Origin of the sequence: Robiginitalea marina, from assembly GCF_024006985.1 — a bacterium.
GTDB lineage: Bacteria > Bacteroidota > Bacteroidia > Flavobacteriales > Flavobacteriaceae > Robiginitalea > Robiginitalea marina.
In genome coordinates, this window is the sequence record NZ_JAMXIB010000003.1 from 171,963 (window position 1) to 228,765 (window position 56,803).

Below are 56,803 nucleotides of genomic sequence, written 5' to 3' on the forward strand. Positions count from 1 at the left end.
GGTTATTTCCTTATCGGGGTCATACTCCGCCCCGTACAGGGAGGAAGTCATCTTCGCAACGGCTTCCCTTAAGGCGGGAATGCCCGCCATGGGGGCATACTGGTTGTGATTTTGTTCCAGGGCCTCCTGCATCAGGCGGATTAGTTCCGGGGCCACGCCAAAATCCGGGAACCCCTGCGACAGGTTGATCGCCCCGGTGTCGGAAGCCATCTGGCTCATTTTAGTGAAAATGGAGGCCTCCTGGCCAGGCAATTTGGAGGGGGGTTGTAGGGTCACGGCAACAGGGTTTTATTAAAAATAAAAAATCCCGGCTGTATGGGCGCCGGGATTCTTTTTTCATGCGGGCAGGAATTACCCTTTGGCGGAGGCCATCAGGTATTCCCGGTTCATGCGGGCGATGTTTTCCAGGGAGATCCCTTTGGGGCATTCCACCTCGCAGGCCCCGGTATTGGTGCAGTTTCCAAAGCCTTCCAGGTCCATTTGCTTCACCATGTTCAATACCCGGTCTGTCGCTTCAATCTGCCCCTGCGGGAGCAGGGCAAACTGGGAAACCTTGGCGGCCGTAAACAGCATGGCGCTGGCATTCTTGCAGGCGGCCACACAGGCCCCGCAGCCTATACAAGTGGCAGCGGCAAAAGATTCGTCTGCTTTTTCCTTTTCGATCGGGATGGCATTGGCATCCACCGTATGGCCAGAGGTATTCACGGAAATATATCCGCCGGCCTGCTGGATGCGGTCAAAGGAACTCCGGTCGACCATCAGGTCTTTGATCACCGGGAAGGCGCTGGCCCGGAAGGGCTCGATCACAATCGTGTCCCCGTCTTTGAATTTGCGCATGTGCAACTGGCAGGTAGTGATCAACCGGTCCGGCCCGTGGGGTTCCCCGTTGATCATCAGGGAGCAGGAGCCGCAAATGCCCTCACGGCAGTCGTGGTCAAAAACCACGGGGTCTTCCCCTTTGGCGATCAATTGCTCGTTCAACACGTCCAGCATTTCCAAAAACGACATATCGCCCTCGATGCCGCTGATGGGATAGTCCACCAGGGAACCCCGGGAAGCGCTGTTGTTCTGCCGCCAGATTTTCAAGAGTAAGTTCATAGCTGTTCTTTTTTGGCATGCCGGCCCTGGCGCAGGGAGCGCCCAAACGCGGCACAGGAGATCCTATTTATAGCTTCTGGTTTTGACTTCAACGTTTTCGAATACCAGCGTTTCCTTGTGGAGCCTGGCATCGGCAGGGTTGCCGGTATATTCCCAGGCCGATACATAATTATACTTCTTATCATCCCGGAGGGCTTCCCCGTCAGGGGTCTGGTATTCCTCGCGGAAGTGGCCCCCGCACGATTCATTCCGGTCCAGGGCGTCCTTGGCAAAAAGTTCCCCCAATTCCAGGAAATCGGCCACGCGGCCGGCTTTTTCAAGCTCGGTGTTCATGCCTTCCATACTTCCGGGGACCTTTACGTTTTCCAGGAAGTCCTTCCGCAATTCGGCAATTTCTTTCATGGCCTCCTTGAGCCCGGATTCATTCCTGGACATCCCGCACTTGTTCCACATGATCTTGCCCAGCTTTTTGTGGTAGTAGTCCACGGAGTGCGTGCCTGTGGTTTGGAAGAACCGCCCCAACCGCTCCCTGACCTCGGCCTCGGTCTGGTCAAATGCCTCGCTGTCGGTGGGGATGGCCCCGGTGCGGATATCTTTCGACAGGTAGTCCCCGATGGTGTAGGGAAGCACGAAATATCCGTCAGCCAACCCCTGCATGAGGGCGGAGGCCCCCAGGCGGTTTGCCCCGTGGTCGCTGAAGTTCGCCTCCCCGGTGCAATAGCAGCCCGGGATGGTGGTTTGCAAGTTGTAATCGACCCACAGTCCCCCCATAGTGTAGTGCACTGCGGGATAGATCATCATGGGCGTTTTATACGGGTTTTCATCTACGATTTTCTCATACATCTGGAACAGGTTCCCGTACTTGGCGGCAATTACTTCTTCCCCAAGGGCGGTTACGGTTTCCTTGTCCGGGTCCTGGAGGCCCATGGTCAGGGCTTTTTCCCTCCCGTACCGGGCAATGGCCGCAGAAAAATCGAGATAAACCGCTTCCCCGGTTTTGTTGACCCCAAACCCGGCATCGCAACGCTCTTTGGCCGCACGGGAGGCGACATCTCTGGGGACGAGGTTCCCGAAGGCGGGGTAACGGCGCTCGAGGTAATAGTCGCGGTCTTCTTCCGCGATTTGGGTGGGCTTGAGCCTCCCTTCCCGGATGGCTTTGGCATCCTCCAGGTTTTTGGGTACCCAGATGCGCCCGTCGTTCCGGAGCGATTCAGACATCAGGGTAAGCTTCGACTGGTGGTCGCCGGAAACCGGGATGCAGGTCGGGTGGATTTGCGTAAAGCAGGGGTTGGCAAAAAAGGCCCCCCTGCGGTGTGCCCTCCAGGCGGCCGTTACATTGCTGCCCATGGCGTTGGTTGAAAGGAAGAATACGTTTCCGTAGCCCCCCGAAGCGAGGACCACGGCATGGGCCGAATGGCGTTCGAGTTTCCCGGTGACCAGGTCTCGGGCGATGATCCCCCGGGCCTTGCCATCGACCAGGACCAAATCGAGCATTTCGTGCCGGGTGTAGGATTTGATCTTTCCCCGGTGGATTTGCCGGTTCATGGCCGCATAGGCACCCAGCAGCAGCTGCTGCCCGGTTTGGCCTTTGGCGTAGAAGGTGCGGGAAACCAGTACCCCCCCAAAAGAGCGGTTGTCGAGCAGCCCGCCGTATTCCCGGGCAAATGGCACGCCCTGGGCCACGCACTGGTCGATGATATTCACCGACTCCTCGGCCAGGCGGTAGACGTTGGCCTCGCGGGAGCGGTAGTCACCCCCTTTGATGGTGTCGTAGAACAGGCGGTAGGGGCTGTCCCCGTCGCCCTGGTAGTTCTTTGCGGCATTAATCCCCCCCTGGGCGGCAATGCTGTGGGCACGCCTTGGGGAATCCTGGTAACAAAACGTCTTGACGTTGTATCCCAATTCCGCCAGGGTGGCCGCCGCGGAGGCCCCGGCCAGCCCGGTCCCGACAATAATGATGTCGATGTTTCGCTTATTGGCGGGGTTTACCAGGTTGATCTCGTTCTTGTGCCTGGTCCACTTATCGGCCAGGGGGCCTGAAGGCACTTTTGAATCCAGAATTCCCATACTTAATGCGTTATCGGGTTTAAATGATGAAAGAGGGCGATGAAGATGAACAGCAGGGGCACCACAATGGCATAAAGGCGGGTGAAACTGCGGATCGCCGGGGAGTACTTGTTATTGAGGCCCATGCTCTGGAAGGAAGAGGCGAAGCCGTGCCACAGGTGCAGGGCCAGCAAAACGAAAGAAATCACATAGAGGACCGTCCTCCAGAGGGGGGCAAATTTTTCAACGGTTTCCTCAAAGTACCGGGTCGGGTCTTCGGGGTTGGCTTCCACGAACTTATAATTTATCTCATGCAACCAGAAGTCGTACATATGCAGGCCCAGGAAGGCGAGCACCACCAAGCCACTGAGAATCATGTTCCTGGAAACCCACGGGGCATTGGCACTTCCCCTGTACTGGTTATACCGCACCGGACGGGCCTTCCGGTTCTGAAACTCCAGGACTATACCCATAACGAAGTGCACGACGACCCCGGCGATCAGGATGGGCTGCATCAGGAATTGCACCACAGGGTTATACCCCATGAAATGCGACCATGCATTGAAGGTCTCCGGACTGATCACCGAACTCATGTTGATGGTGACGTGCAGGGCCAGGAAGAGCACCAGGAAAAGGCCTGAAAGGGCCATAACGACCTTCCTGGCAATGGATGATTTGGCGAATCCGCTCATAAGTAGTCAGTTTTTTCAGCGATCACAAAAATAGGCTACAACCCACTCAATAACAAACTTTGCCCGGGTTTCTCTTGCACAGGGTTAACGTGTTCTGTCAGGCCTGTCTCCAGGGGCCGCTATTTGATCTCAAATTTCCTCTTTTCCGTGCTTTTGCCGAGCTCGATCACCACTTCATAAGTCCCCTTTGGAAGGTAGGTCTTCCCGTTGCCCGCCTCTTTCACCGGGGTCTTATATTTGGACAGGTAGTCTTTTTTGCCCGATTTTGAGAAGGCCACGTCATAGGAAATGGTATTGAAGCCCGGGTCGGCCTGCATTTCGGTTTCACTGACCACAATCCCGTCTGTGGTGAGTACCTGCGCCCTGACGGCCCCTCCTTTGCTGCTGTAAAACGGGATTTCCAGGCCCGGGGTATTGGGGGTGCCCCAGGACCACCATGAATCCCCCCAACGTTGGGAATGCCTCAGGTCTTCGAGGTCGAAGGCGACGAGCTCCTCCGCCATCCGGCTGCTTTTCAGGGCTTGAAGGGGGGCGATGTCGGCTTTGTAAATGCTGCGCCCATGGGTGCCGACCAGCAGGTGTTTCGCTTCGTGTTGCACAACCAAGTCGTGAACGGCAACGTGCGGCATGCCATTTTGCATCAGGTTCCAGGAGGCCCCCCGGTCGAGGGAAACGTATAGCCCGTTATCGGTGCCCACAAACAGTAGGTCCTCGTTTGCGGGGTCCTCAAGAATCACGTTTACAGGCGAAAACGGGAGGCCCCCGGCCAGGGTTTTCCAGGTTTTTCCGAAGTCTTCGCTCACGTAAACATAAGGGGTGAAGTCATCCCACCGGTAGCCGTTCAGGGATACATATACCCGGCCTTCTTTATGGGCGGAGGCAGCGACGCGGCTTACCCAAAGCCCTTTGGGGAAGCTGTCGGAGATCCGCTTCCAGGTAACGCCGCCATCGGGGCTCAGGTGCACCAGGCCATCATCGCTGCCCGTATACAACAGCCCAAACCGGAAGGGAGATTCGGAAAGGGTTGTCAGGGTCCCGTAGGATACATTGCCTTTTTTCCCGCCCTCGGTAAGGTCCCCCGAAATCGCGGTCCATTCCCGGCCCTGGTCCATGGACCGGTGGAGGAGGTTACTCCCGAAGTAGACGATGTCCTGGTTGTGGGGCGAAAGCAAAATGGGGGACTGCCAGTTGAACCGGTAGGGGGATTCTCCCAGGGAATGCTTCGGCTGGATAGGGGTTCGTTCGCCGGAGGACAAATCGAGACGGTAATAATTCCCGAACTGGAAGCCGGTGTAAACGATGTTGGGGTTGCGGGAATCGATTTGCACCTGCATGCCGTCGCCCCCCAGGATTTCCTTCCAGGGGTACTGGCCCGATTGGTGCCACTCCACCGATTCTTTCGCGTTGTGCGGGCCTTTCCAGACCCCGTTGTCCTGCAAACCGCCATAGACGTTATAGGGTTTCTGGTGGTCTACATTGATGGCGTAGAATTGCCCGACCGAAGGGGTGTTGTTCTTGATCCAGTGCGCCCCGGCGTCATAGGAAATGTTCACCCCCCCGTCATTCCCGTTGATCACGTGCCCTTCCAGGGACGGATTGATCCACAGGGCGTGGTGGTCGGCGTGCACGTTGTCGCCGTTGACGGAGGTAAAGGTCTTCCCCCCGTCATCGGAGCGTAGGATGGGGACCCCGGCGATATACACCTGGTTTTTGTCATAAGGGGCCACCCGAACCAGGCCGAAGTAATACCCATAGCTGTAATACAGGTCGTCGAGGAACCCATCGTGGGTCTTTTTCCAGGTTTTTCCGCCGTCCTCGCTTAGGTACACCTCGGCCCCGATGACGGGGGTGTCAAAAAGGAGGGAATTGGCGTCTTCGAGGTAGGCAGCGAGGTCTTCAGGTTTAACGGTCCCGTTTCGGACCATGTCCTTTACGCTATCGGCCTTATACTTCTCCGGGAACCCGTTTTCTTTCAGGAAGGTGCCCAATTTTCCATTGTCCAGCTCAAGGAAGGCCTTTGCTGACATGCCTTTGAAAGTTTCCTTGGTGAGCTTGTCCGTATCCGCTTCTTCCCCTGCTTTCTCCTCGCGCCGGAACTGGTTGTCGAGGATGGCGTAGACGGTATTGGCGTCAAATGCGGCCAGGCCGATGCGGCCGACCCCTTCCCCGGTAGGGAAGCCGGAACCTTCCCGCGTAAGCAGTTGCCAGGTATTGCCGCCATCCACACTCTTGTAAATGCCGGAACCCGGGCCGTTCCCCTTGAAGTTCCAGGCTTTCCGGTCCTTTTCCCAGGCAGCGGCATAGAGCACCCGGGGGTTGTCCGGGGCGGCCACCAGGTCGATAAAGCCCGTGCCCTCATCCACAAAAAGGGTCTTTTTCCAGGTGACGCCCCCATCCACAGTTTTGTAGATGCCGCGTTCCGCATTGGGGGAATACAGGTGCCCCGCCACCGCCACGGTGGCCTCCATTGGATTGTCCGGGGCGATCAGGATGCGGCCGATATGGTGCGAATCGGGCAACCCGGCAAATTCCCAGGTTTGGCCCCCGTTTCCTGAACGGTAGATACCGACCCCTGCATAGGAAGAGCGGGAGGCATTGCTTTCCCCCGTACCCACGTACACGGTCCGGCTTGGCCAGTGCACCGCCACGGCCCCGATATTCTGTGTGGGGGTGTTATCCATAACCGGTTCGAAGGAAATCCCGTTGTTATTCGTATACCAAAGCCCCCCGGAGGCATAGGCGACGTAGAATTCCGAGGGTTTTTCAGGGTTGACGGAGAGGTCGACCACGCGACCGCTCATCACGGTGGGGCCGATATTTTCCAGGACCAGGTTTTTCACCAGGGAAGTGGCCTTCATGGAGGCCTGTTGCTGCAGGGCCTCCACCACGCTGGAGGCGGGTGTCGGCTGGGTTTGGGCAGTTGCGAAAGCAATGCTGCAAACGCTCAGGAAAAAAGTCAGGACTTTCATAATAAACAGGAAGGATAGGGGTTGATTTATGGGTTCATGTACTGGTATACAGACTTCCCACAGGCTTTTTTTGGTACTTTAGGGAAGATTAACCGAATAAAACTACAAATTATGCAAGAGTATCTGCCCCTGATAATCCAATTAATTTCCGGGGCCTTAGGCGGAAACCTCGCCGGAAAATTGTTCGGCAACCTTTCCCTGGGGGTCCTGGGGAATTCCCTCGCCGGAATCCTGGGGGGCGGCCTCGGGGGGTTAGTGCTCGGAGCCTTTGGCCTGGGGGAACCCATGGCTGCCATGGATGTTGCATCCATCCTGGGGAGCGTGGCGGGTGGCGGCGTGGGCGGTGTCCTGATCATGGCAGTGATCGGCGCCCTGAAAAAGACTTTTGTTAGGTGAAACCCCTGGTTGAAACCGGGAAGAAGGGCCCGGAAGGGTCTTGTTTTCTTCCCCGGCGGAACCGTACCTTTGAAAAAAACCAAGTATGAAATACCACCCTATTGATTCCCGGCTTTTTGTCCGTAACCGGCAAAAATTCATGTCGCATATGCAGGCTGGGAGCCTGGCTGTTTTTAATTCCAACGATATATACCCCATCAGTGCCGACAGCACCATGCCGTTCCAGCAGCAGCGCGACCTGTTTTACCTCAGCGGCGTGGACCAGGAGGAAACCATCCTGTTACTATTCCCCGATGCCCTGGACGTGAAACACCGCGAAGTGTTGTTTGTCAGGGAAACCAATGACCATATCGCCATATGGGAGGGGGAGAAACTGACAAAGGAGCGGGCCTTTGCCGTGTCTGGCATCCGCACGGTGTACTGGCTGAAGGAATTCGACAAGGTCTTTTTTGACCTGATGACCGAGGCGTCCACCATTTATTTCAATACCAATGAACATTACCGGCAGGCGGTGGAAACCGAGACGCGCGAGGCCCGTTTCATCAGGGCCTGCAAGGAAAAGTTCCCCGCCCACCAGGTGGCCAAGAGCAACCCCATCCTCCAGGAAATCCGGGGGGTCAAGGAACCCGGGGAAATCGACCTGATGCGCACCGCCTGCGGCATTACGGAAAAAGGCTTCAGGAGGGTGCTGGGCTTTGTCAAACCCGGGGTCTGGGAATACGAGATCGAGGCGGAATTCCTCCATGAGTTTATCCGGAACCGCTCCAGGGGGTTTGCCTATACCCCTATTATCGCCTCCGGGAACAATGCCAACGTGCTGCACTATATCGAGAACAACCAGCAGTGCCGCGACGGGGACCTCATCCTGATGGACGTGGGCGCGGAATACGCCAACTATTCCAGCGACATGACCCGGACAATCCCGGTAAACGGGCGGTTCACCAAACGGCAAAAGCAGGTATACCAATCGGTATTACGGATAAAGGACGAGGCTACCAGCATGCTGGTGCCCGGTACCCTCTGGGCGGAATACCATAAGGAAGTCGGCAAGGTCATGACTTCGGAACTCCTGGGCCTGGGCCTGTTGGACAAGGCCGATGTGCAAAACGAGAACCCCGACTGGCCGGCCTACAAGAAATTCTTCATGCACGGCACCAGCCACCATATCGGCCTGGACACCCACGACTACGGGCAACTCAAGACTCCCATGAAGCCCAATATGGTCTTTACCGTGGAACCCGGAATCTACATCCCCCAGGAGGGGATGGGCATCCGCCTGGAAGACGATGTGGTCATACAGGAAAGTGGGCCGCCGGTCAATTTAATGGGGAACATCCCGATCCTGCCCGACGAGATCGAGGCGCTTATGAATGGGGGGTAGGCTATAGTGGGCAGCAGGTAGTCGTAGTTTACCGCAAGGGATCAACGTTCAAACTTGCCTGTGGGAGGAAGGATTTACAAGCCCTGGGCTCCACTAGGACAGGTCCCTCACCCGTGCCTGCGGCAGGGTTCGGGATGAACATAAAAAAACCCCGGGGACTCCCGGGGTTTTTTTCGTGATGCCATAAGGGATTATTCCTCCACAAACAGGTAATTCAGGTTGAGGTCGTTGAAGGCCTTGTTGAAGGCCGTAATCTCCTCATCCACCATTTTGTCGAAGGCCTGCAGCTGGGTCCTGATTTCCGCGCTGAGTTCATTTTTAACCGCGATGTCCTGGGCCGTGGGCGGGAAATCATCCAGGTTCACCAGGCTGTTCAGGTGCGCCAGCTTGTTGGTCAGGCGGATGGGGAAGTTCAGCGGGTCCTGGCCGCTGCGGTTTTGGGTCTGGTACAGGGCCTTTTCGATGTCCCCAAACCCTTCCTTCATCGTTTTGGCCCGCTCCACCAGGGCTTTGGTGGCTTCATTGCCCTTGTATTGCGCCATGAAGGCATCCAGTTGCCCGTTGATCTTGCGGATTTTCTTGATCGACTGGTGCGCGCGGTCCACCGTGGAATTCACGTCTGTGATGAAATCGTGCTGCTGCTGCATTTCCGCCACGGAGGCTTCCGCCCGCGGGTCCGGAACGATGGTAAAGGGCTGGCTCTGGGTGGTGCCAGCGGCGCTCAGGTGTACTTTATAAGTCCCCGGAACGGCTTTGGCCCCGCTGAGGTTGGCCCACCAGAGGATCATCCCTTCCAGGCGCTCGGCCCCTTTGCCGCGGGTATCCCACACGTGGGTGTTCCCGCCTTTCTTTACCTCCAGCTTTTTCTCAGGCTCTTTGGCGTAGGTGCTGAAGGAGGCGAGGGTATCCCCGGCCATGGTGGTATAGGTCAGGGCCACGCTGTCCTTCTCCCCAAAATCTTTCAGGTAGAAGTGGGTCACCACCCCGTTCGGGTGGTTCTGCCCTTCGGTAAGGGAAGGCGTGCGGGCCGCGCCCCCTTTGGTGCGGTAGGCATCCTTGGGCCTGAACAGGATGGCGTCGGCATTTCGGGTGTCCTCATCCAGCTGGTGCAGCACAGTCAGGTCGTCCAGGATCCACAGGCTCCGGCCCTGGGTGGCCACGATCAGGTTGTTGTCCTTCACGGCCAGGTCCGTGATGGGGACGATGGGGAGGTTCATCTGGAAGGGTTTCCAGCTTTGCCCGTCGTCGAAGGAAATGTACATCCCGGTTTCCGTACCGGCATACAGCAGGCCTTTGCGCTTCGAATCTTCCCTTACTACGCGGGTAAAGTGTTCCCCATCGATGCCATTGGTGATTTTGGCCCAGGTTTTCCCGTAGTCGGTGGTCTTGTACAGGTAAGGCTGGAAATCCCCCAGTTTGTAGCGGGTGGCCGCCACATAGCACGTGCCCTCGTCAAAGGCGGAGGGCTCCACGCTGTTGACCATGCTCCACTCGGGCATACCTGCCGGGGTGACGTTTTCCCAGGTCTGCCCCCCATCCCGGGTCAGGTGGATGAGCCCGTCATCGGACCCGACCCACATCAGGCCTTCCTTCAGTGGGCTTTCGTTGGCTGCGAAAATGGTGCAGTAGTACTCCACCCCGGTGTTGTCCTGGGTAATCGGCCCCCCGCTGGAAACCAGTTTGTCGGGGTCGTTGCGGGTGAGGTCGGGGCTGAGCAGTTCCCAGCTCTGGCCTTCATCAGTGCTCAGGTGCACGTGGTTGGAGAAGGTGTAGAGTTTCTTCGGGTCGTGGCGGCTGAAAATAATGGGGAAGTTCCACTGGAAGCGGTATTTCATCCCCTCGGCCCCGTATCCCATGGGGTTGTCGGGCCAGACATTCACGGCCCGCACCGTCCTGGCATCGTGGTTTACCCGGGTGAGGAAGCCCCCGTAGCTGCCCCCGTATACGATATCGTCGTTCTCAGGGTCCACCGCGATATGGGCGCTTTCCCCCCCGGCAGTTTCCTCCCAGTCGTCCTCGCCGATGCCGTACCCGTCGGAACGGTGGCGGATGCGGATGGTGGAGTTGTCCTGCTGGGCAGCGTAAATCCGGTAGGGGAAGGCATTGTCGGTGGTTACCCTGTAGAACTGGGCCGTAGGCTGGTTGTAGTAGGTGCTCCAGGTGGTGCCGGCGTCATAGGAGACCTGCGCGCCCCCATCGTCGCCGATGATCATGCGGTTCGGGTCCTCAGGGGCGATCCATAGGTCGTGGTGGTCGCCGTGTGGGGCGTTGAAGGTGTTGAAGGTCTTCCCGCCATCCGTGGACCGGTGGTATTGCACATTCAGCACATACACGGTGTTTTCGTCATGGGTGTCGGCGTAGACCCGGGTATAGTACCAGGCCCGCTGGCGGAGTTTGCGTTCGCTGTTTACCTGGGTCCATTTCCCGCCCCCGTCTTCGGAGCGATAGAGCCCTCCTTTTTCTTTGTTTTCCACAATCGCCCAGACCCGTTGGGGGTTTGCAGGCGATACCGTTACCCCGATAATCCCCAGGGTATCGGTCGGGAAGCCTTCGTTTTTGGAAATCTCGCTCCAGGTTTCCCCGCTATCGGTCGATTTCCAGAGCGCGGAACCTTCCCCCCCGCTGCTCAGGGAGTGGGGGGTGCGCTGCACCCTCCAGGTACTGGCATAGAGGATGCGCGGGTTGGTGGGGTCAAAGGTCAGGTCCACGGCCCCGGCCTGCTCGTTGACGAACAGGACCTGCCGCCAGGTTTTCCCCCCGTCGGTGGTTTTGTAGATGCCCCGGTCAGGGGTGGGCTTGTAGATGTCGCCCAGCACGGCGGCAAAGACCACATCCGGGTTGTCGGGATGTACCCGAAGCCTTGGGATATGCCGGCTTTTGTCGAGCCCTGCTTCGGTCCAGGTCTTCCCGGCATCGACGCTTTTCCAGGCCCCATACCCGGAGGATACATTCCCCCGGACGGTTTTTTCACCCCCGCCCACGTAAATGACATTGGGGTCGCTTTGGGCCACTTCCACAGCGCCTATGCTCCCCCCAAAGTACCCGTCGGAAATGTTTTCCCAGGTGCGGCCCCCGTCCATGGTGCGCCAAACCCCGCCTCCCGTAGCCCCGAAATAGAAAAGGTTGGGCTTGCCGGGTACCCCGGTTACCGCTGCGGAACGGCCGCCCCGGAAGGGGCCGATCAGCCGGTATTCCATGGAGGAATACAGGTTTTCGGGATAGGAGTTGTCACTTGAGGTTTTCTTTCTTTTCTGGGCGTGTGCCGCAAAGGGGAGGAGCGATAGGGCCAGCATGAACAGCACTGCCCTCAGGATCGAATTTCTCATGGTAAATCGGAATGAATTAGTCAGCCGATGAAAATACTAAAACTTTCAGGAATTTCATTTCCCGACAGCGGAGATTATGCGAAATGGCCCATGCGGGAGCAACCCCGGCGGGCTTTTCGGAGGCCATCACCGGCCATACACCACCGGATCAGCGGGTTTGACAACAAAAATTGGCATAGCCCTGCTGGCGTGGTAATTTTGGGGTATGATCCAACCGCGCAGACACCTAATTTCACTGGGCCAGGGCTTGCTCATGCTGCTCCTTTTTTCGGGGGCGACGGAGGGATTCAGCCAGAAATCACCCCCGGTAGCGGCCGATGACACCTATGTCGCCGGGCTGAATGCGGCACTCATGGTTGGTGCCGCCACAGGGCTACTCGCCAACGACACAGACCCGAACGGCCCCGGGCTTCTGGTCGATACCAATCCGGTAATGGGCCCTTCCAACGGGACCCTCAGCCTGAATGCCGACGGGAGCTTTACCTATACCCCCAATCCCGGGTTCAGCGGGGCAGACGCCTTTGCCTATAGGGTATGCGACGACGGCACGCCCTATGTGGCCGTTTCGCGGTTTGATTTTGATACCCCTGACCTTGGCCTTGCCACGATAGGCCCGAATGCCACCTCAGTAAATCCGATCGCCCTGCAATCGGGGTGCGGTATCCGCATCGGCAGCGGCTCAGGGGGCAGCACGGGTATCGATGTGGTGGTGCCGAATACCGGGGGCATTTTCAACTTTACCAGTTTTGTGGCCTCCTTTGAGTACCGCGACCAGGAGAGCGTTGCCGACCTCGTAACCGCGGGTAATTTCAGGATCTGGCACATCAGCGGCAACAACCTTGGGGTTGAAGTGAGGGTGATTGACGGAACCACGGGCCTGCCAGCCACGTATTCCCAAAACCTTGGGGCGTTCCTTTCGGGGAACAACCCGTATACCGTCGAATATGATGAGGTTTCCGGGACGGTCATTTACACGACCACGGGCGGCACCACCACCTTTAATGTGGCTCCCCCTTTTTCACCCCTTAATACGGCCCTGGCCGGCGACATAACACTAGGTCGGTTCATGGACAATTCCGGCTCGGGCCAACCTTCCCTCTGCAGCATGGAGTTGGTGGATTCCAGCAGGCTTTGCGATTCGGCCAGCGTTGCCCTTTCGATCCCTGCCCAGGTAATCACCAATCGAAGGATTACCTACCGGGTGAACCGGAACTGAACCGCCTTTGTCACTTAAAAAAGCTTTTCCCCGGATATCCGGGCAGGGCCCCGGTGCGCCTTGCAGCAGGGGTCAGAATCCAAAAATTAATGGTATCTTCTGAATCAAATTTTGTAGATCAAAAATTCAGGTTGTCCCATGAAAGCCCTATCCCTTATTCTCCTGTTGCTATTAGCACTGACCGGGTGCCAGCAGGCCCCGCCCCATTCGCTGGAAGCCCCCCGTAGCATCCCCGTTATTGAAAAAACCTACATCGACACCCACAATGGCTATTCCGAGGCGGTGGTAGTGCAGTCCGCAGGGATTAAAACGATCTATATTTCCGGGCAGGTGGGCGAAGGGGCTGACCTTGAAGCACAGATGCGTTCGGCCCTGGGCAAGCTGACAGACCTTTTGGCCGACCAGGGGGCCTCTATGGACGATGTGGTAAAAATGAACACCTATATCGTGGATTACGGACCCGAATCCCTGGAGGTTTTCCGGGGAGTCAGGAAGGAGTTGATGGGAGAGGCAGATATGCCCGCCAGTACCCTGGTCGGCGTTGCAGCCCTGGCCCTGCCGGAATGGTTGATCGAGATCGAAGCGGTTGCAGTGGTCCCGTCAGCTGAATAATCCCTTGCGAAAAAAGGAACCTCCTTGAAAAATCGAACAAAAAGGGAACGGGGGCTTCAGGCCGGGTTTATCCTGGGGGTCGTACTGATCCTTTTTGGCACCCTGGACCCGTTGGAAGGCAGCGTTCTGGTGCTGTTGGGGAGTATCCTGCTGGCTGTGGTGACTTACGGGTTCCGGGATCCGCAGCACAAGTGGTACCGGTTGGCGGCCGTCTTGATTTTTTTCGGGGTGTTGGCGCTCTGGATCCTTTCCGCTTACGGCGGTATTGGGGAGGGGGGCGACCTGGGCTACGGGTGGGCGGCATGGATCATCCCCTACCCGGTGGGGTGGCTGATTTTGATGGTTTTGTTCTACCTGCGGCTTTTTGTTCAAAAAAAATAAAGACTTTTTTGGGGGTACCCCCCCTCCCCCCACTGCCAAGATAACAGGCATCCCTGCAAAACCCTCTCAGATTCCGCCCCAAATTTTTCCTATCTTGGGGGAAGATGCCCGAGCCCATGCGTGTCAGTTACCTTTTTGTTTTAGTCAGCCTTATTTTCATGTCCGAAGCCCATAGCCAAAGTAAAAGAATCCGTGCATACGGGATCGAACTGGGGGTATTGCCGCCCGGACCCCTGAATGCCATTACCGACGTGCCCGGGGTTAAAGTGGGCCACACGACCCTGATTTTGGGCGATTCCGTCCGCACCGGGGTCACCGCTATCGTACCCCATCCCGGAAACCTGTTCCGGGAAAAGGTGCCGGCGGCGATCTATATCGGCAACGGTTTTGGAAAACTCGCCGGGTATAGCCAGGTGGAGGAACTGGGCACCGTCGAAACCCCCATCGTTCTCACCAATACCCTGAGCGTATCCGCAGCCATGGAAGGCCTCATCCGCTATACTCTGGACCAACCCGGGAATGAAACCGTGGGATCCGTAAATGCCCTGGTCGGGGAAACCAATGACGGGAGGTTGAACGATATCCGGGGGAGCCATGTGACGCCGGAGCACGTTTTGGAAGCCATCCACAAGGCCGCTCCGGGCCCGGTGGCCGAAGGCAATGTGGGTGCGGGCACCGGGACGGTGGCCTTTGGGTATAAAGGGGGGATTGGGACCTCGTCCCGAAGGGTCCCCGCGAAGGCCGGGGGCTATACGGTTGGGGTGCTGGTGCAGGCCAATTTCGGGGGTATCCTGACCCTGAACGGGATAAACCTTGCCAGGGCTTTGGACAAGGTCCCCGACAGTTACCGGGAAGACACGGACGGTTCCTGCATGATTGTAGTCCTGACTGATGCCCCGTTAGACGCCCGGAACCTCAAAAGACTGGCCAAACGGTGTATGTTGGGCCTGGCGCGTACCGGGGGCATTGCTTCCAATGGCAGCGGCGACTATGTGGTTGCTGTTTCCACTGCACCGGAAAACAGGGTGGCCCATACGCCCGATTCCATGTTGCTGAAAACCCTCACGCTCCATAATGATTACATGTCCCCGTTATTCCTCGCTGCGGCGGAAGCCACGGAAGAGGCTATCTGGAATGCCTTGTTTGCTGCGTCGACCATGGAGGGGAACGGGGGAGCGCGGGTGGAGGCACTCCCGGTGGAAACGGTATTGAAATGGGTCAGAGAGTAACCCCAAGGGCAGGGTCCAGGTCCCTTTTAATTTCCTTCCTCAGGTAGTATCCCGTAACCAGGGTAGACAGCACGTCGGCGATGGCAAAGCTGATCCAAACGCCTGTTTCCCCCCAAATAAGGGGTAGGATCAAAATCAGGGGGATAAAAAAGAACCCCTGCCGCGTCAGGGTAAGCAAGAGGGCGGGGATGGCTTTTCCAATGGCCTGGAAATAAGCGGCGCCAATCAGCTGCAAGGCGATAATCGGCGTGGCTGCAAAAACCCATCGCATGGCTGTAGGGGTATGGTCGAGCACATAGGCATTGGTGGCGAGCTCCCCGGCCGGAAGATCGGGCCGACTGCTCAGAAACAATCCGGCGATCTCACCCGGGAACACCATCAGGACCACGAACACCAGGGTGGCTACCAGCGCCGCGTATTTTATGGCGGTGTAAATCGATTCCTTTACCCGTCCGTAAAAGCGGGCCCCGTAATTGTACCCCGCAATGGGTAGGAATCCCTGTGTAACCCCGAAAACGGGGAACAGGGCGAACATCAGCATCCGCCCGATAATGGCGTATACGGCCACCATAGGTTCCCCGCCCAGGTCGAAGAGGATGTTGTTCATTAGCAGGTAGGTCACCGAGGTTACGGCCTGCCTCGCCAGGGTCACAAAGCCCAGGCCCCCGATTTCCTTCAACAGGTAGGCGCTTAATCCGAAATGGTGCCAGGTGATCTTCAATTCCGAATTCCGCGAAAGGAAAAACCAGGCGATGTAGCCGAAACAAAGCAAATATCCCCCCGTGGTTGCCCAGGCAGCCCCGTGCATGCCCCAATCCAGCACATAGATAAAGACATAGTCCATGACGAGGTTCCCCACGGAAGGGATGATCATGGCGATCATGGCAAAGCGGGGTTTGCCTTCCGCCCTGATGACGGTATTTCCCATCATGCAGAGCGCGAGAAAGGGGACTCCGTAGAGCACGACGGTGTAATATACCCGGGCAGGCTCAAAAATGGCCCCCCTCCCCCCAAAGGCGGGGATGAGGTCATCCACATAATAGAGCCCCAGCGCCACCATGGCGCAGGTGACCAGTACCGTAAGGGTAATTTGGTTCCCAAAGGTTTTCAGGGCTTTCTCCCTGTTTTCTGCCCCAAGGGCCCTGGAAATAATGCTGCTCCCGCCGATCCCGATGGCCATCCCCAGGGCAGCGATAAAAAACGACACCGGGAGCACCACATTGATAGCGGCAATAGCGATGGAGCCTATCCAGTTGCCTACAAAGACGGTGTCCACAAGGATGTTCAGGCTCATCACCAGGATACCTATGGAGGCCGGGACGGCCTGTTGGACCAGCAGTTTGCCAATGGGTTGGGTGCCGAGTTGTTCTGAGCGGACTCTGGACATTTATCGATTGGGATGGGTTACAAAGCTAGGGTATCCGCCGACGCCACAAAATAACATGGGGGGTTAAATTATTCCTGATCAGTACCCGGCGGCCTGTCCGTCTTTACGGCTTTCAGAGGCCCCATGGTAGACCTTTTGGGCTGAATCCCACAGAATGGCCTGGTACCCCCCGTAGACCCCCCGGGCAAACCGTACCTGGTGCCCGCGGTCCATCAGGTCCCTTACCGTTTCATAAGGGATCCCGGATTCAATGCGTATGGCCCCGGTGCCCCCGGTTTCCCCGGTCGGGCTCGATCCCCCGGTATGGTCCCAGCGGGGGGCATCTCCGGCTTCCTGCAGGTTCATCCCGAAATCGATCAGGTTCATCACGATCTGGGAATGCCCCTGCGGCTGGAAATCCCCGCCCATCACCCCAAAGCTCACCCAGGGCTTCCCGTCGCGGGTGATAAAAGCCGGGATAATGGTGTGGAAAGGGCGCTTCCCAGGGGCAAAGGTGTTTGCCTGCCCCTCTTTGAGGCTGAACAACTCGCCCCGGTCCTGCAGCATGAAGCCAAGGCCAGGGGGGACCATCCCTGAGCCCATGCCACGATAATTGCTCTGGATCAGGGAGACCATATTGCCAAACCGGTCAGCGGTGGTCATGTAGATGGTTTCCCCGGCACTGATTTCCCCGGCCTCATACTTTCCGGCCCTTTCCGAGATCAGGGACCGGCGGCTTTCGGCATAGGCATCGGACAGGAGGGTTTCCACCGGTACGTCGGCAAAATCGGGGTCTGCGTAATATTTGGCCCGGTCTTCGAAGGCCAGTTTTTTGGCTTCCGTAAACAGATGCAGGTGCTGGGGACTGCCGAATGGAATATTGGAAAAATCAAAACCCTCCAGGATTTGCAGCATCTGCAGGGCCGCAATTCCCTGCCCGTTGGGGGGCAATTCCCAAACATCGTACCCCCTGTAATTTACTGAAACCGGGGTCACCCATTCTGCGGTATGGGTGGCAAGGTCCTCCACGGAAAGAAAGCCCCCCTGGGATTGGATGAAATCTGCCATGGTTTTGGCGATCGCACCGTTGTAGAAGGCATCGCGCCCGCCCCGGGCAATGGCGCGATAGGTGTTGGCCAGGAATGGGTTCCGGTAGATTTCTCCTTCGCCCGGGAGCCGGCCCCCATTTTGGGCGATATACGTTTCCCGGATGTTCGGAAAGCCCTGGCGCTCGAAAAAAGGAATGGAATTCCCCATATACCAGGCGATGAGTTGTGTGAGTGGAAACCCCTTTTCCGCATAGGTGATGGCCGGCTCCAAAAGGTCTGCCATGGGGAGGGTCCCGAATTTTTCGTGCAGGGCAAACCAGCCGCTTACCGCCCCGGGGACGCTTACCGGCAGCGGCCCGTGTGACGGGATTTTCTCCAGGCCTTCCTTCCTGAAATAATCGAGCGACAGGGCTTTGGGCGACCGGCCACTGGCATTCAGGCCATAAAGCTTTTGTGTTTTTGAATCCCAGACTATGGCAAAAAGATCGCCCCCAATCCCAGATCCCGTGGGTTCCATGAGGCCAAGGGCCGCATTGGCGGCAATGGCGGCATCTACGGCCGTTCCCCCTTTCTTCAGGATATCCAGCCCCACCTGCGTGGCCAGGGGGTGGCTGGTAGCGACCATCCCGTTTTGGGCAAGTACAGGAGAACGGGAGGCCTTAAGGTTTCCGGTGATTCGGTCCTGGGCGGATAGCAGGGAAAACCCGGCTATAAACAGCAAGCAGATTGCGGGAACGTGTTTCATGGGAGTAAGTAATTGTGTACCGTTTAAAGGTAAAGAATTCAGGGCAGAACCCGGAATTGTATCACCGGGTCGGCAGGGAGGTCCGGGGGGGAGGGGGCTTCTGAGGATTTTTCAGATTGCATAAGGCGGTTGGGGCACCCCCGCCCCCCCAAATCCAAATTACCCAAGAAGGCTGAAAAAACCTTTCAGGCCATTGGAAATTTAAGGGTTCGATTTTCCGGGTACCGGCACAGGAACCACGGCAATCCAACTAGTTTGTCGCCTGAAGGTTCGACGCATTTCGGGTTCAGGCCGGCAGTGCCCCGGTGGAGGCCCATTCCCCGATCCATTTCCCCATCAGGGCCACCCATTCGCCCCGGTCGTTCAGGCAGGGGATATGCCGGTACTCTTTTCCGCCGGCTTCCAGGAACTCCTCTTCGCCTTCCATGGCAATTTCCTCCAGGGTTTCCAGGCAATCGCTTACAAAAGCCGGGGTAATTACCGCCAACCGGGCCTTGCCTTCTTTGGCCAGGCGTTCGAATTCATAGTCGGTATACGGTTTTAGCCACGGATCGCCGGCCAGTCGGCTCTGGAAGGAGGAACTCACCTTGTCCTCCGGCAAATCAAGGGCCTGTTTCACCAGTTCCGTGGTATCGTAGCACTGGTGGCGATAGCAGGTATAATGGGCCACGGAGTTGGTCTGGCAGCATTGGCCGTCAATTTTGCAGTGGAAGCGGGTCGGGTCCGATTTGCGGATATGCCTTTCCGGGATGCCATGGTAGGAGAACAGCACATGGTCGTAGTCAAATCCTTTAAGGCCTTCGGCAATAGCGCCCGCAAGCACCCTGATGTAGTCCTTGTTGCTGTAAAAGGCCGGCATGGTGGTTACGTGCATGTGCGGAAATTTCGCTGCCTGCACCTCCAGGGCCTTGACCACCACGGTTTCATAGGAACTCATGGCATAGTGCGGGTAAAGGGGCACCAGCAACACCTCATCCACCCCCTTTTCATTTAATTCGTTCAACCCCTCTTCGATGGATCCCGACCCGTACCGCATCCCCAGCGCCACAGGGAGCCTGGTTTGTTCCCTTACTTTTTCCAGGAAGCGGTTGGAGATAACAATGAGGGGGGAACCCTCCTCCCACCAGATTTTCTGGTACGCTTTGGCTGAGCGTTTGGGGCGGGTTTGCAGAATGATCCCCCTTACCAGGATGTTCCTAAGCCACTTGGGGGCATCGATAACCCTTTCATCCATCAGGAATTCATCGAGGTAAGGTTTTACATCTTTCGGGGTGGGGCTGTCCGGGGAGCCCAGGTTAACCAGTAATACACCTTTCATGGCAGGGGTTCTGTTTTTAGGATCAGGTTGTTTGAAGGTATGGCAAAAATACACGTTCATGGGCAAGAAAGCCATCGGGAACCTCACGGATTCCATTATAGGTCCATAAGAAAAACCAATTTCCGGCAGTTTCGGGGCCCCTAACTTTAGAAATTAGTACTTTAAAGGGGTAAAAAGGTTTCCCTATGGCAGACCAGCTTTTCCCTGATCCGACCCAGCGTTCGATTTTTTACCTCAGCCTGACCCTGCTTTTGATGATTGGCGCCTATATCGCCATCGGCGCCGTGTTGCGGCATTTTGGAAAACACCCTAAGTATTTATTGCCCTCAGACTCCATCCGAAAAGTGGCCTGGCCCCTGGTACTGGTGCTTTTTTCGCTTTTCCTCAGGATGGAATCGCTTCGCAACCTGCTCGGGATGGAATCCTTTGGGGTGTATTTCCGAAGGGCGAGTACCCTGCTTTTTATTGCTGCTTTTGCCTGGTTGATTATCAGGGCGCTGGGGATTGTGAAAAAGTTGTTGATCGCCCGGTACGACATCGATGGCGATGACAACCTGAGGGCCCGGATTGTCTTTACCCAGTTCAATATCCTGGAGCGAATCTTTGTGTTTATTGTTGTGGTCCTGGCTATCGGGGCGGCCCTTATGAGTTTTGATAGCATCCGCGAGGTGGGGGTGAGCATCTTCGCCTCTGCCGGGGTGGCCGGGATCATTGTAGGATTTTCGGCACAAAAACTCATTGCCACCATCCTGGCCGGGATCCAGGTGGCCATTACCCAGCCCATCCGCCTCGACGATGTGGTGGTCGTGGAAGGGGAATGGGGCCGGGTGGAGGAGATTACCCTTACCTTCGTGGTGGTCCGGATTTGGGACAAGCGCAGGCTGGTGCTGCCGACCACCTACTTTATAGAAAAGCCATTCCAGAACTGGACCAGATCTTCCACGGACCTGCTTGGAACGGTTTTTATCTATACCGATTATACGGTGCCTTTCGATGCCCTTAGGGAAGAGCTCCACCGCATTGTTGCCGCTGCCGACCAGTGGGACGGGGAGGTTGCCAATATCCAGGTCACCGATTCCAGGGCCGAATATGTCGAAATCAGGGCCACGGTAAGCGCCCCGGATTCTGGCAGGGCCTGGGAGCTACGGGTCCATGTCCGCGAGAAGCTCATTGCTTTCCTCCAGGAAAACTATCCCGAAAGTATAGCGCACCAAAGGATCCTGATCAATGGGGATGCGAAAGGTGCCCCTTAGTTCGCAGTTTCCGTTATTTTTACACAAACTGCCAAATGGTATGATTCGCCTGTTGCTCTTTACCTGCCTGCTCATTGGCGAAGGCCTTTGGGGACAGCCTCCGGCCGTCTCCTGCAGCCCTGATGACCGCCAGGCTTTCGATCGCCTGTTGCGTGACCTGCCGCCAAACAAAGGCTTCCCCGTGGGCCGGGCCACCGTAATGGCAGGGCAGGCGTTGCTGGGCACCCCATACACGGCCAATACCCTTGAAGTGTCGGAAGAGGAACCCCTGGTGGTCAATTTCTCGGGGCTGGACTGTACCACCTTTGTGGAGAATGCCCTGGTGTTGGGGCGTATGCAGGTCCTGGGGCAGACGGATTGGGAGGCTTACCTGCAGGCCCTGGAAGAGGTCCGGTACCGGGGCGGGGAAAGGGCGGGGTATGCCTCCCGCCTTCATTATTTCAGCGAATGGATCCACGACAATGCGCGCAAGGGACTTGTTGCAAACGTCACGGCTGACCTGGGGGGCGTGTTGGTTTCCAAAACGATTGATTTCATGGGCACCCACCGGGAGCGCTACCCTTTGCTTGCCCGGGAAGAAAGTTATGCCCAGATCCTGCAAATGGAAAAGGACCTCCGGGATATCCCGGTTTATGTACTGCCGGTAAATGAGATAGCTGCATGGGAACCGGACCTGACGGATGGGGATATCATTGCCCTGGCCACAGACATTCCCGGCCTGGATGTCACCCATACCGGAATAGCCCTGCGCCTTCCGGACGGCCGGATCCACTTGCTGCATGCCTCCACCCTGGGGCAGGTCATGATCACGGAGGAGCCCCTTGCTGCCTACCTGCAAAAAGTTCGCGGCCTTACGGGGATCATGGTCGCCCGTCCGCTGCAACCATTCCCTTAAACCCAGACCGGAATGGCGGAAACCACGTTTATCGCAGAACTGGTCGCGGGGGTAAACCCCTGGCACCTGGCAGCGCTCTTTTTGCTTGGGGTTATTGCCTTTGTGTTCTCAACCCTTGCAGGCGGGGGAGGGGCCCTGCTGATGCTTCCCGTATTGAATGCCTTCCTGGGGGCCGGGGCGACGGCCCCGGTGGCAAACCTGGGGAATTTCATCGGTCGCCCGGCCCGGTTGCTGTTGTACTGGAAGCACATCCAATGGAAATTATGCGCCTATTATGCGTTTCCGGCCATGGCAGGGGCCTGGGTCGGATCGTGGGTTTTCGGCACCATGCAACTCCCCTGGCTTCAACTGCTTATTGGGCTTTTCCTGGTCAGCGCCCTCTTCCAGTTCCGTTTCGGGCAAAGGGAACGCTCCTTTGAAATGCCCGCCCCCTGGTTTGCCCCGCTGGGCTTTGTTACGGCCATTCTGGGAACCCTGGTAGGGGCCATTGGGCCAGTGCTCAACCCGTTTTACCTGAATGCCGGCCTGCAGAAGGAATCCCTGATCGCAACCAAAACGGCAAACTCCTTCTTTACCGGCCTGGCACAGGTTGGGGCGTATACTTTTTTTGGGATCCTCTCCGGCCCATACTGGGCCTATGGCCTCGTCCTGGGCCTGGGGGCGGTGGTCGGAAATATCCTGGGCAAGCAGTTTCTCGGAAGGATTTCCTCCCAGGGGTTTCGATTGCTCCTGCTCCTGTTTATGGTGCTTTCCGGGCTGATGATCAGCTATGCCGCCCTGGGGCAACTCCTGGGACGCTCCTGATCAGGGCAACCCCAGGCAAAACCGGATGCCCCCCAGCAAGTGCTTTTGGAAATCCGGGTCGTCATATGCAGCCTCTGTGTGGCCCAAACCGGTGTAGAAGGACCTTCCCCCCTCGTATTCGCGGTACCAGGCTATGGGGTGGTCCTCCCCGTGGTTCCCTCCCTGGTAGCTGCTTTCATCGAGCCGGAGTACCACTTGCAACCCGGGTTGGATGTCCCTGAAATTGTACCATTCGTCAAAGTGTTCCCAGGAATCGCCCAGGTGCGCTGTGGACGGGTGGCCTGGGGGCACCACTTCCAAACGCGCCCGTTGTTGTTCCGGGTGGCTGTGGAACCAGGCCCCTACCAACCCGCCGTACCAGGGCCAGTCGTATTCCGTGTCCGTGGCTGCATGAATCCCCATGAAGGCCCCGCCTCCCCGGATAAACCCGCGGAAGGCTTCTTCCTGTTCCGGACCCAGGACGTCCCCTGTGGTGCTCAGGAAGATGACCAGCCCGTAACCGGAAAGATTCTTCGGATTAAACTGCAGGGAATCTTCGGTGTGGTCCAGGGAAAGGCCTGCGGTCCGGGCGAGATCCCTCAGGGTGGCTACCCCCTTTTCGATGGATTGGTGGCGGTACCCGTTGGTTTGGGAATATACCAGGATGCGCTTGTCGGTTTCGGCCACATGGTCCGTGTTTCCCCCTGACTGGGAGCAGGCTGCAGAAAGGCCGAAGAACAGCAAAATGGAGGCGGAAAAGAGGGATGGGAATAGCTTCATGGAGGGAGGTGTTGGGATCTTTCTTTTAAGGTTAGGAGTTTTCTGTATTCAGGACCGCTGACGGGCCAGCGACAGCGTATATTTTTTTGGGGTAGTATTGTATTTTTTCCGGAACGCGGCAATAAAGTGGCTTGCCGTGCTGTAACCTACTTTCAGCCCTACCTCATTCACGTTGTATTTCCCCGTTTCCAGCATTTTTCGGGCGGTTTCCATTTTGTAATCGAAAAGGAAACTGTACACGGAATCCCCATAGATTTGCCGGAAGCCTTCCTTGAGTTTTTTGAGGCTAAGGCCAATTTCATCGGCCAGTTCCTGCAGGCCCGGGGGTTCGGCCATCCGTTGGATAATGATTTCCTTGGCCAGCCGGATCCTCCGGATATTTTCCTCGTCGACCAGAAATGGACATTGTTCCGAATCCGATTCAGGGTTCCGGTTGAAATACAGGGAGAGCAACTCGTAAACCTTTGCCCGGGAATACAGGAGGCTGGCCGACGGATGGGTGTGCTCGTTCCAAAGCTGGCTCAAAACTACCGAGATCCCGGGGCTGGTCGGATACTGCTGGTAATACTTTTTATCGCGGTTTTCAGGACTCAGGAAGGGGATGTACGAGGCTTCGGCCGTGAACAGGGAATGGAATTTCCGGATGGTCATCAGGATGGAAACCAACCAGGTGTCGGGGCTGAGGTCGCACTGGATATCGAGGGGGGTCCTGGGGTTGTACAGCACCATGGACTGATCTCCCTGGATTTCCATGGTGTAGCGGCCCTGGTTGTACAAAAAGCGGGCCTGCCCTTTCAGGCAGAAATGCAACTGCAGGAACTGGCGTTCCGCAGTGCGCTCCACCCTTAAGGGCTGAGACCCGGGATTGGCGGCCTGTAGCATGAAGAACTCAGGTTCCAGTTCAAGTTCACAAAGCGCACTGCCAGCGACATTTTTTTCAGGGACTTCCATGGGATTTCCAGGCTTTTTATTTAGAACACTTCTAAACTGTTTGACGCAAAACGCCTGCTTTTTGGACAAAGTTACGGAATTTGACCCTTATTTGGACATTTCACCCAAACCGGTATAAATTGGACTTCCAGCGTTATTTTTAGCCGGGGATTCCTGTTATTTTTGCCGGTGTCCTAACGAGGTTCATGAAAAAGTATCATATTTCGAGACACCATCGATTCCTGGTCGTGGGCCTGAGCTTCCAAAAGGCGGATGCCGCCATGAGGGGGAAATTCGCTTTGGATGATGCAGCAGTCGACCGGTTAATGCTACAGGCGCGGAAGGAAGGCATCGATGGGTTGCTGGTCACCAGCACCTGCAACCGCACCGAACTTTATGGGTTTGCTTCTACCCCCGAACACCTGATCAGGCTTTTGTGCAAATACAGCAACGGTACCCCCGGGGATTTTGATCAGGTTGGCTATGTATTTCAGGACCAGGAAGCGATTTCCCACCTCTTTCGGGTAGGGTCGGGGCTGGACAGCCAGATCCTCGGGGACTTTGAAATCATCAGCCAACTCAAAAAGGCCTTCATCAAATCAAGGGAGCAACACCTGGCCAACGCGTTTCTCGAGCGCCTGTGCAACTCCGTCATCCAGGCCAGCAAGCGCATCAAGAACGAAACGGGGATTTCCTCCGGGGCCACCTCTGTGGCATTTGCCGCCGTCCAGTACCTCCTTGCCCGGGTACCTGAGATCAGCCAGCGCAAGATCCTCCTGCTGGGCACCGGAAAGATCGGCCGGAACACCTGCGAGAACCTCATCAAACATACCCGCAACCCCCACATCACCCTCATCAACCGCACCCGCGACAGGGCAGATGAAGTTGGCGGGAAATTCGACGTGAAGGTACGGCCCTACGAAGAACTGGAAGAAGCTATTGCGATGGCCGACATCCTGATTGTGGCCACCGGTGCCCCCCAACCGACCGTCCGCCCGGACATGATCCCCCCGGGATCGCCCAAATGGGTCATGGATTTGTCCATCCCCATGAATGTGGACCCCGAAATCGGGAACCAAGCCGGGATTACCCTGGTAAACCTCGACCAGCTATCCCGGATTACCGATGGCACCCTTGAAGCGCGGAAAAAGCATATCCCCCTGGCTGAATCCATCATTGAAGCGGTGCATTCGGAATTCAACCAGTGGCTGGAAACCCGGCGGTACGCCCCGGTGATCAGGGCGCTGAAGCAGAAACTCAAAACCATTCAGGAAGAGGAGCTGGATTTCCAGTCCCGCAAAATCGAGGGCTTCGATGCTTTCCAGGCCGGACAGGTTTCTGACCGTATCATTCACAAAATCACCCGGCAGTTTGCGAATCACCTGAAAGATTCGGAGATTGATCCCGAAGAAAGCCTGGAACTGATTCGCAAAGTTTTCCAGTTAGAAATAGAAACTCCATGAGCAAACGGCTCCGGATCGGAACCCGTGACAGTGAATTGGCGTTATGGCAGGCCCGCAGGGTCCAGTCCCTGCTTCAGGCGGGAGGGCAGGATGCGGAATTGATGCCGGTCAAATCCACGGGCGACCTCATCCTCGACAAACCCCTTTATGAACTGGGGATTACCGGGATTTTTACCAAGACCCTCGATGTGGCCCTGCTGCGCAAGGATATCGACCTTGCGGTGCATTCCATGAAGGATGTGCCCACGGCCCTTCCAAAGGGCATTGTGCAGGCAGCGGTCCTGAAGCGGGCCAACCCCCTCGATATCCTGGTCCACAAAGGCCTCGACTTCCTGAACGCGGAAGGGGTGGTGGCCACGGGGAGCCTGAGGCGCAAAGCCCAGTGGCTGCACCGGTACCCCCTGCATGAGATCGTCGATCTGAGGGGCAACGTCAATACCCGCATGCAGAAGTTGGCGGATCACGGTTGGGATGCCGCTATTTTCGCGGCAGCCGGCCTGGAGCGCATCGGGCTGCTCCCGGACCAGTTTTCGACCTTGCAGTGGATGTTGCCCGCCCCGGCCCAGGGCGCCATGATGGTGGTGGTCCGGGAGGGGGATACTCATGCCCTTGAAGCCCTTTCGGGGCTGAATGATCCGGAAACGGAACGGTGTACTGCCGTGGAGCGCGAATTCCTCCGGGAACTGGAGGGGGGTTGTACGGCCCCTATCGGCGCCCTCGCCGTGGAGGAACAGGGACGCATCCGGTTTCGGGGTGGCCTCTTCTCCCTCGATGGCGCCGACAAGGTCCTGGTGGAAAAGGATGCAAAGGCAGATGCCATCGCCGGGTTTGGTCGGCAATGTGCCAGGGAAATCCTGGACTCCGGCGGGGGGGCTATCCTGGCAGCGGTCAAAAAAAGCCTTTCCAGATGAAGTCCCTTCTCGCCACCAGAAAACTGGGAAGCGCACATCGCGAAATCCTCATGGCCGCCGGATGGCGGGTAACGGATTACGATGCCATTGCCATAACCCTGCTTCCCACCCCTTATGACCCAAAAGGGGATGCGGCGATTTTCAGCAGCAAGCACGCAGTGCTGGCGTGTTTCCCCGAGGACATGCCGGAAGCCCCGTCGGACAAGCCCTGCCTCTGCGTGGGGGAAACCACGGCGGCGTTGTTAGGCGAAAAAGGGGTCCGGGTGCTGGAAACAGCCCCCTCTGCCAGTGACCTTGCAACGCGCATCGAAAAGCGTTATCGCGATTGGTCCTTCACCTACTATTGCGGCAACCGAAGGCTCGATACCCTGCCGCAAGCCCTCGATTCCCTGGGCATTCCCTGGGAAGAGGTTGTGGTTTACAATACCGGGTCGGTTCACAGGGCCTTTGACCAGGCTTTTGACGGCCTCCTTTTTTTCAGCCCCAGCGGGGTGGAGAGCTATGCCCGCATGAACCCTTTCGGAAAGGCGGTGGCCTATTGTATCGGCCCCACCACAGCAGCAGCGGCAAGAAAATATACCGAACGTATTTTAATTTCAGAAACCCCGGATGTCGGGGCCGTGATTGCACTGGCCCTGAGTCAGAAGGACCCCGTAAAATAATATTGCATATGGCGCCATCGGTTAAGAACGACCTTTTCCTCAAAGCCCTCAAAGGCGAACCGGTTTCCAGGCCACCGGTCTGGATGATGCGGCAGGCAGGCCGCTACCTTCCCGAATTTCGCGAGATACGGGACAAATATGATTTTTTCACCCGCTGCCAAACCCCTGAACTGGCCTCCGAAATTACGGTACAACCCATCCGCCGGTTTGGGATGGATGCCGCTATCCTGTTCAGCGATATCCTGGTGGTGCCCCAGGCCATGGATATCGAGGTGGAAATGAAACCCGGGGTCGGCCCCTGGCTTCCCAACCCGGTTAGGTCCGTGCAGGATGTGGACCGGGTGCGGATCCCGGACATACAGGAGTCGCTGGGGTATGTGATGGACGCCATACGCATGACGAACGAAAAACTCGACGGGGCGGTCCCCCTGATCGGTTTTGCCGGATCGCCCTGGACCATCTTTTGCTATTGCGTGCAGGGGCAGGGCAGCAAGAATTTTGACCTGGCCAAATCCTTTTGCTTTACCGATCCCACGGCCGCCCATGACCTGCTGCAAAAAATCACGGACACCACTATCGCTTACCTCAAAGCCAAAGTGGAAGCCGGGGTGCATGCGGTACAACTTTTTGATTCCTGGGGGGGGATGCTCTCCCCGGCCGACTACCAGGAATTCTCCTGGCAGTACCTGCAGCAGATCGTTACAGCCTTAAAGCCCCTCACGCCCGTTATCGTCTTTGGGAAGGGATGTTGGTTTGCCCTGGAAACCATGGCCCAAAGCGGGGCCTCCGCCCTCGGGGTAGACTGGACCTGTTCCCCCAAAACCGCCCGCATGCTGAGTGGCGGACAGATTACCCTGCAGGGCAACTTCGATCCGGCCCGCCTGCTTTCGCCCCCCGAGACCATCCGCAAAATGGTCCATGGCATGATCAGGGAATTTGGGGTGGACCGCTACATCGTCAACCTGGGCCATGGCATCCTGCCCAATGTTCCCGTATCCCACGCCGGGGCATTCATACAGGCCGTAAAGGACTACCATGAAGGATAAATTTTACACCTATATAGAGGAGTTGCAGGACCGTATTACAGGGGCCCTGGAATCCGAAGACGGCGGGGCCCGTTTCCGGGAAGACCTTTGGCAGCGTCCCGAGGGCGGGGGCGGCCGTACCCGGGTGATCGAAAACGGGGCGGTATTTGAAAAAGGGGGGGTCAACATTTCTGCGGTGCATGGCCCCCTGCCGAAAAGCATGCAACAGTATTTCGGGGTGGGGGAGGTCGATTTTTTTGCCTGCGGGCTGAGCCTGGTCCTGCATCCAAAAAGCCCCATGGTCCCTACCGTGCATGCCAACTGGCGGTATTTTGAGATGTATGATAAAGGGGGCAAGGTCGTGGACCAGTGGTTTGGGGGCGGGCAGGACCTGACCCCGTACTACCTTTTTGAGGAAGATGCCCGCCATTTCCACGGGGTTTGCAAGGCGGCCTGTGATGCCCATGACCCGGGATTCTACCCGGAATACAAACAAAAATGCGATGCTTACTTCCGGAACCACCACCGCGGAGAGGCCAGGGGGGTCGGGGGCCTTTTTTTCGACTATCTCAGGCCCGGGGAGGGCCGCAGCGCAGGCGACTGGTATGGGTTTGTGACCGAAGTGGGGGATTCCTTCCTACAGGCCTACCTGCCTATTGTCAAACGGCGGAAAGGACTCCCTTATGATGCCCGGCACCGCGAATGGCAGGAGATCCGCAGGGGGCGCTATGTGGAGTTTAACCTGGTCCACGACAAAGGGACGCTTTTCGGGCTAAAAACCAATGGGCGCATAGAAAGCATCCTGATGAGCCTGCCGCCCGCGGTGCAGTGGCGTTACGACCACTACCCGGAGCCCGGGAGTCAGGAGGCAGCCCTTATCAAAGTCCTTGAAACTCCTGTGGAATGGGTTTGAAACGATTGGGTCTGGTTTTCCTCCTATGTTGCCCGGTTTTTTTGCAGGGTCAGGAGGCACTGCCTGAAGGGGATTCACTGCCTTTTATAACCACTTTCCCAAACCAGATTACCTTCAGGAGCGGATGGCAGCAAAGCGCAAACCGGTTTTTGCTCAGGGATGAAGCCGGGGATGCCTTCCGCTACAGGCCTATCAACAGAAACCAACTAAAGGTTTCTGCCCAGTTTCGCGCCCTGGATGCCAGCTTTGGATTTGCCCCTGCCTTTATGAATCCCGAGCGGGATGAAGAGGGCGCCAGGGTGTTCAATATGAACCTGCGGTTATTTGCAGGCAAGTGGATGCAAACCTTCGATTATTACGACCAGCGGGGGTATTTTGGAAAATTTGAGGACCTGGAGGTCTACCTGCCCAATTTTGAGTCCCGTAAATTCGGCGGAACCACGGCCTACGTGTTCAACCCGAATTTTTCCTTCCGGGCCCTTATCTCCCAGAATGAATGGCAGCACAGGAGTGCCGGCAGTTTTGTCCCCCGGTTTGTGGCCTATTATACCCGATATCGGCTCGACCAGGGCGAAGGCAGTGCGGCCCGGGCCCATTCCTTTGATTTTGGCCTCGGCCCGGGATACCATTACAACTGGGTCATTGGCAGGAATATCCTGATCTCCCTGGGGAATACCACGGGGATTGGGGTCAATATCCTGGAAGAGGATGGAGGGTCTACCACTTCGCTGTTGTGGGAGAGTATTTTTCGGGGAGGTTTGGGCTATAATTCAGAGCGACTTTTTTTTGGACTTGATGTCGGTTATACATTCCTGGAACACAGGGCCGATAGGAATATTCGCCTCGACGACCGCCTGTATTTTGTCGAAGCCTATTTGGGTTACCGCATCCGGGCTCCTAAAAATTGGATCGCCCGGGCTGACGCCATTAATCGTAAATTTGATTGGGATTAATCCTTAAATATCCAAAACAGATGTACCCACTTCAAAGAAACCGACGCCTCAGGACCAGCCCGGCCCTCCGGAACCTGGTCCGGGAAACTTCCCTGAGCCCGGATGACTTCCTGGTACCCCTTTTTGTTGTCGAAGGGCAGGGGGTACGGGAAGAAATTGCCTCCATGCCCGGGTATTACCGCCTCAGCCTGGACCATTTGAAAACCGAGGTAAAGGAGCTATGGGGTATGGGGCTCAAAGCGGTCCTGTTATTTGTAAAGGTGCCCGACAGCCTGAAGGATAATTCCGGAAAGGAAGCCCTGAACCCGGGGGGGCTGATGCAGCGGGCCATAAAAACCATAAAGGAGGCCTGCCCGGAAATGTGGGTCATGACCGATGTGGCCCTGGACCCCTATTCCCGGTTTGGGCACGACGGGATTGTGGAAGCTGGGCGCATTTTGAATGACCAGACCGTGGAAGTGCTGGGTGCCATGGGGGTTTCCCATGCCCGGGCCGGGGCCGACATGCTCGCCCCCAGCGATATGATGGACGGGCGCATCCTCGGCCTCCGCACGGCCCTTGATGAGGCGGGGTTTTCCGATACAGGCATCATGAGTTACAGTGCCAAATATGCCAGTGCCTTCTACGGGCCGTTCCGGGAAGCCCTGGATTCGGCCCCTGTGGCCGGGGAAGAGGCCCCTGCAGACAAGAAGACCTACCAGATGGACCCCGGCAACCGCAGGGAGGCCCTTAAGGAAACGGAGGCGGATATCGCCGAAGGGGCCGACATTGTGATGGTTAAACCCGGGTTGTGTTACCTTGATATCGTACGTGACCTGAGGGAGGCCTTCGACGTTCCCCTGGCAGTCTACCAGGTTTCCGGGGAGTACGCCATGGTAAAGGCGGCTGCTGAAAAGGGCTGGCTCGACCACGATACCGTGATGATGGAACAGCTGCTGTCTATCAAGCGGGCAGGGGCCGACCTCATTGCCACGTATTTTGCCAGGGAGGCGACACGCCTGCTGGGATAGATAAAATTCCTTTTGAACGGCAGGATTGCCTGCTATGGGTGCCAATTTTGCTTTGGGAATGCCGAAAGGACAAAAGGGGGTTGACCTGGATTTAGGGGAAAAACCAGTTCATGTTACCCGGTTTCACCCGACACAATTTATTGTAACTTAGAACGATCAAAATACCATTATGGGCCTTTTGTTTTTCTACGCCTTTCTGTCCATCTTTTTTTCTTTCCTGTGCTCCATCCTGGAAGCGGTTTTGCTAAGCATTACCCCTACATTCCTCAACCTTAGGAAAAAGGAGGGTAAAGCCTTTGCCGTTACCCTTGAGGAGCTCAAAAAAGATGTGGACCAGCCGCTTATCGCCATCCTGACCCTCAACACCATCGCCCATACGGTTGGGGCTATTTTGGTGGGGGTACAGGCCAAGGCGGTCTACACCGACCATTATGGCCAGCAAAGCCACAGCCTCCTGGGGTTTCGCTTTACGGAAGACCTCATGGTCGCGGTGGTTTCGACCCTGATGACCCTGTTGATCCTGATAGCTTCAGAGATCATCCCGAAAACCATAGGGGCTACCTACTGGAAGCAACTGGCCGGATTTGCTGCCCTTGCCCTGAAGGCCATGGTATGGATCATGCGTGTGACCGGCCTGATGTGGATGCTGCAGCTTTTTACCCGGTTGATCGGGAAAAGCCACCACGGCAGTGTACTGAGTCGGGAAGATTTTACCGCTATGGCCGACATTGCCCATGAAGAGGGGGTATTTGAAGAATCTGAATCCAAGGTGATCAAAAACCTGCTCCAATTTGAGGAGATCCGGGTAAAGGATGTAATGACCCCGAGGACCGTGATGAAAATTGCCCCCGAAACACAAACCATAGAAGCCTTTTTTAAAGAGAATCCCAGGCTTCGTTTTTCGCGGATCCCCGTGTATGGGGAATCTCAGGATTCGATAACGGGTTTTGTGCTTAAGGACAACGTGCTGGAGGAGTTGATCAACGATAACGGGAAGATGACCCTGGCCGAGATCCGCCGCGACCTGCTGGTAACCCGAAGGGAAACGCCTATCCCCCAATTGTTCGATACCCTGATCCGCAACCGGGAGCACGTGGCCCTTGTGGTGGATGAATATGGGTCGGTTAGCGGCCTGGTGACCATGGAAGACGTCATTGAAACCCTCCTGGGGCTCGAGATCATGGATGAAAGCGACAATGTGGAAGACCTGCAGCTGCTGGCGCGCAAAAAATGGGAGGACCGGGCCAAGCGGTCGGGCATAATCTGATACATATGGAACAGGCGCACCTGCAGACCCCCCTGGGTTGGATCACCCTCCACGGAAGCCCCAGGGGACTTGCTTCGCTCCGGTGCTGCGCGGAGCCTTCCGAAAGGGGCCTGATCCCTCCTTCACTGGCCAGGGCTTGTGAGCAGGTGCATGAATATTTTCAGGGCGGCAGGAAATGGTTTGACCTGCCCCTGGACCTTCAGGGTACCACCTTCCAGAAAAAGGTATGGGAAGCCCTCCTTGAAATCCCCTTTGGGGCCACCTGTTCCTATGGGAACTCGCTACGAGGGTGGGCGATCCCGGGGCAGTGCGGGCAGTCGCTGCCGCCAATTCCCGGAACCCGGTTTGGATAGTGGTACCCTGCCATAGGGTCGTGGGTGCTGATGGTTCCCTTACCGGCTATGCCGGTGGGCTTGCACGAAAAAAATGGCTGCTGGAGCACGAAAGCCCCTCGACACAGACCTCGCTTTTTAGCGAGTCGGGCTTTCCCGGAGCCGTCTGAGCAGCCTCCCGGGGGCAAATCACGTCCCCTGAGGGCGAATTTCAGAAGAAACGCTTATTTTGTGATAAACCTCTCGCATGATTGCCAAAGTTCCGTTGGGCAATATCCTCTTCCTCGACATCGAAACGGTGCCCCAGGCCGTGGCCTATGACCAGCTGCCAGGGGAGGCCCGGGAGTTATTTGCACTCAAGACGCAGTACCAGCGGAAAGAGGAATACACCGCTGAAGAATTTTATGAACGGGCAGGGATTTGGGCGGAATTCGGGAAGGTTATTTGCATTTCCGTCGGGTATTTCCAGGGGACCGGCAGCAACCGGAAGCTCCGGATACGCAGTTTTAGCGGGGAGGAAAGGCAGTTGCTCCTGGAGTTCAGGGATCTGCTGGACACGTATTTTAACCGGCCGCAACACCTGCTATGCGCACACAACGGAAAGGAATTCGATTTTCCCTACCTGGCCAGGCGTATGGTCATCCACGGGATCGCCCTGCCCTCCAGGCTTTCGCTTTTTGGGAAGAAACCCTGGGAAGTGCCCCACCTCGATACTATGGAGCTTTGGAAATTCGGCGACTTCAAGCATTACACCTCCCTGAAATTACTGGCCCATGTACTGGGGATCCCCTCCCCCAAGGAAGACATTGATGGGAGTATGGTCCGGGATGTGTATTATGAAGAGAACGATCTGGAGCGAATAGTAAAGTACTGCGAACAGGACGTGATAACTGTAGCTCAGGTCTTCCTGAGGCTGCGGAATGAGGAGTTGCTTAAGGAAGACCAGATCGTTAAGGTGTAGATCTGTGCCGTCAGCCCTCCAGTGATGACCTGTTCGGGCAGAATGCGTTTCATATATCCCCATAATAAGAGAGCATACAAAGCAAATGGATCGGATACATCTGTAACAATACCCCCTGATTTTCGTCAAAACGTAGCACCCCCATTCAGAAAGGCTACCTAATCGAGCCTCCAAAAACCCCATCCTGAATCACTCACCGATTACAGAATCAACATCAAAATCAAATAAATGAAAAGACAAATTGTACTGTTTTTTGCCTTAGCCATGTTCAGCGCCTGTAACAAGTCAACAAAATCCAATGCCACCCAACAACCCACTTTAGCGGATTATAGAGTTGGCGAAAAATGGGTTTGGAAATATAAAGGTGTAACAACGCAAGGAGAAATACGTTCCGAAGGAGAGGATACAAGAGAAATAGTAAGCGTTGACGGAGAATTGGGAATGACCATAGGAACTGATACTATTCCGGTAGCAGATATGGTGAAACCAGATGAAAGTGAAACCCCTAAATATGACTGGCCTCTGGAAGTGGGCAAAAAGTGGAAATTTGAAAATAGCTGGACAAGTCAAGATGGCACAAAAGGCACGCAAAGCCAGGATGTTGAGGTTTTATCCTTTCAGGAAGAGACGGTAGAAGCGGGAACATTTATGGCCTACAAAATTCAATACAAAGGCACAATCTCGAATTCGAGAGGATATAGTGCCGACACGGATGAGGTTTGGTGGTATGCCCCGGAAGTAAAAAATTTCATTAAGCTCACGCAAACCCAGGAAGATTTTTTTTACGAAGAGGAATTGATCGAATATTCAAAACCTCAATAAACCACTGACGGCGCAAGTGCCTGGGATACGCTGTACAAAATCAGGTGATGTGGACAGGAAGTGATGGAGGCTTCCACAAGCATACCGTTTGCCCTAATGAACATCGGCTCCGGGACAGCCCTGAAATCGGGGAGTCTGTAACAATCCTTGCTATTTATCGTCTTACAAGGACACCAACTACAAAAAACACTCAAAATCGGGAGTAAGAAGACAGGTTCCAAACCATTGGTCGATGACAGGGTTGATATAAAGATCAAGCTGGCCTTTCTCTGGACAACCCTCATGTTCCTGTACATCTATGCCGACTATTTCCGGCTGATGACCCCTGGGAAACTGGAGAAAATGATGGCACTCCAGACACCGATGGGGCCGACATCGCCACAGCTTTTGGTGATTTTCTCCGGAATTCTGATCCTCCCGGCCCTGATGATCCTCCTTTCGGTTTTTCTAAGGCCCCGAATCAACAAGTGGCTGAATGTTCTGGTTGCCTTCCTGTATGCATGCATGTCCATCCTGATCATAACTACCAGTTTCGGGAATGACTGGCAGACCTTCTTCGTGCTATTCAACTTCGTGGAACTTTTGGTTTTTGCAGCGATCGTATCGCAGGCGTGGAAATGGCCGGGGACGGGATAATTGGAAAAAGAGAAGCATCGAAATACGCACAGGGTTTGTAGCCTTCTTCAAACCGATAAACTATGCATATGAATGACAAACAAAGGGAATTGGTCAAAACGGCAAGAGTTGCCGGAATTTGGTATTTGCTCCTGGCGGTATCCGGGATCCTCGGGTTTATGGTATTCCACCCCCAGGTCTATTCAAGTGACCCGGTAGAAACCCTGACCAACCTGACCGACCCGGATTCTCTTGCAAGGCTGCGGCTCATATTTGAATTGTTGTTGGTCCTCTCACAGGCGCTTGCAGCCTTATGGTTTTACAGGTTGTTCAGAAGCATCAGTGACTGGAAGGCCTGGGCAGTGGGAATTTGGGGTACGATAAACGCGGTGGTTATTATGATCAGCGCCATTTCAATGGCGGCGGCCATCCAAATCGCAAATTCCTCAGCCCAATCGTATGATGACAAGATGGTACTGATAGCGCTTTTGGGAGAATTGATAAAGCATTCGTGGAATATTGGAGGTCTTTTCTTTGGGCTTTGGCTCATTCCAATGGGACACATTGTTGTCACCTCAAAAAGATGGCCGCTTTGGTTGGGCCGCGTGCTGGTCCTGGGAGGGGTGGGGTATATTGTAAGCACGCTGCTGTATTATGCGGGTGTCAAACATTCCCTGTTGGACGTTTTGACTATTCCTGCGACCCTGGGAGAATTCTGGATGATAGGTTATTTGCTGATTTATGGGATTCGGCCAGGGGATGAGCCGGAGCAATGATGCCAACCGCCGCAGGGCATTTGCCAGGCGGGGGATGGGTGCCTGGGCCGGGACTCCTTAGTGCACGACCCGGGGGGCAGCATGGCCCGCAAAGGGTAATCCGGGAGAGGGTTGCGGCTCCCTGATCATGGCCCCCTCGTCCTGACCAGGGACCAGGGCACATCCAAACTTGGCTTTGTTTGCGTAGTTTTGCACCATACCAATCCTATATGCTCGAGAAGAAAGACATTTCCTATGAACGCGCCATCCTGGTGGGGATCATCACCCGCGAACAACCTGAAGAAAAGGTTGAGGAATACATGGATGAGCTGGAGTTCCTGACCTATACGGCCGGGGGCGAGGTGATGAAGCGTTTTGTGCAACGGGTGGAGATCCCCAACCCGAAAACCTTTATCGGCAGCGGCAAATTGCAGGAAATAGAAGACTACGTAAAGGAGCATGAAATTGGCGCGGTCATCTTCGACGATGAACTGAGCCCTGTACAACAGCGCAATATTGAACGGCAGCTCCGGTGTAAAATCCTCGACCGCACCGGGCTGATCCTCGACATTTTCGCACAGCGGGCTACCACCAGCTATGCCAGGACCCAGGTGGAACTGGCCCAGTACGAATACCTCCTGCCAAGGCTTACCGGCCTTTGGACCCACCTCGAGCGCCAGCGGGGGGGTATCGGGATGCGAGGCCCCGGGGAAACGGAAATCGAGACCGACCGGCGTATCGTCCGCGACCGGATTGCCCTGTTGAAAAAGAAGCTGGATAAAATCGACCGCCAGATGGAAACCCAGAGGGGGAACAGGGGCGCCCTGGTCCGTGTGGCCCTGGTCGGGTATACCAATGTGGGCAAGTCTACCCTGATGAACGTAATCAGCAAAAGCGAGGTCTTTGCAGAGAACAAGCTGTTCGCCACCCTCGACACCACGGTGCGCAAGGTCGTCCTGGGGAACCTTCCGTTCCTGTTGAGCGACACCGTGGGGTTTATACGAAAGCTGCCCACCCAGTTGGTCGAAAGTTTCAAAAGCACCCTCGACGAGGTCCGGGAAGCCGACTTGCTGCTCCATGTGGTGGATATTTCCCACCCCAGTTTTGAAGACCATATCGAATCGGTCAACCAAATCCTCTCGGAAATCGATTGCGCCGATAAAAACATCCTTATGGTGTTCAACAAAATCGACCAGTACCGGGCTGAGGTGCTGGACGCCGACGACCTCGTAACAGAACGGACCTCAAGGCACTACTCCATAGGGGAGTGGAAAGACACCTGGATGCAAAGAATGTCGGGCAATGTGGTCTTTATTTCTGCCCTCAACAGGGAAAACCTCGATGAATTCCGGAAAATGGTCTACCGGGAGGTTCGCAAAATCCATATAGGGAGGTTTCCATACAATAACTTCCTGTATCCCGAAAACCTCGACGAGTACTCCCCGGAGAATTGAAGGCTTCCTGGAAGTTGGGGAAAATGGGGCCTGGGGAGGCAAAGGTGGATTTGCGGACAAAAAATTCGGGAATTCTGGTCCCGGCTGCGTATCTTTACAAGTGTTTAAGTGATAGTGTTTATCCCCAGATCTGAATTTTATCTTTCGCACCCCCGGGAGCGAAACGTTTTTTCTTAAAAAAAGACCCCCGAAGCTTGCTTCGGGGGTCTTTTGCCAAAGGCCTCTGCCGGATCAGAAATCATAGGTCAACCCAAAGAGCCAATACGTTTGCAGCTTGTTGTCCACACTGTCAAAAGTGGGGGTCGGATCGGTATCCGGGGTGTTCTGGATGGCAAAATTGACAGCTTCCTGTTTGTTGTCCCTCAGCCCGAATTCAAACCCGAGGCCGATATCGTTCCAAACCTTGTAGGCTAAGCTGTTGGTCCAGGTCCAGTTTGACAGGTTACTGCTTTTATAGCTCTGGAAGCCCGAAAAGGTCGATTTCCAGTCAAAGCCGCTAAAGGATTTTTCGTAGGTGGCCAGGATCTTGGTTCCGAAGGACGACTCAAACACATCGTTCCCGTCTTTGCTGAACACGAAGTTGTAGTTCAGGGGATGGATCACCACCACCAGATTGGTAATCGGCTTCCAGGTAACCCCGACCCCAAGGTCCAGATATCCGGGGTCGTTGAAATTGTTCAGCAGGGTGGTCCGGTATTCCATAAGGGCGGAAGCGGCCAGTTTCTCGGAAAGTTTATACCCGTACAGGGAAGACAGGTTGAACACGTCGTTCGACTGCCGGAACCCTTCTTCGTCAGCCGGGTCGTCCTTGTCGTCGAATTTTGTCCAGGCCAGGTTGATCTGGGCGTTGTTGTACCAGAAAAACTTCTCGCGATCGAGGCGGGCATAGGGGTTTATCGTGATGCCGATCCGCCCTGAAGAGTTGTTTGGGAAACCCTGGGCATACCAGTTGTTGAATTCGGAAATACTTCCCCCAATGGTGCCGAAAGCGCCTATTTTCCAACCGGGGAAGGCATCGATTTGCTTGTTCAGATCATCGATCCGGCCCTGTATGGCACTTACGGAATCTTCTTTTTGTTTTTTGAGGTCCTTCAGTTCTTCAAGGGTCTGGCCGAAGGAAGCCATCCCGGTCAAAAGAAGGATCAGGGTACATGCTAGGTTTTTCATCGGGTCTTAAGTTGTATTTAGGAGCGCCAAAGGTAAGGATTATGCCGTTTCGGTAAAAAAGGGCTCAACTTTTTTTGAAGAGGGGTACCGCGGAACAGGCCTCCCCGAACATCACGCTTCTGGCCACATCCTGCAATCGTTGCAGGGACCAGAGGTAAGCCGACAGGGGCACGGGGAGCTTACTGCAGCCCTTGATGACCACCGGGCGGTCCCGGTAGGGTTCCAGGTCCAGCTTTTCAAGGCATTCATTGAACAACAGGGTTTCCATCGCCTCGGAAGACCCCACGACCACTTTCCTGGCCACCGGTTTGAGGTATGAGCCGATCAGCATATAGGCCCACGCGGGTACAATAGCATCTGAACTGCACGAAAGCGCTACAAACCCGTCGCGGTAGATTTCCCAGTCATGCGCCTTCAGGGCATTCCGGAATTCTTTTTCCCGCAAGATCAGGCCTTCTTCCAGCCATTGGCTCAGGTCCACCCGAAAGCGTTGCCCCCGGGGGTAGAGTTCTTCCAGGTCCAGGGTAAGGAGTTTGCTGCCGGCCACCCGGTTGACGATTTCCTCTTTCATACCGCTTACCTCTCAGAGCAATCCCAATTCCAGTTTGGCTTCTTCACTCATGAGATCCTGGGTCCAGGGCGGATCGAAGGTAATCTCCACCTCGGCATCCTTCACCATATCCAGGGACTTCACCTTTTCTTCCACCTCCACCGGAAGGGATTCGGCCACGGGGCAATTGGGCGAAGTGAGGGTCATCAAAATCTTCACTTCCTGGTCTTCATTGACAAAGACGTCGTAGATCAGCCCCAGTTCATAAATATCCACGGGTATTTCCGGGTCGTAGATGGTCTTTAAAACCCTGACGATTTTTTCGCCGAGTTCCTGGGTGTCTATTGCCGTGTGCGGGTCCATACGTTTTTGTTTAGGCGGTTATCCCTTCTTTTCGGGCTGCCTTTGTGTTTCAAAGGCCAGGGCGTAAAGTTTCAGTTGTTTGACCATGCTGACCAGCCCATTGGCCCGGGTGGGGGAAAGGTGTTCCTTTAGCCCGATCTCATCTATAAAGTCAGTTTTGGCCGCCAGGATGTCGGCTGGTTTCTGGTTGCTGAAGGCGCGGATCAGGATGGCAATAATGCCTTTGGTAATGATGGCATCGCTGTCGGCGGTGAATACCACCTTGTCGTCCTCCAGGTCGGCATGTACCCAGACCTTGCTTTGGCAGCCCTTGATCAGGTGGTCGTCGGTTTTGTATTGCGCTTCGATCCGGGGAAGGGATTTCCCGAGTTCGATCATATACTCATAGCGCTGCATCCAATCCTCGAACATCGAAAATTCGGCGATGATATCCTCCTGTATTTCCTCAATCTGCATGGCCTCAATTTTTACCAAACTTACAATAAGTCGCACGCATAGTCAACTGCCCGCTCCAAATCTGCCTCCTTATGACAGCATTTGACGGGCTTTTTCGACCCCCGCCACCAGGCGGTCCACTTCTTCGCGGGTGTTATAAAAACTGAAACTGGCCCGTACCGTCCCGGGGATGCGGTAAAAATCCATGATGGGTTGGGCGCAGTGGTGGCCCGTGCGCACGGCAATGCCCAGTTTGTCCAGGATGGCCCCCACGTCGTACGGATGGATCCCTTCCAGGTTGAAGGAAATCACCGGGGTCTTCCCGGGGGCCTGCCCAAAGATTTTCAGCCCGTCGATCTGCAGGAGTTCCGCTGTGGCGTAGTCGAGCAATTCGCCCTCGTAGGCGGCAATGCGCTCCATTCCGATCGCATTCAGGTAGTCCAGGGCGGCCCCGAAGGCGATCCCCCCGCAAATATCCGGGGTGCCTGCCTCAAATTTGTGCGGCAGGGCGGCATAGGTTGTTTTTTCGAAGGTTACCTCCGCGATCATTTCACCGCCGCCCTGATAGGGGGGAAGGCGGTTCAGCCAGGCTTCCTTGCCGTAAAGGGCCCCAACCCCCGTGGGCCCGCAGAGCTTGTGGGCCGATATGGTGTAAAAATCGGCGTCCAGGGCCTGTACATCGGCTTTGATATGGGGGGCTGCCTGGGCCCCGTCGATCAGCACCGCGGCCCCTGCGCTGTGCGATAGCGCGATTAGCTCCTCTATCGGGTTTATGGTGCCCAGGGCATTGGAAACATGGTTGCAGAACACGAGTTTGGTTCGTTCTGAAAGCCCATCCCTGAAAGGCTGCAGCACCAATTCCCCGTTTTCGTCCATCGGGATGATGCGCAGGATCGCCCCGGTGCGCTCACAGAGCATCTGCCAGGGCACGATATTGGAGTGGTGTTCCATGGCCGACACCCAGATTTCATCGCCGTTATCCAGGAAAGTGGAAAAACCGCTGGCCACGAGGTTGATCCCGTGGGTGGTGCCCGAAGTCATGATGATTTCATGTGCATGGGCGGCATTGAAGTGCTTTTGTATCTTAGTCCGGGCCTGCTCATAGGCATCCGTGGCTTCCTGCGACAGGGTATGCACCCCCCGGTGGATGTTGGCGTTGTATCGGGAATAGTAATCGACGATTACATCGATGACCTGCCGAGGGGTCTGGGACGTTGCCGCATTGTCGAGGTAAACCAGCGGGTATCCGTTGACCATGCGGGCCAGGATGGGAAAGTCTTTTCGTATTTCAGCTACATCGAACATGGTATGCGGGTTGCGGGAGGGTTATACGGCAGACGCAACAAAAACAACCCTCGCCGCCAGGCGTCAGGAGGCTATGGGCAGTGGGGGCGGGCAATGGGTTATAATTCAAACCCCAGGCGTACCCCAAGCTTTTGGGCGATCAGTTTATTGATGCGCAGCTTGAGTTCGGGCAGGCGCACGCTTTCCAGGACGTTGTTGGCAAAAGCGTACATCAGCAGGGCCGCCGCTTCCTTTTTGGGGATACCCCTGGCCTGCAGGTAGAACAGGGCATCCTGGTCCAGCTGGCCGATGGTACAGCCGTGGGAACACCGCACGTCATCGGCAAAAATTTCCAGTTGGGGCTTGGTGTTCACGCTGGCCTTATCGCTGATCAGCAGGTTGTTGTTTTGCTGGAACGCGTTGGTTTTCTGGGCCAGGCGGTCTACAATGATTTTTCCGTTGAAGACCCCGGTGGAGCGTTCCCCGTATATGCCCTTGTAATCCTGGTGGCTTTCGCAATGGGGTTGCTGGTGGTGTACCAGGGTATGGTGGTCCACATGCTGTTTTTCCCCCAGGATGGTGACCCCCTTCAGGGTCGATTGGATGTGTTCCCCGTCCTGGTAGAAATTCAGGTTGTTCCGCGTTAGTTTGCCCCCGAAGGAAAAGGTATGGACACTTACCTGGCTGTTGTCTTTCTGCCTGATGTAGGTGTTGTCGATCAGGCTGGCCGATTCGCGGTCATTCTGCACTTTGTAGTAATCCACAATGGCATTTTTAGCAGCGAAAACCTCCGTAACCGAATTGGTAAGGGTTTCGTTCCCGGTAAGGCTTTGGTGCCGCTCAATGACCTGGAGTTCCGCATTTTCTTCCACGATAATGAGGTTCCGGGGCTGCAGCATCAGGGCCGCTTCATTTCCCGTGGAAAAATGCACGATCTCTATGGGCTTCCGCGGGGCCTTGTGCTTTGGAATATAGATATAAGCCCCCTCCCGGGTAAAGGCCGTATTGAGGCTGGTAAGGGTTTCTTCGCGGGAAGCCGCCTTGTTGAAATAAACGTCGATGATGGGCTTATAAATCGGCTTGCTCAGGGCAGAACTCATCAGGCAGATATCCACCCCGTCGTGGGTGGTCTCGGAAAGGTAGGAACTGTAAATCCCGTCGATAAAAACGATCTTGTACGTATCTACCTCATGCAGGAAATACTTTTTTACATCCCGGTATTCCAGGTCGTTGTCCTTTGAGGGAAACAGGCTGAAGTCGACTTTCTGAAGTCGGTCCAGGGAGGTGTATTTCCAGGCTTCCATCTTCCGGTGGGGAAAGCCCTTTTGTTCAAAGTTCCGTATGGCTTCTGACCGTATTTCATGCACCGGGTTATCCAGGTCTACCTGGTTCTCAAACGCGATAAAGGAAGCGATCAGCTTTTCTTTCAAATTCATGTCTTGGACGATTATCCCATTGGGGTTCCGTAAATCAGGCAATTACAGGACTGCTTCCTGTTTGATCCAGTCATAGCCCTTTTCCTCGAGCTCAAGGGCCAGTTCCTTGGTGCCGGACTTCGCGATCTTGCCATTGTGCAACACATGCACGAAATCGGGCACGATGTATTCCAGGAGCCTCTGGTAATGGGTGATTACAATGACGGCGTTTTCAGGGGTGCGCAATTTGTTCACCCCATTGGCCACGATGCGCAGGGCATCGATATCGAGGCCGGAATCCGTTTCATCGAGGATGGCCAGTTTGGGTTCCAGCATGGCCATCTGGAAGATTTCATTCCGTTTTTTCTCCCCACCCGAGAACCCTTCATTGAGGGATCGGGAGAGGAACTTGCGGTCGATATCGAGCAGTTCGGCTTTCTCCCGGATCATCTTGAGCATCTGGTTGGCGGGCATTTCCTCCAGGCCCCTGGCTTTGCGGGTTTCGTTGATCGCCGTGCGGATAAAATTGGTGACCGTTACCCCCGGGATTTCCACGGGATACTGGAAGGAGAGGAAAATCCCTTTATGGGCCCGCTCTTCAGGGGCCATATCATCGAGGTCTTCCCCATCAAATTCGATCTTCCCACGGGTAATTTGGAAGTCCTCCCTTCCGGCTATCACAGAAGCCAGGGTACTTTTACCCGAGCCGTTGGGGCCCATGATGGCATGGATTTCTCCGGGGTTTACTTCCAGGTTGATCCCTTTCAGGATCTTTTTGTCCTCTACACTGGCGTGCAGGTTTTTTATTTTCAACATAGCGATTACTTTAAATAGTTTGGCGCCTTCGGCATTTTTTCAAAATCGTCCCTGCTGTGTTGCAGGATTACCCTCGCCCCTGTCGAATCGGCAAAAGCCTCAAAGACTTCCATGCTGGCAAGGGTTTGTTTTACATCCGTATTGAAGATGGGGACCCGCTTGTGGAGCCTGTTCAGCGACAGGTGGTACAGGTCACCACTCAAAAGTATCGGCCCGGCCTCCGGGAGGTTTAGGAACAGGGCGCAATGGCCTGGCGTATGGCCCGGCAGGAACTTGATCACTACCGTCCCGTCCCCGAAAACATCGTGGTCCCCGGTAAACTTGCGGATCTTTTTCAGGTCGTTTACCGCATTGTACATGTCGGGTTGCTGTTCCCGCACTTCTTTGCTCATCACCCAGTCATACTCCTGCTTTTGAACAAGCCAGGTAGCCCCGGGCAGGGCTTCCGCATGCCCGCTATGGTCAAAATGGGTATGGGAAAGCGCCAGGAAGTCAATATCCTCCGGCGACATCCCTATCTGCGCCAACTGGGTGTGCACGGAATCGGATCGCGACACGGTAAAGCTGCCGTCAGGGGAGGTGAATGGTTCCTTCATGGCCACCAGGGCCTCGGAAAGGCCTGCATCCCACATCAGGGTCCCTTTGGGGTGTTGCACCACATAGAAGGCATCAGCAAATTTACTGGTCTGTCCCCGGTAGGCAGAGTCCTGCGCAAAGAGCTCCAGGTTGTTTACCTGTACGGTGCCCCCGTCGAAGGTATACAGCCTGATCCCGGGTCGCTGCCCGGTACCGGCGTCGGCCATTGAGAGGTCCTTTGCCCCTCCCTGTTTGCAGGAGGCCAGGGTTGCCAGGAGGGCCATCCCCCCAAAAATTATGTTCAGGCTCAGCTTCATAGTCATGGTTATCCTACAGATCCTTCCAGGCTGATTTCCAATAATTTTTGTGCTTCCACCGCAAATTCCATCGGCAGTTTGTTCAGGACTTCCTTGCTGAAGCCGTTCACAATCAGGGCAATGGCTTTTTCGGTGTCGATCCCCCTTTGGTTGCAGTAAAAGATCTGGTCTTCCCCGATTTTACTCGTGGTCGCCTCGTGCTCAATTTGGGCGGTCTTGTTCTTTACCTCGATGTACGGGAAGGTATGTGCCCCGCAACGATCGCCCATCAGCAGGGAATCGCACTGGGAAAAGTTCCTCGCGTTGGTTGCCCTGGGGTTGATCTGCACCAGGCCCCGATAGCTGTTCTGAGACTGGCCGGCAGAGATCCCCTTTGAAATGATCGTACTGCGGGTGTTTTTCCCAAGGTGGATCATTTTGGTCCCGGTGTCGGCCTGCTGGTGGTTATTGGTAACGGCGATGGAATAGAATTCCCCGATGGAATTATCGCCTTTCAGGACGCAGGAGGGGTACTTCCAGGTAATGGCAGAACCGGTTTCGACCTGTGTCCAGGAAATTTTCGCATTGGTTTCGCAAAGGCCCCTTTTGGTGACGAAATTATACACGCCCCCGCGGCCTTCCCGGTCGCCGGGAAACCAGTTTTGTACGGTGGAGTACTTGATTTCAGCGTTGTCCAGGGCGATGAGTTCCACCACGGCTGCGTGGAGCTGGTTTTCATCCCGGGACGGGGCAGTGCAGCCCTCAAGGTAGCTCACATAACTCCCTTCATCAGCGATGACCAGGGTGCGTTCGAATTGCCCGGTACCCGCCTGGTTGATGCGGAAATAGGTCGAGAGTTCCATGGGGCAGCGCACCCCTTTGGGGATATAGCAGAAGGAACCATCTGAAAAAACGGCGGAGTTAAGGGCTGCGTAGAAGTTGTCTTTCTGCGGCACCACGCTGCCGATATATTTCTGCACCAGTTCGGGGTGCTCCTTTATCGCCTCGGAAATGGAACAAAAGATGATCCCTTTTTCCGCCAGGGTCTTTTTGAAGGTGGTGGCGACAGAAACGGAATCCATCACCACGTCCACGGCAACCCCGGCCAGTTTTTTTTGCTCCTCCATCGGGATTCCCAGCTTTTTGAAGGTTTCCAGCAGTTCCGGGTCCACTTCGTCCAGGCTGTCGTATTTCGGCTTTTTGTTCGGGGCCGAGTAATAAGAGATGTTTTGGAAGTCGGGTTTTTTATAGCGGATGTTTGCCCACTCCGGTTCCTCCATTTCCTTCCAGGCCTTGAAAGCCTCCAGGCGCCACAAGGTCATCCACTCGGGTTCCTCCTTCTTTTTGGAGATGGCGATAACGATGTCTTCATTCAGTCCTTTGGGGAAGGTATCCGACTCGATGTCGGTATAGAAACCATATTCGTATTCCTTGGTCTCCAGTTCCTTCTTCAGTTCTTCTTCGGTATAAGCCATATTCTCTGGGTTACTGGGGGGCCTTATTCACAGGGCGGCCTGCCCATGGGTTATTGTATACCTGACGGTCAGAGGGAGAAACTCTCCCCGCACCCGCAGGTGCGTTGTGCGTTGGGGTTGTTGAACACAAAGCCCTTGCCGTTGAGCCCGCCGGAATATTCCAGGATCGTGCCCACCAGGTAAAGGAAGCTTTTCTTGTCTACAATGATCCTCACATCGTTGTCCTCGAAAACTTTATCCGTCTCACTCAGGTCGCGGTCGAACCGCAACTCATAGGACAAACCACTGCAGCCACCGCTTTTCACCCCTACCCGCACATAATCGGTGCTGATGTCAAAGCCTTCCTCCTGCATGAGGGAAACCACTTTTTTCCTGGCGGTATCGGAAACCTTGATCATTCTTAATTGGATTTAATCTAAATAGCTTACAAATATAGCAAGAACAGCGGATTCTACACAATCCCTAACATTAATATAACGTATCCGGATATTGGCAATCGTTATAGGTGTCTTTGGGGAAATGCCGCTTCGCCGGCCAGGGCCATCCTGCCTTTAGCCCGGGAGTAAGGAAGGGCCTTTTTCTTTTTGAGGCCCTTATGCCTGTTGTACCGCGCAAGGGTATTATTTTTGCCTTATGCTGGAAAACAAAGACCCCAACCGTACCGACCTCCGGGAACTTGGAGAATTCGGGCTCATCGACCATCTGACCCAGGGCCTTACGCAGTCGCAGCCATCAACCATAAAAGGGGTTGGGGACGATGCCGCCGTAGTGGACATCGGCGGCAAATACCTCGGCATCACCACGGATATGCTGGTGGAGGGCGTTCATTTTGACCTTGGCTACACGCCGCTGAAGCATCTTGGCTACAAGGCAGTGGTGGTGAACCTCAGCGACGTGTATGCCATGAACATGCAGCCCACCCAGGTTACCGTGTCCCTTGCGGTTTCCAATCGCTTTCCCCTCGAGGCGCTGGAGGAGCTTTATTCCGGTATCGCGCTGGCTTCGCGGATCTACGGGGTTGATGTGGTGGGCGGGGACACTACGTCATCCAACAAGGGGATGATCCTTTCCATTACGGCTCTGGGCTTTGGAAAGCCGGAAAAAGTGGCCTACCGCAGCGGGGCGAAGCCCAATGACCTGCTGGTGGTCAGCGGCGACCTGGGCGGGGCCTATCTCGGCCTGCAGGTCCTGAAGCGGGAACACGAGGTCGTAAAGGTAAACCCGGCGCACCAGCCAGACCTCGGCGCGTACCACTACCTTGTGGAAAGGCAGTTGAAACCTGAAGCCCGCAAAGATGTTATCGCCCTGCTGGAGGGACTGGAGGTTACGCCCACTTCGATGATCGATATCAGCGACGGCCTTTCCTCGGAAATCCTCCATCTCTGCAAATCAAGTGGAACGGGTTGCCGGTTGTATGAAGACAAAATCCCGCTCGACCCTATGGTAATCAGTACCTGTGAAGAGTTCAGCCTCGACGCCACCCTGGTCGCCCTAAGCGGTGGCGAGGATTACGAATTGCTGTTTACGATTGACCAGAAGGATTTTCCGAAGGTAAAGGGCAACCCAAACCTTACGGTAATCGGACATATGACGGATCAGGGGGAAGGGGCAAATCTGGTTTCAAGGAGCGGTTCCAGTATTCCGCTCACCGCCCAGGGCTGGAACGCTTTTCAGGGCGAATAGGGATCAGGCCACTTGCTGCGGCCTGTGGCTGTGCCTTTTTTGATAGATATTTTCCAGGGTTTCGTTGATTTCCCTGAGTTCGGGGGTGAGGAGGGAGAGGTTGCCGCTGGCATCTGTGGTCACCTGTTTCCCGCAGTGGACACAGGAGTATTCCTTGATGTGGGAGGTCACACTTTTGGAGATCCTGAAGTGGTGGCCGAAAAGGGAGCAGAAGAATTTCTTCATGGCGTAGGTGTTTGGGTTCGAAAGTCCTCCGGGGGGTTGAACCTTTCAGCGGAGGCGGGGATTTAGTTCACAAGTAGGCATGTATTTCCGTTAAACTAACATTCAACGTACGGAATCGCGGAATTATTGGACCACACCGACTGTTTTTTATAATTTTTCGACAAAGGGGCGTGAAGTTAAAAAAGATTGGCGTAATTCCAAAAATGAAACGAAGCGCAGACTGGATCCTGGCCCTGGCCCTGTTTTCCCTTTTTTTCGGGGCAGGAAACCTGATCCTTCCCCCCCAGCTCGGATACCGGTCCGGGGCCCTGTGGTGGCTTACCGGGATCGGTTTCAGCCTTTCAGCGGTTTTGATCCCCATGTTGGGGATCCTCGCCCATGCCCGGTTGCAGGGGGGTATGTATGACTTTGGCCGGAAAGTTTCCCCGGCCTTCAGCCTGGGGTATTGCTTCCTGGTTTACGGCATTTCCATCGCTCTCCCTTCCCCCCGGACGGCCTCCGTTACCCATGAAATGGCCATTGCCCCTTTTTTTGGGACCCCCTCTCTGCTGACCAGCCTGGTGTATTTTGCCCTGGTTTACCTGTTGGTGATCAGGAGGTCGCAGATCGCCCCCCTTATCGGAAAGCTCCTTACCCCGGCCATCCTTTTGGTGCTCCTGCTGCTTATCGGCAGTGTGGTCTTCCTGGCTCCTGGAGGGCCGGGGCCGGTTACCATAGCGCACCCCCTTAGCGAAGGGCTGCTGGAAGGATACCAGACTTTTGATGCCATAGGGGCTGTGGTGGTAGGAGGGGTTATCCTGGTTTCCCTGAACCTCGAGCACCCGGGCCTCGGAGTGCGGGAGCGTTTCCTGCACCTTTCAAGGGCTGGCTGGCTCGCCGGGCTGGGGTTGTTCCTGCTGTACGCCGGGCTCCTGTTTTCAGGGGCCCTCCTCTACGGGTCGGTGGACGGAAATGGGAGCCGCACAGAAATCCTCCGGGGCATGAGCACCTGGGCCCTGGGGCATTCCGGAAATATCTTCCTGAGCATCCTGATCAGCCTGGCGTGTTTTACCACCGCGGTGGGCATCATAACCGGCACCGCGGATTTCATGCAATCGCGTTTCCGGGGGTCTTCAGGGGCATACCGGCTTACCGCCCTGGCCGGATGCGCCCTGGGGGTGCTGATGGGGCAGCTCCCGGTAGATTACATCATCGCCGTGGCCCTTCCTGCCCTGATGTTCATCTACCCCCTGACCATTGCCCTGATTGTACTGAATGCGCTTCCAGGGGAATGGTCCCCCCCGGGGGTTTTCAAAATCGTGGTCTTTACCGTCCTGGTCTTCAGCGTTCCCCCTTTCCTGCAAAGCGTGGGATGGGATGCAGCCGGTGACTGGGGCTCCGGGTGGTTGCCCCTTGAGCAATATCAAATGGGCTGGGTATTACCCGGGATTGTGGCCTTTGCCGCAGGCCACCTCCTTGTCCGAAGCAAACCTTAGTACAGTTTTAATTGCTCCCGGAGCGCCAGGGCCCATTTTACGGTTTTGCGTTTATGGATTAAGTTTACCAAAACATTGAACCCGGTATGATCGCATATTACGGCTATATCAAGGCCCTCCACCTGATTTTCATGGTAGCCTGGTTTGCAGGCCTCTTCTATATGCCCAGATTGTTTATCTACCATATTGAAGCCGGGGCGAGGCCCCAGGCGGAAGGGAAAGTGCTTTCAGACCAGTTCCGCATCATGGAGCGCCGCCTGTGGTATATCATTACCTGGCCTGCAGCCGTGCTGTGCACCTTCTTCGCCCTGTGGCTGCTCTGGATCAACCCGGCCCTGCTCCAGCAGGGCTGGATGCACCTGAAACTGGGCTTTATCGCGCTGTTGTTTGCCTACCATGGAAAAACCCACCAAATGTACCTCCGCTTCCAGGGGGATGACATCCGTTACACCTCCGACTTCATGCGGATCTGGAATGAAGGGGCCACCCTGGTCCTGTTCGCTGTGGTCTTCCTCGCGGTGTTGAAAAGCAGTTTGCAGTGGCTTTACGGACTGGCCGGCCTGTTCGTGCTCGGGGGGCTACTGATGCTTGGGATCAGGGCCTACAAAAAGGTGCGGGAGCGCAAAGGCTGATCCGTCCCGGCCCGAACGGGGCAGGATCTTCAGGCTGGGGATAACCCCCTTATTTTGGCGTGATTATTGCTATCTTTACGGGTAAATCCAAAGAACTTGTTCAGGAAGGTATCATTGCGGTCGAGGATCTTTGTTTCCATGATCCTGCTGGTCCTGATCGCTTCGGTCCTGATTGCCGGGGTTACGGTGTTCCAGTACAAGGAACAGTCGAGGGACTACCACGAAGACCGGCTGGGCAGGAAGGAGGACCAGATTCGGCAGTCCATCACCTTCGCGCTGCAACGGACCACCTACCCGATCAATACCAAAAACCTCGCCCTGATCTTCAGGGACGAAATCTATCGCATCGCCATCACGGAAGATGCCAATTTCAATATCTATGACCTGGAAGGAAGGCTGATCAAAAGCTCCCGCCCCAAATTCGAGAATGATTCGGTTTCCCTGCGCCTTGAGCCCTATGTGCTGGATTCCCTCAAACACCGCCTCGACAAGCGCTATGTCGAAGCCAGTGCGGCGGCAGGCTATAAATACCAGGCGTCCTATTCCTACATCACCGACAGCCATTTCAAGCCCATTGGGATCCTGAACCTCCCCTACTTCGAAGAGAACAGCTTTTACGACAAGGAGCTCAGGCAATTCCTGATGCGTTTGGGCGGGGTTTACCTGCTGATGCTGCTGCTGGCTATTTTGCTGGCGTATTTCATTTCCAAGTATATCACCCGTTCCCTGCAGACCATTTCCGATAAGTTGCGGGAAACGCGTTTGGCCCGGACCAACGAGAAAATCCTCATCAACGACCCGAGCCCCGAGATCGCCCAGTTGGTTGAGTCCTATAACGGGATGATCGACGAACTGGAACTCAGCGCTGCGAAGCTGGCCCGAAGCGAACGCGAACAGGCCTGGAGGGAAATGGCCAAACAGGTGGCCCACGAAATCAAGAATCCGCTGACCCCCATGCGGCTGAGCGTGCAGAGCTTTGAACGGAAATTCGACCCGTCGGACCCTGAGGTCGGCCAGAAAGTGGAGGAATTTTGCAAGACCCTCATCCAACAGATCGATACCCTTAGCAGTATTTCCTCCGCGTTCTCCAATTTCGCGCAAATGCCCGCCCAGCAAAATGAAAACCTCAATGTAGTGCAGGTGGTCAAGCTCGCCCTCGATATCTTCAATGAACCCTTTATCCATTTCATGGCCGGGGAAGAAAGGGTGATAGCGAGGATGGACCGCACCCAGCTGATCAGGGTAATCACCAACCTTGTCAAAAACGCCATACAGGCCGTGCCGGAGGTGGAAGACCCGAAAATCCTGGTCTCCGTGGCCTCTGAGGGCGACATGGTAAAAATCTCTGTGGCCGATAACGGGAAAGGCATAGGGGAGGAATTCAAGGACAAGGTCTTTGAGCCGAGGTTTACCACCAAGACCAGCGGCATGGGGCTTGGCCTGGGAATGGTCAAGACCATTGTGGAGACCTACAGGGGAAGCATAGACTTCACCTCCCAACCCGGAATGGGGACGGTGTTTACCGTAAGGATCCCTAAAACAAAATCACCCATAATCCAGTCTACATGAAATTCCAGAATGTTGCCCTAGAAATCGAAGGAAAAATTGCCCTGGTGCGGATTGACCGCCTCGAAAAACTCAATGCCCTCAACCGACAAACCATTGAAGAGCTTGGGAAGGCCTTTAGCCGGTTGGAGGCCGACCCGGAGGTGCGGGTGATTATCCTCACGGGCTCCGGCCCCAAGGCTTTTGTGGCCGGGGCGGATATTGCCGAATTCGCCGGTTTCGATGCCCGTGAGGGAAAGGACCTGGCCCGAAAAGGGCAGCAGACGCTTTTTGACCGGGTGGAACACCTGAGAACCCCCGTCATTGCTGCGGTCAACGGGTTTGCCCTGGGGGGTGGCCTTGAACTCGCCATGGCCTGCCATATCCGGGTAGCCAGCCAGAATGCGCGGATGGGCCTGCCTGAGGTTTCCCTGGGGGTCATCCCCGGCTATGGGGGAACGCAGCGCCTTCCCCGGCTGGTAGGGAAGGGCAGGGCCCTGGAGATGATCCTCACAGGAGGGATGATCGGGGCCGAACGCGCCAGGGAATACGGCCTGGTCAACCACGTTACGGAACCCGGGGAACTGGTGGAATTCTGTAAGGGCCTTGCCCGTGACATCGCCAAAAATTCCCCGGCGGCCATCGCCTCTGCAATAAAAGCCGTAAATGCCGGTTTTAGTAGTAACCAACCCGGTTTTCAGGCGGAAATTGAAGCCTTTGGAAATTGTTTTGCAACGGCTGACTTCCGGGAGGGCACTACGGCCTTCCTGGAAAAGCGGCCGCCTGAGTTTCCCGGGTGCTGAATGCAAATCGGACCCTATGTTGCGCACCCTCTTCACCATAGGGGTTTTCCTGGTTGTCGGGCTTGCCCCGGCCCAGGAAATCCCCCTGGAATACCACCTGGGCAAGGCCTATAACGACCGGCACCCGTATTCCAACCTCCTGCTCTTCGCCGAATCGGGGCCCGGGGGCGAAAAAGTCGTGGTTCGCTCCTATTTTTCGGGCCTTGTGCTGAAACCCAAAGGCTACCTTATCGAGCGCTATAACGCAGGGCTTGAATTGATAGATGACTTTGAGTATGCCTTTACCGACGGGGATTTTGTGAGGGGGTTTGTGGCAAACGGGCAGCTCTACCTCCTGTTCCTGACCTATGACCAGGAAGGGGGTGCCTATTTATACACGGTCCACCAGGCCCCGCTCGGCAGCGACCGGTTCACCCAACAGGAATTGCTCAGGCTTCCCGGCGAGCCGGTGGAAAATCCGCTGGACCGGAACTATTACAACCGGAATTTTGAAAGCGGGTTTACCACTACCGTTCTGGCGGACCCCGGAAACAGGGCATTTGCCATTAGCGTGCTGCGACGGGAGGGGGAGATGCACCTGCACCGGATCCTGGTTTTTGACAACCGCCTCCAACGGCTCATGGACCTCGACTTTTCGGAATCGGGTGCGGAAAAAAACTACGCTTTTGAAGAAATGGAAGTGGCCCCTGACCTCTCTGCCGTGTATCTGGTCGGAAAGGCCTATTTCAGGAAACGGAGGTTCAGGCCTGAGGAGCGGAAGTTCCAGTACGAGTTGCTGCGGCTGCACCCGGGGGGGATCCGCTCCCGGGTCTTTGACCGGGAAGGGACCTATTCGGAAGCGCTCAGGCCGCTCTGGCACCATGGGAAGCTGATTTGTGCGGGGTTTTACGCAGACCGGAAAGATAACCGCTACAACGGCATCCAATACGCCGAACTCCATCCGGAAACCCTGGAAATTACCAAAAGCGTCTACAACCCCTTTTCGGAGCAATTCATGCGCGACAAGTTCGGGCAGGAAACCGATAAGGACGTCAGGAATTTGGTCTTTAAAGGAATGCATGCCGCGGAGGATGGCTCCCTGCTGTTCAATGCCGAGGAATATTTTATGACCGAGGGGATGCAGGCCAGCCCCAGCGGAGGCCGCATGCGCGTGGAACGGTTCCACCACAACGATATCGTGAGCGTGCGGCTCGATGCTTCGGGAAGGCTCGAATGGGCGAGGAATATCAACAAAACGGAGGTGACCCAGGGCGACGGGGCCTATGTTTCCTACAGTTCATGCCTCCTGGGCGGGCAATCGTACTATTTTCTTTGTTCTTCCATGGAGCAGCCGCAAAAAATCGGAAATGACCGCCTGATGTTTAAACAGGGCAACAGCAGGAACCGGCACCTTTTTGCCATCGGCCTCGACCCGTCAGGAACCATGACCTATCGCAAACTGATCGATAACAAAGAGGCCCGTCTCCCCCTGATGGTCTCCCGGCCCCTTATCGATGAAGATCAGGGGAACCTGTTTTTCTATGCCCGGAAAGGGGGGAAAAAACAACTGCTTTCCGTGGGCCTTCCCCAGGGGCAATAAATCTCAATGGGCCGGCCGCGCAAAGCCTAGCCCAGTTCCCAGCCCTTCCGGTACGAACCGGTAACCCAGTCGTTCGCCTTGTCGTAGTTTGTAACCCGCATATTGGCCCCGTCCCACTGGATTTTTCGCCGTCCGGGATACATGAACGGATCCCAGTCGCCCAGTTTTTTGCCGGGCTTCAGGGTCTTGTGCTGAAAGGCACGGATGGCGAGGTTCCCCATGAGGACGGCTTCGGTAAGCGGTCCGGAACGGCTGAAATCCGAGGAGGTCGACACCCCGTTCAGGCAGCCCTCAACCCAGTTGCGCTGATGTCCCGCTACATCCCCGGCTATCCGCGGGTATTTGGGTTCAGGGGGGTTCAGCAGACCCATCATTTGTGAAGGCAGCAGGCGGGCATTCCTCGAATACACGTCGCAGACCAGGATGCCTTTGCTTCCGTAAAATATAGTCCCTCCCCCGGTATCCCCGATGGTCTCACCGTCTTTGAGTTCGTCCGGCAGGTCGGGCAGGATGCCTCCGTCGTACCAGTTCAGCGCTACCTCCCCGTGGGCCGGGGTATCGAACTTCAAACGCACAATGGAGGAAGAGGGGCAGGAGGCGCTGTAATCGGCCTCCACGAAATCACCCACCCAGTTGGTGGTGCAGCTGGCTTCTGCCTCTTTTGGGTACATCAGGTCAAGCACGGTAAACGGGGTCTCCATGATATGGCAGCCCATGTCGCCCAGGGCCCCGGTGCCGAAATCCCACCACCCCCTCCATTTAAAGGGGAGGTAGGCGTCGTTGTAATCCCTCATTGATGCCGGGCCCAGCCACAGGTCCCAGTCGAGCCCTTCGGGGATGGGGTGTTTTTCGGAAGGGAGGGGGATTCCCTGTGGCCATACCGGCCGGTTGGTCCAGCAATCGACGCGCTGCACCGTGCCAATGACCCCAGCTTCCACCCATTCTTTGGCCTTGCGGCTGTCGTCGCTTGAGGCCCCCTGGTTCCCCATCTGGGTAACGATCCCCATTTCGCGGGCTACTTGCGTCATCAGGCGGGCCTCCCTGATGTTGTGGGTAAGGGGTTTTTCCACATAGGCGTGCTTTTTTTCCCTCATAAAGGGGAGCGCGATGGCGGCGTGGGTATGGTCAGGGGTAGCCACCATGATGGCGTCGATGTCTTTCAGGCGCTCCTCGAAGACCTTCCTGAAATCGGTGTAGCGGGGCACTTTGGGGTATTTTTTGAAACTCCCTGCCGCCCGCCGCTGGTCTACGTCGCAAAGGGCTACGTACTTTACTTTTCCGGTCTCATCCAGCCCGTTCATTACGCCGGCGCCCCGACCGCCCACCCCGAAGGCGGCCACATATAGGGTATCGCTCGGGGGAACGTGCCCCTTTCCAAGGACGTAGCTCGGGACAATGGTAAAGGCGGCCGTACTGGCTGCAGCATTTTTCAGGAAAGATCTTCTTTGCATCAGGACAATTTTAGAATTGGCGCAAGGAAGATACAAAAAGTATGGCGCTCCGTCCTAATGCCCGGGCAGCAGGAAGCAGGCTCAGGACTCTCCGTTCCATTCCCCGAAGAATTCTTCCAGGAAATCCAGCATATACTGGTGCCGCCGTTCTGCCAGTTTTTTTCCGGTCGGGGTATGCATCCGGTCTTTCAGCAACAGGAGCTTCTCGTAAAAATGGTTGATGGTGGGGCCTTTGGAATTTTTATAGGCCGCTTTGTCCATGGCCGGGTTAGGGCTGATATCGGGGTCGTAGAGCTTCCTGCCCGCATGCCCCCCATAGCTAAAGGCCCTGGCAATCCCTACAGCCCCCATGGCATCGAGGCGGTCGGCATCCTGCACCACTTCCAGTTCCCGGGAATGGAAGCCCTTTTTCTCAGCCCCCAGGCTATGCCTGAACGACATGTTGCGGATGATATTGACCACGTGCTTCCGTGTCGCTTTGGGCACCTTCAGCGACCGCAGGAATTCATCGGCCTTCCGCGGGCCCAGTTCCTCGTCCCCCCCGTGGAATTTGGCATCCGCAATGTCGTGTAGCAGGGCCGCGAGGCTCACCACCAGCACATCCACGGATTCTTCCCTGGCGATTCGCAAGGTATTTCGGAAGACGCGCTCTATGTGGAACCAGTCATGGCCACCTTCAGCCTTTTCGAGCCCGGTCCTGACATAGGCAATGGTCTTCTCGATAAGTTGGGCGTCGTTCATGGCTTCCAGCGTATGTGGGAGGTTATGGTCTGCTCCACCGCGGCCAGGGTTTCCGCTGCACGGGTGGGGTCTACGGGCATGGCCGGGTGCAGGGTAAAGGAGATGCAGTTGCCCAGCCCAAGGGGGAACTTCCCGAACCGGAGCATCTTCCAGGAGTTGTTGATCGTGACCGGGAGGATCTGCGCCGAGGGGGAAGCCTTGATAAGGGCTTCCAGCCCGACTGTGCGAAAGGGTTTGGGCTCCCCGGTGCGGCTTCGGGTACCTTCGGGGAAAATCACCGCGCTGCGCCCCGTTTTTTCAATGTATTCCCCCAGCGACCGGATGGCCTGCAGGGACTGCCTTCGGTCCTTCCTGTCGATAAGCACTGACCCGCCGTGCCTTAAATTGAAGGAAACGCTGGGGATCCCCCGGCCCAGCTCTTTTTTGCTCACAAACTTCGGGTGGTATTTCCTGAGGTGCCAGATGATCGGGGGGATGTCGTACATGCTCTGGTGGTTTGCCACAATGATCAGGGGCCCTTTTTCGGGCATGGGGGCACGGGTTTCGAACCGGTACCCGGTCCCCAGGATATGGGTACAGCGCATCAGGCATAAATTCAGGAGGCTTACGCTCCTTTTATGGGCCTCATAGCCGAAGAGGTTCAGGCACAGCCACTGCACAGGGTGGAAGGCGAGCAGGGCAAGC

Annotated in this window: 55 protein-coding genes (2 of these 55 only partly in view); 30 read left to right on the forward strand and 25 right to left on the reverse strand. The window is 55.8% G+C overall.

Going from position 1 to position 56,803, the window contains the following annotated elements; genetic code table 11:
* The 5 genes from NG653_RS05430 to NG653_RS05450 form a co-directional block, all read right to left on the reverse strand.
* Window positions 1-276, reverse strand: partial view of a methionine aminotransferase gene (locus tag NG653_RS05430; protein WP_370281070.1) — the 5' end (the start) only. The gene continues 873 nt to the left of window position 1, outside the view; 276 of the gene's 1,149 nt are visible here — the first part of the coding sequence; the start codon lies at window positions 274-276; its stop codon lies beyond the left edge, outside the window.
* A 75-nt stretch (window positions 277-351) separates the two neighbouring features.
* A complete protein-coding gene (locus NG653_RS05435) occupies window positions 352-1,098 on the reverse strand; it encodes a succinate dehydrogenase/fumarate reductase iron-sulfur subunit (RefSeq protein WP_252740664.1) in 747 nt (248 codons plus the stop codon).
* Between the two features lie 63 nt (window positions 1,099-1,161).
* Complete coding sequence (locus tag NG653_RS05440) at window positions 1,162-3,165, reverse strand: fumarate reductase/succinate dehydrogenase flavoprotein subunit (RefSeq protein ID WP_252740665.1); 2,004 nt, start codon at window positions 3,163-3,165, stop codon at window positions 1,162-1,164.
* 2 nt (window positions 3,166-3,167) lie between these two features.
* On the reverse strand, window positions 3,168-3,836 hold the full coding sequence (locus tag NG653_RS05445) for a succinate dehydrogenase cytochrome b subunit (RefSeq protein WP_252740666.1): 669 nt from the start codon (window positions 3,834-3,836) through the stop codon (window positions 3,168-3,170).
* Window positions 3,837-3,955: 119 nt separating this feature from the next.
* The gene (locus NG653_RS05450) at window positions 3,956-6,805 is read right to left on the reverse strand and encodes a glycosyl hydrolase (RefSeq protein ID WP_252740667.1); all 2,850 of its coding nucleotides are present in this window, start codon (window positions 6,803-6,805) and stop codon (window positions 3,956-3,958) included.
* 111 nt (window positions 6,806-6,916) lie between these two features.
* Between NG653_RS05450 and NG653_RS05455 the strand changes: the two genes are divergently transcribed.
* Together NG653_RS05455 and NG653_RS05460 are read left to right on the forward strand one after the other, a co-directional pair.
* Window positions 6,917-7,201 (forward strand): hypothetical protein, encoded by a 285-nt coding sequence (locus NG653_RS05455; protein ID WP_252740668.1) that lies wholly within the window; start codon window positions 6,917-6,919, stop codon window positions 7,199-7,201.
* Between the two features lie 85 nt (window positions 7,202-7,286).
* Complete coding sequence (locus NG653_RS05460) at window positions 7,287-8,582, forward strand: aminopeptidase P family protein (protein ID WP_252740669.1); 1,296 nt, start codon at window positions 7,287-7,289, stop codon at window positions 8,580-8,582.
* A 191-nt stretch (window positions 8,583-8,773) separates the two neighbouring features.
* Here the strand turns inward: NG653_RS05460 and NG653_RS05465 are convergent, their stop codons facing one another.
* Window positions 8,774-11,908, reverse strand: coding sequence for a WD40/YVTN/BNR-like repeat-containing protein (locus tag NG653_RS05465; protein WP_252740670.1), 3,135 nt, complete (start codon window positions 11,906-11,908; stop codon window positions 8,774-8,776).
* A 205-nt stretch (window positions 11,909-12,113) separates the two neighbouring features.
* Between NG653_RS05465 and NG653_RS05470 the strand changes: the two genes are divergently transcribed.
* From NG653_RS05470 to NG653_RS05485, 4 genes are all read left to right on the forward strand, one after another.
* On the forward strand, window positions 12,114-13,124 hold the full coding sequence (locus NG653_RS05470) for an Ig-like domain-containing protein (protein WP_252740671.1): 1,011 nt from the start codon (window positions 12,114-12,116) through the stop codon (window positions 13,122-13,124).
* Between the two features lie 138 nt (window positions 13,125-13,262).
* Complete coding sequence (locus tag NG653_RS05475) at window positions 13,263-13,736, forward strand: RidA family protein (RefSeq protein WP_252740672.1); 474 nt, start codon at window positions 13,263-13,265, stop codon at window positions 13,734-13,736.
* Window positions 13,737-13,760: 24 nt separating this feature from the next.
* Entirely contained in the window at window positions 13,761-14,117 is a 357-nt protein-coding gene (locus NG653_RS05480; protein WP_252740673.1) for a hypothetical protein, read from the forward strand.
* A gap of 116 nt (window positions 14,118-14,233) precedes the next feature.
* Window positions 14,234-15,346 (forward strand): DmpA family aminopeptidase, encoded by a 1,113-nt coding sequence (locus NG653_RS05485; RefSeq protein ID WP_252740674.1) that lies wholly within the window; start codon window positions 14,234-14,236, stop codon window positions 15,344-15,346.
* Here the strand turns inward: NG653_RS05485 and NG653_RS05490 are convergent.
* From NG653_RS05490 to hemH, 3 genes are all read right to left on the reverse strand, one after another.
* On the reverse strand, window positions 15,336-16,733 hold the full coding sequence (locus tag NG653_RS05490) for an MATE family efflux transporter (RefSeq protein ID WP_252740675.1): 1,398 nt from the start codon (window positions 16,731-16,733) through the stop codon (window positions 15,336-15,338). The two genes, NG653_RS05485 and NG653_RS05490, sit on opposite strands and share 11 nt — an antisense overlap.
* Before the next feature lie 78 nt (window positions 16,734-16,811).
* Window positions 16,812-18,506, reverse strand: coding sequence for a gamma-glutamyltransferase (gene ggt, locus NG653_RS05495; RefSeq protein WP_252740676.1), 1,695 nt, complete (start codon window positions 18,504-18,506; stop codon window positions 16,812-16,814).
* A gap of 286 nt (window positions 18,507-18,792) precedes the next feature.
* On the reverse strand, window positions 18,793-19,824 hold the full coding sequence (gene hemH, locus NG653_RS05500) for a ferrochelatase (protein WP_252740677.1): 1,032 nt from the start codon (window positions 19,822-19,824) through the stop codon (window positions 18,793-18,795).
* Between the two features lie 185 nt (window positions 19,825-20,009).
* On the opposite strand from hemH, the gene NG653_RS05505 reads away from it, so the two are divergent.
* The 3 genes from NG653_RS05505 to NG653_RS05515 are packed head-to-tail and all read left to right on the forward strand — an operon-like array spanning window position 20,010 to window position 22,776.
* Window positions 20,010-21,077, forward strand: coding sequence for a mechanosensitive ion channel family protein (locus tag NG653_RS05505; protein WP_252740678.1), 1,068 nt, complete (start codon window positions 20,010-20,012; stop codon window positions 21,075-21,077).
* Between the two features lie 40 nt (window positions 21,078-21,117).
* Complete coding sequence (locus NG653_RS05510; protein WP_252740679.1) at window positions 21,118-21,972, forward strand: N-acetylmuramoyl-L-alanine amidase-like domain-containing protein; 855 nt, start codon at window positions 21,118-21,120, stop codon at window positions 21,970-21,972.
* A 12-nt stretch (window positions 21,973-21,984) separates the two neighbouring features.
* Complete coding sequence (locus NG653_RS05515; protein ID WP_252740680.1) at window positions 21,985-22,776, forward strand: sulfite exporter TauE/SafE family protein; 792 nt, start codon at window positions 21,985-21,987, stop codon at window positions 22,774-22,776.
* On the opposite strand, the gene NG653_RS05520 is transcribed toward NG653_RS05515, so the two are convergent.
* Both NG653_RS05520 and NG653_RS05525 read right to left on the reverse strand, forming a co-directional pair.
* Window positions 22,777-23,535: a ThuA domain-containing protein gene (locus NG653_RS05520; RefSeq protein WP_252740681.1), complete on the reverse strand. Its 759-nt coding sequence runs from the start codon at window positions 23,533-23,535 to the stop codon at window positions 22,777-22,779.
* Between the two features lie 48 nt (window positions 23,536-23,583).
* A complete protein-coding gene (locus NG653_RS05525) occupies window positions 23,584-24,486 on the reverse strand; it encodes a helix-turn-helix domain-containing protein (protein ID WP_252740682.1) in 903 nt (300 codons plus the stop codon).
* A gap of 185 nt (window positions 24,487-24,671) precedes the next feature.
* Between NG653_RS05525 and hemA the strand changes: the two genes are divergently transcribed.
* From hemA to hflX, 15 genes are all read left to right on the forward strand, one after another.
* Window positions 24,672-25,928 (forward strand): glutamyl-tRNA reductase, encoded by a 1,257-nt coding sequence (hemA, locus tag NG653_RS05530; RefSeq protein ID WP_252740683.1) that lies wholly within the window; start codon window positions 24,672-24,674, stop codon window positions 25,926-25,928.
* Entirely contained in the window at window positions 25,925-26,839 is a 915-nt protein-coding gene (gene hemC, locus NG653_RS05535; RefSeq protein ID WP_252740684.1) for a hydroxymethylbilane synthase, read from the forward strand. The genes hemA and hemC overlap by 4 nt, the downstream gene beginning before the upstream one ends.
* Complete coding sequence (locus tag NG653_RS05540) at window positions 26,836-27,501, forward strand: uroporphyrinogen-III synthase (RefSeq protein WP_252740685.1); 666 nt, start codon at window positions 26,836-26,838, stop codon at window positions 27,499-27,501. The genes hemC and NG653_RS05540 overlap by 4 nt, the downstream gene beginning before the upstream one ends.
* An 8-nt stretch (window positions 27,502-27,509) precedes the next feature.
* Complete coding sequence (gene hemE / locus NG653_RS05545; protein WP_252740686.1) at window positions 27,510-28,547, forward strand: uroporphyrinogen decarboxylase; 1,038 nt, start codon at window positions 27,510-27,512, stop codon at window positions 28,545-28,547.
* Window positions 28,537-29,439 carry an oxygen-dependent coproporphyrinogen oxidase gene (hemF, locus tag NG653_RS05550; RefSeq protein ID WP_252740687.1) on the forward strand — a complete coding sequence of 301 codons (903 nt, stop codon included), beginning with the start codon at window positions 28,537-28,539 and terminating at the stop codon, window positions 29,437-29,439. The genes hemE and hemF overlap by 11 nt, the downstream gene beginning before the upstream one ends.
* Window positions 29,436-30,392, forward strand: coding sequence for a DUF4421 family protein (locus NG653_RS05555; protein ID WP_252740688.1), 957 nt, complete (start codon window positions 29,436-29,438; stop codon window positions 30,390-30,392). Before hemF ends, NG653_RS05555 begins: the two co-directional genes overlap by 4 nt.
* Window positions 30,393-30,412: 20 nt before the next feature.
* Window positions 30,413-31,402, forward strand: coding sequence for a porphobilinogen synthase (gene hemB / locus NG653_RS05560; protein WP_252740689.1), 990 nt, complete (start codon window positions 30,413-30,415; stop codon window positions 31,400-31,402).
* A 169-nt stretch (window positions 31,403-31,571) separates the two neighbouring features.
* Entirely contained in the window at window positions 31,572-32,669 is a 1,098-nt protein-coding gene (locus NG653_RS05565; RefSeq protein ID WP_252740690.1) for a CNNM domain-containing protein, read from the forward strand.
* A gap of 5 nt (window positions 32,670-32,674) precedes the next feature.
* Window positions 32,675-33,022 carry a methylated-DNA--[protein]-cysteine S-methyltransferase gene (locus NG653_RS05570; RefSeq protein WP_370281071.1) on the forward strand — a complete coding sequence of 116 codons (348 nt, stop codon included), beginning with the start codon at window positions 32,675-32,677 and terminating at the stop codon, window positions 33,020-33,022.
* Window positions 32,977-33,171, forward strand: a complete 195-nt coding sequence (locus NG653_RS14820; protein ID WP_370281072.1) for a methylated-DNA--[protein]-cysteine S-methyltransferase — start codon at window positions 32,977-32,979, stop codon at window positions 33,169-33,171. Before NG653_RS05570 ends, NG653_RS14820 begins: the two co-directional genes overlap by 46 nt.
* A 77-nt stretch (window positions 33,172-33,248) precedes the next feature.
* Window positions 33,249-33,962 (forward strand): 3'-5' exonuclease, encoded by a 714-nt coding sequence (locus NG653_RS05575; protein WP_252740691.1) that lies wholly within the window; start codon window positions 33,249-33,251, stop codon window positions 33,960-33,962.
* 228 nt (window positions 33,963-34,190) lie between these two features.
* A complete protein-coding gene (locus NG653_RS05580) occupies window positions 34,191-34,784 on the forward strand; it encodes a hypothetical protein (protein WP_252740692.1) in 594 nt (197 codons plus the stop codon).
* Between the two features lie 225 nt (window positions 34,785-35,009).
* A complete protein-coding gene (locus NG653_RS05585) occupies window positions 35,010-35,420 on the forward strand; it encodes a DUF6326 family protein (RefSeq protein WP_256470423.1) in 411 nt (136 codons plus the stop codon).
* A 68-nt stretch (window positions 35,421-35,488) separates the two neighbouring features.
* A complete protein-coding gene (locus NG653_RS05590; protein ID WP_252740694.1) occupies window positions 35,489-36,175 on the forward strand; it encodes a DUF4386 domain-containing protein in 687 nt (228 codons plus the stop codon).
* A 209-nt stretch (window positions 36,176-36,384) separates the two neighbouring features.
* Window positions 36,385-37,608 carry a GTPase HflX gene (gene hflX, locus NG653_RS05595; RefSeq protein WP_252740695.1) on the forward strand — a complete coding sequence of 408 codons (1,224 nt, stop codon included), beginning with the start codon at window positions 36,385-36,387 and terminating at the stop codon, window positions 37,606-37,608.
* A gap of 231 nt (window positions 37,609-37,839) precedes the next feature.
* Here the strand turns inward: hflX and NG653_RS05600 are convergent, their stop codons facing one another.
* The 10 genes from NG653_RS05600 to NG653_RS05645 all read right to left on the reverse strand — a co-directional run bounded on the left by NG653_RS05600 (window position 37,840) and on the right by NG653_RS05645 (window position 46,383).
* Window positions 37,840-38,775 (reverse strand): DUF3078 domain-containing protein, encoded by a 936-nt coding sequence (locus tag NG653_RS05600; RefSeq protein ID WP_252740696.1) that lies wholly within the window; start codon window positions 38,773-38,775, stop codon window positions 37,840-37,842.
* A gap of 64 nt (window positions 38,776-38,839) precedes the next feature.
* Window positions 38,840-39,346, reverse strand: coding sequence for a DUF2480 family protein (locus NG653_RS05605; RefSeq protein WP_252740697.1), 507 nt, complete (start codon window positions 39,344-39,346; stop codon window positions 38,840-38,842).
* Between the two features lie 12 nt (window positions 39,347-39,358).
* Entirely contained in the window at window positions 39,359-39,688 is a 330-nt protein-coding gene (locus tag NG653_RS05610; RefSeq protein ID WP_252740698.1) for a DUF59 domain-containing protein, read from the reverse strand.
* A gap of 18 nt (window positions 39,689-39,706) precedes the next feature.
* Window positions 39,707-40,144 (reverse strand): SufE family protein, encoded by a 438-nt coding sequence (locus NG653_RS05615; protein WP_252740699.1) that lies wholly within the window; start codon window positions 40,142-40,144, stop codon window positions 39,707-39,709.
* Window positions 40,145-40,213: 69 nt separating this feature from the next.
* Entirely contained in the window at window positions 40,214-41,428 is a 1,215-nt protein-coding gene (locus tag NG653_RS05620; RefSeq protein ID WP_252740700.1) for an aminotransferase class V-fold PLP-dependent enzyme, read from the reverse strand.
* Window positions 41,429-41,526: 98 nt separating this feature from the next.
* Window positions 41,527-42,843: a Fe-S cluster assembly protein SufD gene (gene sufD, locus NG653_RS05625; protein ID WP_252740701.1), complete on the reverse strand. Its 1,317-nt coding sequence runs from the start codon at window positions 42,841-42,843 to the stop codon at window positions 41,527-41,529.
* 42 nt (window positions 42,844-42,885) lie between these two features.
* Entirely contained in the window at window positions 42,886-43,638 is a 753-nt protein-coding gene (sufC, locus tag NG653_RS05630) for a Fe-S cluster assembly ATPase SufC (protein ID WP_252740702.1), read from the reverse strand.
* Between the two features lie 5 nt (window positions 43,639-43,643).
* The gene (locus NG653_RS05635) at window positions 43,644-44,531 is read right to left on the reverse strand and encodes an N-acyl homoserine lactonase family protein (protein ID WP_252740703.1); all 888 of its coding nucleotides are present in this window, start codon (window positions 44,529-44,531) and stop codon (window positions 43,644-43,646) included.
* A gap of 8 nt (window positions 44,532-44,539) precedes the next feature.
* A complete protein-coding gene (sufB, locus tag NG653_RS05640) occupies window positions 44,540-45,985 on the reverse strand; it encodes a Fe-S cluster assembly protein SufB (RefSeq protein WP_252740704.1) in 1,446 nt (481 codons plus the stop codon).
* Between the two features lie 68 nt (window positions 45,986-46,053).
* Window positions 46,054-46,383, reverse strand: a complete 330-nt coding sequence (locus tag NG653_RS05645) for a HesB/IscA family protein (protein WP_252740705.1) — start codon at window positions 46,381-46,383, stop codon at window positions 46,054-46,056.
* Between the two features lie 235 nt (window positions 46,384-46,618).
* Between NG653_RS05645 and thiL the strand changes: the two genes are divergently transcribed.
* Window positions 46,619-47,668, forward strand: coding sequence for a thiamine-phosphate kinase (gene thiL / locus NG653_RS05650; RefSeq protein ID WP_252740706.1), 1,050 nt, complete (start codon window positions 46,619-46,621; stop codon window positions 47,666-47,668).
* A gap of 3 nt (window positions 47,669-47,671) precedes the next feature.
* Here the strand turns inward: thiL and NG653_RS05655 are convergent, their stop codons facing one another.
* Entirely contained in the window at window positions 47,672-47,893 is a 222-nt protein-coding gene (locus tag NG653_RS05655) for a DUF1660 family phage protein (RefSeq protein ID WP_252740707.1), read from the reverse strand.
* Window positions 47,894-48,096: 203 nt separating this feature from the next.
* Here NG653_RS05655 and NG653_RS05660 point away from each other — a divergent pair, with 203 nt between their 5' ends.
* From NG653_RS05660 to NG653_RS05680, 5 genes are all read left to right on the forward strand, one after another.
* A complete protein-coding gene (locus tag NG653_RS05660; RefSeq protein WP_252740708.1) occupies window positions 48,097-49,368 on the forward strand; it encodes a branched-chain amino acid transport system II carrier protein in 1,272 nt (423 codons plus the stop codon).
* Between the two features lie 86 nt (window positions 49,369-49,454).
* Window positions 49,455-50,000, forward strand: a complete 546-nt coding sequence (locus NG653_RS05665) for a CopD family protein (RefSeq protein ID WP_252740709.1) — start codon at window positions 49,455-49,457, stop codon at window positions 49,998-50,000.
* 138 nt (window positions 50,001-50,138) lie between these two features.
* Window positions 50,139-51,569, forward strand: coding sequence for a sensor histidine kinase (locus NG653_RS05670; protein ID WP_252740782.1), 1,431 nt, complete (start codon window positions 50,139-50,141; stop codon window positions 51,567-51,569).
* On the forward strand, window positions 51,566-52,348 hold the full coding sequence (locus NG653_RS05675) for an enoyl-CoA hydratase/isomerase family protein (RefSeq protein ID WP_252740710.1): 783 nt from the start codon (window positions 51,566-51,568) through the stop codon (window positions 52,346-52,348). The genes NG653_RS05670 and NG653_RS05675 overlap by 4 nt, the downstream gene beginning before the upstream one ends.
* Before the next feature lie 16 nt (window positions 52,349-52,364).
* The gene (locus NG653_RS05680; RefSeq protein ID WP_252740711.1) at window positions 52,365-53,927 is read left to right on the forward strand and encodes a hypothetical protein; all 1,563 of its coding nucleotides are present in this window, start codon (window positions 52,365-52,367) and stop codon (window positions 53,925-53,927) included.
* A gap of 26 nt (window positions 53,928-53,953) precedes the next feature.
* Here NG653_RS05680 and NG653_RS05685 read toward each other — a convergent pair whose 3' ends face one another.
* The 3 genes from NG653_RS05685 to NG653_RS05695 all read right to left on the reverse strand — a co-directional run.
* Window positions 53,954-55,378, reverse strand: a complete 1,425-nt coding sequence (locus NG653_RS05685) for a Gfo/Idh/MocA family protein (RefSeq protein WP_252740712.1) — start codon at window positions 55,376-55,378, stop codon at window positions 53,954-53,956.
* An 81-nt stretch (window positions 55,379-55,459) separates the two neighbouring features.
* Window positions 55,460-56,119 carry an HD domain-containing protein gene (locus NG653_RS05690; protein ID WP_252740713.1) on the reverse strand — a complete coding sequence of 220 codons (660 nt, stop codon included), beginning with the start codon at window positions 56,117-56,119 and terminating at the stop codon, window positions 55,460-55,462.
* Window positions 56,116-56,803, reverse strand: the 3' portion of a protein-coding gene (locus tag NG653_RS05695; RefSeq protein ID WP_252740714.1) for a lysophospholipid acyltransferase family protein. The gene runs 53 nt beyond the window's last position; only the last 688 of its 741 coding nucleotides appear in the window; the start codon falls outside the window, past its right edge; its stop codon occupies window positions 56,116-56,118. The genes NG653_RS05690 and NG653_RS05695 overlap by 4 nt, the downstream gene beginning before the upstream one ends.

Coding starts and splice junctions, on each gene's coding strand:
- NG653_RS05520 (WP_252740681.1), bottom strand. CDS start 23,535: ATGAAGCTATTCCCATCCCTCTTTTCCGCCTCCATTTTGCTGTTCTTC.
- NG653_RS05645 (WP_252740705.1), bottom strand. CDS start 46,383: ATGATCAAGGTTTCCGATACCGCCAGGAAAAAAGTGGTTTCCCTCATG.
- NG653_RS05620 (WP_252740700.1), bottom strand. CDS start 41,428: ATGTTCGATGTAGCTGAAATACGAAAAGACTTTCCCATCCTGGCCCGC.
- hemE (WP_252740686.1), top strand. CDS start 27,510: ATGGCGCCATCGGTTAAGAACGACCTTTTCCTCAAAGCCCTCAAAGGC.
- NG653_RS05460 (WP_252740669.1), top strand. CDS start 7,287: ATGAAATACCACCCTATTGATTCCCGGCTTTTTGTCCGTAACCGGCAA.
- NG653_RS05685 (WP_252740712.1), bottom strand. CDS start 55,378: ATGCAAAGAAGATCTTTCCTGAAAAATGCTGCAGCCAGTACGGCCGCC.
- NG653_RS05610 (WP_252740698.1), bottom strand. CDS start 39,688: ATGGACCCGCACACGGCAATAGACACCCAGGAACTCGGCGAAAAAATC.
- NG653_RS05475 (WP_252740672.1), top strand. CDS start 13,263: ATGAAAGCCCTATCCCTTATTCTCCTGTTGCTATTAGCACTGACCGGG.
- NG653_RS05635 (WP_252740703.1), bottom strand. CDS start 44,531: ATGAAGCTGAGCCTGAACATAATTTTTGGGGGGATGGCCCTCCTGGCA.
- hemC (WP_252740684.1), top strand. CDS start 25,925: ATGAGCAAACGGCTCCGGATCGGAACCCGTGACAGTGAATTGGCGTTA.
- hemH (WP_252740677.1), bottom strand. CDS start 19,824: ATGAAAGGTGTATTACTGGTTAACCTGGGCTCCCCGGACAGCCCCACC.
- NG653_RS05670 (WP_252740782.1), top strand. CDS start 50,139: ATGATCCTGCTGGTCCTGATCGCTTCGGTCCTGATTGCCGGGGTTACG.
- NG653_RS05655 (WP_252740707.1), bottom strand. CDS start 47,893: ATGAAGAAATTCTTCTGCTCCCTTTTCGGCCACCACTTCAGGATCTCC.
- sufD (WP_252740701.1), bottom strand. CDS start 42,843: ATGAATTTGAAAGAAAAGCTGATCGCTTCCTTTATCGCGTTTGAGAAC.
- NG653_RS05505 (WP_252740678.1), top strand. CDS start 20,010: ATGGCAGACCAGCTTTTCCCTGATCCGACCCAGCGTTCGATTTTTTAC.
- NG653_RS05490 (WP_252740675.1), bottom strand. CDS start 16,733: ATGTCCAGAGTCCGCTCAGAACAACTCGGCACCCAACCCATTGGCAAA.
- NG653_RS05680 (WP_252740711.1), top strand. CDS start 52,365: ATGTTGCGCACCCTCTTCACCATAGGGGTTTTCCTGGTTGTCGGGCTT.
- NG653_RS05455 (WP_252740668.1), top strand. CDS start 6,917: ATGCAAGAGTATCTGCCCCTGATAATCCAATTAATTTCCGGGGCCTTA.
- NG653_RS05575 (WP_252740691.1), top strand. CDS start 33,249: ATGATTGCCAAAGTTCCGTTGGGCAATATCCTCTTCCTCGACATCGAA.
- NG653_RS05445 (WP_252740666.1), bottom strand. CDS start 3,836: ATGAGCGGATTCGCCAAATCATCCATTGCCAGGAAGGTCGTTATGGCC.
- NG653_RS05465 (WP_252740670.1), bottom strand. CDS start 11,908: ATGAGAAATTCGATCCTGAGGGCAGTGCTGTTCATGCTGGCCCTATCG.
- NG653_RS05570 (WP_370281071.1), top strand. CDS start 32,675: ATGGAACAGGCGCACCTGCAGACCCCCCTGGGTTGGATCACCCTCCAC.
- NG653_RS05440 (WP_252740665.1), bottom strand. CDS start 3,165: ATGGGAATTCTGGATTCAAAAGTGCCTTCAGGCCCCCTGGCCGATAAG.
- NG653_RS05435 (WP_252740664.1), bottom strand. CDS start 1,098: ATGAACTTACTCTTGAAAATCTGGCGGCAGAACAACAGCGCTTCCCGG.
- NG653_RS05525 (WP_252740682.1), bottom strand. CDS start 24,486: ATGGAAGTCCCTGAAAAAAATGTCGCTGGCAGTGCGCTTTGTGAACTT.
- hemF (WP_252740687.1), top strand. CDS start 28,537: ATGAAGGATAAATTTTACACCTATATAGAGGAGTTGCAGGACCGTATT.
- hflX (WP_252740695.1), top strand. CDS start 36,385: ATGCTCGAGAAGAAAGACATTTCCTATGAACGCGCCATCCTGGTGGGG.
- hemB (WP_252740689.1), top strand. CDS start 30,413: ATGTACCCACTTCAAAGAAACCGACGCCTCAGGACCAGCCCGGCCCTC.
- thiL (WP_252740706.1), top strand. CDS start 46,619: ATGCTGGAAAACAAAGACCCCAACCGTACCGACCTCCGGGAACTTGGA.
- NG653_RS05590 (WP_252740694.1), top strand. CDS start 35,489: ATGAATGACAAACAAAGGGAATTGGTCAAAACGGCAAGAGTTGCCGGA.
- NG653_RS05515 (WP_252740680.1), top strand. CDS start 21,985: ATGGCGGAAACCACGTTTATCGCAGAACTGGTCGCGGGGGTAAACCCC.
- NG653_RS05675 (WP_252740710.1), top strand. CDS start 51,566: ATGAAATTCCAGAATGTTGCCCTAGAAATCGAAGGAAAAATTGCCCTG.
- NG653_RS05450 (WP_252740667.1), bottom strand. CDS start 6,805: ATGAAAGTCCTGACTTTTTTCCTGAGCGTTTGCAGCATTGCTTTCGCA.
- sufC (WP_252740702.1), bottom strand. CDS start 43,638: ATGTTGAAAATAAAAAACCTGCACGCCAGTGTAGAGGACAAAAAGATC.
- NG653_RS05600 (WP_252740696.1), bottom strand. CDS start 38,775: ATGAAAAACCTAGCATGTACCCTGATCCTTCTTTTGACCGGGATGGCT.
- NG653_RS05665 (WP_252740709.1), top strand. CDS start 49,455: ATGATCGCATATTACGGCTATATCAAGGCCCTCCACCTGATTTTCATG.
- ggt (WP_252740676.1), bottom strand. CDS start 18,506: ATGAAACACGTTCCCGCAATCTGCTTGCTGTTTATAGCCGGGTTTTCC.
- NG653_RS05470 (WP_252740671.1), top strand. CDS start 12,114: ATGATCCAACCGCGCAGACACCTAATTTCACTGGGCCAGGGCTTGCTC.
- sufB (WP_252740704.1), bottom strand. CDS start 45,985: ATGGCTTATACCGAAGAAGAACTGAAGAAGGAACTGGAGACCAAGGAA.
- NG653_RS05615 (WP_252740699.1), bottom strand. CDS start 40,144: ATGCAGATTGAGGAAATACAGGAGGATATCATCGCCGAATTTTCGATG.
- NG653_RS05605 (WP_252740697.1), bottom strand. CDS start 39,346: ATGAAAGAGGAAATCGTCAACCGGGTGGCCGGCAGCAAACTCCTTACC.
- hemA (WP_252740683.1), top strand. CDS start 24,672: ATGAAAAAGTATCATATTTCGAGACACCATCGATTCCTGGTCGTGGGC.
- NG653_RS05660 (WP_252740708.1), top strand. CDS start 48,097: ATGAAACGAAGCGCAGACTGGATCCTGGCCCTGGCCCTGTTTTCCCTT.
- NG653_RS05485 (WP_252740674.1), top strand. CDS start 14,234: ATGCGTGTCAGTTACCTTTTTGTTTTAGTCAGCCTTATTTTCATGTCC.
- NG653_RS05540 (WP_252740685.1), top strand. CDS start 26,836: ATGAAGTCCCTTCTCGCCACCAGAAAACTGGGAAGCGCACATCGCGAA.
- NG653_RS05565 (WP_252740690.1), top strand. CDS start 31,572: ATGGGCCTTTTGTTTTTCTACGCCTTTCTGTCCATCTTTTTTTCTTTC.
- NG653_RS05690 (WP_252740713.1), bottom strand. CDS start 56,119: ATGAACGACGCCCAACTTATCGAGAAGACCATTGCCTATGTCAGGACC.
- NG653_RS05510 (WP_252740679.1), top strand. CDS start 21,118: ATGATTCGCCTGTTGCTCTTTACCTGCCTGCTCATTGGCGAAGGCCTT.
- NG653_RS05580 (WP_252740692.1), top strand. CDS start 34,191: ATGAAAAGACAAATTGTACTGTTTTTTGCCTTAGCCATGTTCAGCGCC.